This is a genomic window from Kitasatospora sp. NPDC034533, from assembly GCF_055575155.1.
In genome coordinates, this window is record NZ_JBVITE010000049.1 from 1 (window position 1) to 55,772 (window position 55,772).

At 73.6% G+C, this 55,772-nt stretch carries 51 protein-coding genes, 1 tRNA gene and 1 rRNA gene (1 of these 53 running past the window's edge); 24 read left to right on the plus strand and 29 right to left on the minus strand.

Annotated features, from left to right (window positions below):
- Positions 1-91 (plus strand): 5S ribosomal RNA (gene rrf / locus ACZ55U_RS27875); the annotation flags it as partial.
- 215 nt (positions 92-306) lie between these two features.
- Here rrf and ACZ55U_RS27880 read toward each other — a convergent pair.
- Positions 307-1,098 carry a VOC family protein gene (locus ACZ55U_RS27880; RefSeq protein ID WP_465530200.1) on the minus strand — a complete coding sequence of 264 codons (792 nt, stop codon included), beginning with the start codon at positions 1,096-1,098 and terminating at the stop codon, positions 307-309.
- A 193-nt stretch (positions 1,099-1,291) separates the two neighbouring features.
- On the opposite strand from ACZ55U_RS27880, the gene recD2 reads away from it, so the two are divergent.
- The 3 genes from recD2 to ACZ55U_RS27895 all read left to right on the plus strand — a co-directional run bounded on the left by recD2 (position 1,292) and on the right by ACZ55U_RS27895 (position 6,324).
- On the plus strand, positions 1,292-3,529 hold the full coding sequence (gene recD2 / locus ACZ55U_RS27885; RefSeq protein ID WP_465530202.1) for an SF1B family DNA helicase RecD2: 2,238 nt from the start codon (positions 1,292-1,294) through the stop codon (positions 3,527-3,529).
- 226 nt (positions 3,530-3,755) lie between these two features.
- Positions 3,756-5,045, plus strand: coding sequence for a citrate synthase (locus ACZ55U_RS27890; RefSeq protein WP_465530204.1), 1,290 nt, complete (start codon positions 3,756-3,758; stop codon positions 5,043-5,045).
- Positions 5,046-5,604: 559 nt separating this feature from the next.
- On the plus strand, positions 5,605-6,324 hold the full coding sequence (locus ACZ55U_RS27895) for an SDR family NAD(P)-dependent oxidoreductase (RefSeq protein ID WP_465530206.1): 720 nt from the start codon (positions 5,605-5,607) through the stop codon (positions 6,322-6,324).
- Between the two features lie 73 nt (positions 6,325-6,397).
- On the opposite strand, the gene ACZ55U_RS27900 is transcribed toward ACZ55U_RS27895, so the two are convergent.
- Both ACZ55U_RS27900 and ACZ55U_RS27905 read right to left on the minus strand, forming a co-directional pair.
- Positions 6,398-8,656: a heavy metal translocating P-type ATPase gene (locus tag ACZ55U_RS27900; RefSeq protein ID WP_465530208.1), complete on the minus strand. Its 2,259-nt coding sequence runs from the start codon at positions 8,654-8,656 to the stop codon at positions 6,398-6,400.
- Between the two features lie 69 nt (positions 8,657-8,725).
- Positions 8,726-8,944 (minus strand): heavy-metal-associated domain-containing protein, encoded by a 219-nt coding sequence (locus ACZ55U_RS27905; protein ID WP_465530210.1) that lies wholly within the window; start codon positions 8,942-8,944, stop codon positions 8,726-8,728.
- Positions 8,945-9,143: 199 nt separating this feature from the next.
- Here ACZ55U_RS27905 and ACZ55U_RS27910 point away from each other — a divergent pair, with 199 nt between their 5' ends.
- Positions 9,144-10,316 carry a PP2C family protein-serine/threonine phosphatase gene (locus tag ACZ55U_RS27910; protein WP_465530212.1) on the plus strand — a complete coding sequence of 391 codons (1,173 nt, stop codon included), beginning with the start codon at positions 9,144-9,146 and terminating at the stop codon, positions 10,314-10,316.
- An 82-nt stretch (positions 10,317-10,398) separates the two neighbouring features.
- Here ACZ55U_RS27910 and dhaL read toward each other — a convergent pair whose 3' ends face one another.
- The gene (dhaL, locus tag ACZ55U_RS27915; protein ID WP_465530214.1) at positions 10,399-11,025 is read right to left on the minus strand and encodes a dihydroxyacetone kinase subunit DhaL; all 627 of its coding nucleotides are present in this window, start codon (positions 11,023-11,025) and stop codon (positions 10,399-10,401) included.
- A 12-nt stretch (positions 11,026-11,037) separates the two neighbouring features.
- The gene (gene dhaK / locus ACZ55U_RS27920) at positions 11,038-12,033 is read right to left on the minus strand and encodes a dihydroxyacetone kinase subunit DhaK (RefSeq protein ID WP_465530216.1); all 996 of its coding nucleotides are present in this window, start codon (positions 12,031-12,033) and stop codon (positions 11,038-11,040) included.
- Between the two features lie 137 nt (positions 12,034-12,170).
- Between dhaK and dhaM the strand changes: the two genes are divergently transcribed.
- Positions 12,171-12,563: a dihydroxyacetone kinase phosphoryl donor subunit DhaM gene (dhaM, locus tag ACZ55U_RS27925; protein ID WP_465530218.1), complete on the plus strand. Its 393-nt coding sequence runs from the start codon at positions 12,171-12,173 to the stop codon at positions 12,561-12,563.
- 135 nt (positions 12,564-12,698) lie between these two features.
- Here dhaM and ACZ55U_RS27930 read toward each other — a convergent pair whose 3' ends face one another.
- Entirely contained in the window at positions 12,699-14,411 is a 1,713-nt protein-coding gene (locus tag ACZ55U_RS27930) for a bifunctional 3'-5' exonuclease/DNA polymerase (RefSeq protein ID WP_465530220.1), read from the minus strand.
- Positions 14,412-14,686: 275 nt separating this feature from the next.
- Between ACZ55U_RS27930 and ACZ55U_RS27935 the strand changes: the two genes are divergently transcribed.
- A complete protein-coding gene (locus ACZ55U_RS27935; protein ID WP_465530222.1) occupies positions 14,687-16,711 on the plus strand; it encodes a M3 family metallopeptidase in 2,025 nt (674 codons plus the stop codon).
- On the opposite strand, the gene ACZ55U_RS27940 is transcribed toward ACZ55U_RS27935, so the two are convergent.
- Together ACZ55U_RS27940 and ACZ55U_RS27945 are read right to left on the minus strand one after the other, a co-directional pair.
- Positions 16,712-18,151, minus strand: coding sequence for a cellulase family glycosylhydrolase (locus ACZ55U_RS27940; RefSeq protein WP_465530224.1), 1,440 nt, complete (start codon positions 18,149-18,151; stop codon positions 16,712-16,714). It lies immediately after the preceding gene.
- Between the two features lie 245 nt (positions 18,152-18,396).
- The gene (locus ACZ55U_RS27945) at positions 18,397-19,020 is read right to left on the minus strand and encodes a TetR/AcrR family transcriptional regulator (protein ID WP_465530226.1); all 624 of its coding nucleotides are present in this window, start codon (positions 19,018-19,020) and stop codon (positions 18,397-18,399) included.
- A 133-nt stretch (positions 19,021-19,153) separates the two neighbouring features.
- Here ACZ55U_RS27945 and ACZ55U_RS27950 point away from each other — a divergent pair, with 133 nt between their 5' ends.
- Positions 19,154-20,380 (plus strand): acyl-CoA dehydrogenase family protein, encoded by a 1,227-nt coding sequence (locus ACZ55U_RS27950; protein ID WP_465530228.1) that lies wholly within the window; start codon positions 19,154-19,156, stop codon positions 20,378-20,380.
- A gap of 52 nt (positions 20,381-20,432) precedes the next feature.
- Here ACZ55U_RS27950 and ACZ55U_RS27955 read toward each other — a convergent pair whose 3' ends face one another.
- Both ACZ55U_RS27955 and ACZ55U_RS27960 read right to left on the minus strand, forming a co-directional pair.
- Complete coding sequence (locus ACZ55U_RS27955; RefSeq protein WP_465530230.1) at positions 20,433-21,242, minus strand: enoyl-CoA hydratase/isomerase family protein; 810 nt, start codon at positions 21,240-21,242, stop codon at positions 20,433-20,435.
- Positions 21,243-21,277: 35 nt separating this feature from the next.
- Positions 21,278-21,967: a TetR family transcriptional regulator gene (locus tag ACZ55U_RS27960; protein WP_465530232.1), complete on the minus strand. Its 690-nt coding sequence runs from the start codon at positions 21,965-21,967 to the stop codon at positions 21,278-21,280.
- 152 nt (positions 21,968-22,119) lie between these two features.
- Here ACZ55U_RS27960 and ACZ55U_RS27965 point away from each other — a divergent pair, with 152 nt between their 5' ends.
- On the plus strand, positions 22,120-23,646 hold the full coding sequence (locus ACZ55U_RS27965; RefSeq protein WP_465530234.1) for an MFS transporter: 1,527 nt from the start codon (positions 22,120-22,122) through the stop codon (positions 23,644-23,646).
- A gap of 422 nt (positions 23,647-24,068) precedes the next feature.
- Here ACZ55U_RS27965 and ACZ55U_RS27970 read toward each other — a convergent pair whose 3' ends face one another.
- The 6 genes from ACZ55U_RS27970 to ACZ55U_RS27995 all read right to left on the minus strand — a co-directional run bounded on the left by ACZ55U_RS27970 (position 24,069) and on the right by ACZ55U_RS27995 (position 27,333).
- Positions 24,069-24,362, minus strand: coding sequence for a DUF6087 family protein (locus ACZ55U_RS27970; RefSeq protein WP_465530236.1), 294 nt, complete (start codon positions 24,360-24,362; stop codon positions 24,069-24,071).
- A gap of 40 nt (positions 24,363-24,402) precedes the next feature.
- Positions 24,403-25,548 carry an ATP-grasp peptide maturase system methyltransferase gene (tgmC, locus tag ACZ55U_RS27975; protein ID WP_465530238.1) on the minus strand — a complete coding sequence of 382 codons (1,146 nt, stop codon included), beginning with the start codon at positions 25,546-25,548 and terminating at the stop codon, positions 24,403-24,405.
- Positions 25,545-26,519 (minus strand): ATP-grasp ribosomal peptide maturase, encoded by a 975-nt coding sequence (tgmB, locus tag ACZ55U_RS27980; protein WP_465530240.1) that lies wholly within the window; start codon positions 26,517-26,519, stop codon positions 25,545-25,547. The genes tgmC and tgmB overlap by 4 nt, the downstream gene beginning before the upstream one ends.
- Positions 26,516-26,767 carry a putative ATP-grasp-modified RiPP gene (gene tgmA, locus ACZ55U_RS27985; protein ID WP_465530242.1) on the minus strand — a complete coding sequence of 84 codons (252 nt, stop codon included), beginning with the start codon at positions 26,765-26,767 and terminating at the stop codon, positions 26,516-26,518. The genes tgmB and tgmA overlap by 4 nt, the downstream gene beginning before the upstream one ends.
- A gap of 159 nt (positions 26,768-26,926) precedes the next feature.
- Positions 26,927-27,124 (minus strand): hypothetical protein, encoded by a 198-nt coding sequence (locus ACZ55U_RS27990; protein WP_465530244.1) that lies wholly within the window; start codon positions 27,122-27,124, stop codon positions 26,927-26,929.
- Positions 27,121-27,333, minus strand: coding sequence for a hypothetical protein (locus ACZ55U_RS27995; protein ID WP_465530246.1), 213 nt, complete (start codon positions 27,331-27,333; stop codon positions 27,121-27,123). The genes ACZ55U_RS27990 and ACZ55U_RS27995 overlap by 4 nt, the downstream gene beginning before the upstream one ends.
- Positions 27,334-27,560: 227 nt before the next feature.
- Between ACZ55U_RS27995 and ACZ55U_RS28000 the strand changes: the two genes are divergently transcribed.
- From ACZ55U_RS28000 to ACZ55U_RS28020, 5 genes are all read left to right on the plus strand, one after another.
- Positions 27,561-28,196, plus strand: coding sequence for a helix-turn-helix domain-containing protein (locus ACZ55U_RS28000; RefSeq protein ID WP_465530248.1), 636 nt, complete (start codon positions 27,561-27,563; stop codon positions 28,194-28,196).
- Positions 28,099-28,773 (plus strand): DNA-binding protein, encoded by a 675-nt coding sequence (locus ACZ55U_RS28005; protein WP_465530250.1) that lies wholly within the window; start codon positions 28,099-28,101, stop codon positions 28,771-28,773. Before ACZ55U_RS28000 ends, ACZ55U_RS28005 begins: the two co-directional genes overlap by 98 nt.
- Positions 28,774-28,782: 9 nt before the next feature.
- On the plus strand, positions 28,783-29,256 hold the full coding sequence (locus tag ACZ55U_RS28010; protein ID WP_465530252.1) for a hypothetical protein: 474 nt from the start codon (positions 28,783-28,785) through the stop codon (positions 29,254-29,256).
- A gap of 89 nt (positions 29,257-29,345) precedes the next feature.
- Entirely contained in the window at positions 29,346-29,831 is a 486-nt protein-coding gene (locus ACZ55U_RS28015; protein ID WP_465530254.1) for a hypothetical protein, read from the plus strand.
- Between the two features lie 2 nt (positions 29,832-29,833).
- Positions 29,834-30,331, plus strand: a complete 498-nt coding sequence (locus ACZ55U_RS28020) for a hypothetical protein (protein WP_465530256.1) — start codon at positions 29,834-29,836, stop codon at positions 30,329-30,331.
- A 246-nt stretch (positions 30,332-30,577) separates the two neighbouring features.
- Here the strand turns inward: ACZ55U_RS28020 and ACZ55U_RS28025 are convergent, their stop codons facing one another.
- A complete protein-coding gene (locus ACZ55U_RS28025) occupies positions 30,578-31,132 on the minus strand; it encodes a GNAT family N-acetyltransferase (protein ID WP_465530258.1) in 555 nt (184 codons plus the stop codon).
- A gap of 73 nt (positions 31,133-31,205) precedes the next feature.
- On the opposite strand from ACZ55U_RS28025, the gene ACZ55U_RS28030 reads away from it, so the two are divergent.
- Positions 31,206-31,814, plus strand: coding sequence for a TetR/AcrR family transcriptional regulator (locus ACZ55U_RS28030; RefSeq protein WP_465530260.1), 609 nt, complete (start codon positions 31,206-31,208; stop codon positions 31,812-31,814).
- A gap of 227 nt (positions 31,815-32,041) precedes the next feature.
- Here ACZ55U_RS28030 and ACZ55U_RS28035 read toward each other — a convergent pair.
- Positions 32,042-32,117 (minus strand) — tRNA-Arg (locus tag ACZ55U_RS28035).
- Between the two features lie 660 nt (positions 32,118-32,777).
- Between ACZ55U_RS28035 and ACZ55U_RS28040 the strand changes: the two genes are divergently transcribed.
- The 5 genes from ACZ55U_RS28040 (at position 32,778) to ACZ55U_RS28060 (ending at position 38,617) form a co-directional block, all read left to right on the plus strand.
- Entirely contained in the window at positions 32,778-33,398 is a 621-nt protein-coding gene (locus ACZ55U_RS28040) for a single-stranded DNA-binding protein (protein ID WP_465530262.1), read from the plus strand.
- 353 nt (positions 33,399-33,751) lie between these two features.
- Positions 33,752-35,185, plus strand: a complete 1,434-nt coding sequence (locus tag ACZ55U_RS28045; protein ID WP_465530263.1) for a Cys-Gln thioester bond-forming surface protein — start codon at positions 33,752-33,754, stop codon at positions 35,183-35,185.
- 479 nt (positions 35,186-35,664) lie between these two features.
- Positions 35,665-37,329 carry an energy-dependent translational throttle protein EttA gene (ettA, locus tag ACZ55U_RS28050; protein ID WP_465530265.1) on the plus strand — a complete coding sequence of 555 codons (1,665 nt, stop codon included), beginning with the start codon at positions 35,665-35,667 and terminating at the stop codon, positions 37,327-37,329.
- 122 nt (positions 37,330-37,451) lie between these two features.
- On the plus strand, positions 37,452-37,895 hold the full coding sequence (locus ACZ55U_RS28055) for an acyl-CoA thioesterase (RefSeq protein ID WP_465530267.1): 444 nt from the start codon (positions 37,452-37,454) through the stop codon (positions 37,893-37,895).
- Between the two features lie 29 nt (positions 37,896-37,924).
- The gene (locus ACZ55U_RS28060) at positions 37,925-38,617 is read left to right on the plus strand and encodes a DUF8185 domain-containing protein (RefSeq protein ID WP_465530269.1); all 693 of its coding nucleotides are present in this window, start codon (positions 37,925-37,927) and stop codon (positions 38,615-38,617) included.
- Positions 38,618-38,675: 58 nt separating this feature from the next.
- Here ACZ55U_RS28060 and ACZ55U_RS28065 read toward each other — a convergent pair whose 3' ends face one another.
- The 10 genes from ACZ55U_RS28065 to ACZ55U_RS28110 form a co-directional block, all read right to left on the minus strand.
- Entirely contained in the window at positions 38,676-39,080 is a 405-nt protein-coding gene (locus tag ACZ55U_RS28065; RefSeq protein WP_465530271.1) for a globin, read from the minus strand.
- Positions 39,081-39,187: 107 nt separating this feature from the next.
- A complete protein-coding gene (locus tag ACZ55U_RS28070) occupies positions 39,188-40,321 on the minus strand; it encodes an ABC transporter permease (RefSeq protein ID WP_465530273.1) in 1,134 nt (377 codons plus the stop codon).
- The gene (locus ACZ55U_RS28075) at positions 40,318-41,235 is read right to left on the minus strand and encodes an ABC transporter ATP-binding protein (RefSeq protein ID WP_465530275.1); all 918 of its coding nucleotides are present in this window, start codon (positions 41,233-41,235) and stop codon (positions 40,318-40,320) included. Before ACZ55U_RS28075 ends, ACZ55U_RS28070 begins: the two co-directional genes overlap by 4 nt.
- 227 nt (positions 41,236-41,462) lie before the next feature.
- Positions 41,463-42,641, minus strand: a complete 1,179-nt coding sequence (locus tag ACZ55U_RS28080) for an FHA domain-containing protein (RefSeq protein WP_465530277.1) — start codon at positions 42,639-42,641, stop codon at positions 41,463-41,465.
- 73 nt (positions 42,642-42,714) lie between these two features.
- Complete coding sequence (locus tag ACZ55U_RS28085) at positions 42,715-44,070, minus strand: vWA domain-containing protein (RefSeq protein ID WP_465530279.1); 1,356 nt, start codon at positions 44,068-44,070, stop codon at positions 42,715-42,717.
- Between the two features lie 109 nt (positions 44,071-44,179).
- Complete coding sequence (locus ACZ55U_RS28090) at positions 44,180-45,562, minus strand: protein phosphatase 2C domain-containing protein (protein WP_465530281.1); 1,383 nt, start codon at positions 45,560-45,562, stop codon at positions 44,180-44,182.
- 3 nt (positions 45,563-45,565) lie between these two features.
- Complete coding sequence (locus ACZ55U_RS28095; RefSeq protein ID WP_465530283.1) at positions 45,566-48,127, minus strand: serine/threonine-protein kinase; 2,562 nt, start codon at positions 48,125-48,127, stop codon at positions 45,566-45,568.
- A 5-nt stretch (positions 48,128-48,132) separates the two neighbouring features.
- A complete protein-coding gene (locus ACZ55U_RS28100; RefSeq protein WP_465530285.1) occupies positions 48,133-49,500 on the minus strand; it encodes a hypothetical protein in 1,368 nt (455 codons plus the stop codon).
- Between the two features lie 233 nt (positions 49,501-49,733).
- Positions 49,734-50,690 (minus strand): glutamate ABC transporter substrate-binding protein, encoded by a 957-nt coding sequence (locus ACZ55U_RS28105; RefSeq protein ID WP_465530287.1) that lies wholly within the window; start codon positions 50,688-50,690, stop codon positions 49,734-49,736.
- A gap of 62 nt (positions 50,691-50,752) precedes the next feature.
- A complete protein-coding gene (locus ACZ55U_RS28110) occupies positions 50,753-52,249 on the minus strand; it encodes a hypothetical protein (protein WP_465530289.1) in 1,497 nt (498 codons plus the stop codon).
- A gap of 317 nt (positions 52,250-52,566) precedes the next feature.
- Here ACZ55U_RS28110 and ACZ55U_RS28115 point away from each other — a divergent pair, with 317 nt between their 5' ends.
- The gene (locus tag ACZ55U_RS28115) at positions 52,567-53,142 is read left to right on the plus strand and encodes a nucleosidase (protein WP_465530291.1); all 576 of its coding nucleotides are present in this window, start codon (positions 52,567-52,569) and stop codon (positions 53,140-53,142) included.
- 31 nt (positions 53,143-53,173) lie between these two features.
- The gene (locus tag ACZ55U_RS28120; protein ID WP_465530293.1) at positions 53,174-53,707 is read left to right on the plus strand and encodes a DinB family protein; all 534 of its coding nucleotides are present in this window, start codon (positions 53,174-53,176) and stop codon (positions 53,705-53,707) included.
- Between the two features lie 156 nt (positions 53,708-53,863).
- On the opposite strand, the gene ACZ55U_RS28125 is transcribed toward ACZ55U_RS28120, so the two are convergent.
- Positions 53,864-54,460: a cysteine hydrolase family protein gene (locus ACZ55U_RS28125; protein ID WP_465530295.1), complete on the minus strand. Its 597-nt coding sequence runs from the start codon at positions 54,458-54,460 to the stop codon at positions 53,864-53,866.
- Between the two features lie 81 nt (positions 54,461-54,541).
- Between ACZ55U_RS28125 and ACZ55U_RS28130 the strand changes: the two genes are divergently transcribed.
- Together ACZ55U_RS28130 and ACZ55U_RS28135 are read left to right on the plus strand one after the other, a co-directional pair.
- Positions 54,542-55,534, plus strand: coding sequence for a GlxA family transcriptional regulator (locus tag ACZ55U_RS28130; protein WP_465530331.1), 993 nt, complete (start codon positions 54,542-54,544; stop codon positions 55,532-55,534).
- A gap of 104 nt (positions 55,535-55,638) precedes the next feature.
- A protein-coding gene (locus ACZ55U_RS28135) for a hypothetical protein (protein WP_465530297.1) crosses the window boundary here: on the plus strand, positions 55,639-55,772 show its start. 517 nt of this gene lie beyond the right edge of the window; 134 of the gene's 651 nt are visible here — the first part of the coding sequence; it begins with the start codon at positions 55,639-55,641; its stop codon lies beyond the right edge, outside the window.

Here is a 55,772-nt window from a genome sequence, read left to right on the forward strand (position 1 = left end):
GCCCGGTTACATTCCGAACCCGGAAGCTAAGCCTTTCAGCGCCGATGGTACTGCAGGGGGGACCCTGTGGGAGAGTAGGACGCCGCCGAACAATTCTTGTGAATGAACCCCCATCCGGTTTCCGGGTGGGGGTTCTTCGCGTTTCCGGGAAGAACCCGGATTCCAGCGAATCGCCAGAACGGCCGTGTCAGCCGCGATCAGGGCGCGGGGCGCTCCACTTTCCCGTGCAGCCCTTGTCTACGCCCGTAGCACCCCTTCACGGGCTTCCTGAAGGGCCATGAGGCGGCCGTAGGCCCATTCGGCCTCTCAGGCCCCGGGCTTGGCGCTGGTGATGACGGCGAAGACGGCTCCGTGGGGATCGACCAGCTGGGCCAGCCGGCCGACGCCGTGGACGTCCATGGCCGGGATGCGGACGGTCGCGCCGAGCGTGGCGGCGATGGCGAGGCTGGCGTCGGCGTTCGGGACCTCGAAGTAGGGGAGCCAGTGCGAGGTGGTGCCGCGTGCGGTGTGTTCCGGGCCGAGCTGCATGATGCCGCCGTGGGCGTCGTCGGTGCCGCCGCCGGCCGGGGTGAGGACGGTGTACATCACCTCGCCGAGCGGGACGTCCTGCTCCTGCCAGTCGAAGACGGCGCGGTAGAAGGACTTGGCGCGCTCGGCGTCGACGCTGTAGCACTCCGTCCAGCAGAGGCTGCCCTCCTCGGTGACCATGTCCAGGCCGCGGGTGTCACGGGGCTGCCAGACGGCGAAGTCCGCGCCGGTCGGGTCGGTGTAGCCGGCCAGCCGGCCCGCGGTGAAGACGTCGAAGGGGGCGAACCGGACGCGGCCGCCGGCCTGTTCGACCAGCCTCGTGGTGCGGTCGGCGTCCTCGGTGGCGAAGTAGAGCGTCCAGCCGGGGGAGGCGTCCTCGTCCGGGAGCGGGCCGAGGGCGGCGACGGTCCGGCCGTCGAGCTGGAAGAAGCCGTACCCGCCGGCGTCGGGGCCGGCCGAGTCGAAGGTCCAGCCGAACAGTGCGGTGTAGAAGTCGACGGACGTCCGGGAGTCCGGGCTGCTCAGGTCGAGCCAGACCGGAGAACCGGGGCGGAAGGCGGTGTTGAGCATGGCGGCACTGCTCCTCGGACGGGGCCCGGGCGGGCGCGGTCGACGACGGGCCCCCCTCGGTGCCTCCCAGCCTGGCACCTCGGCGGGTGCGGTGCACGGCAGGAGCCCCGGAACCGGGGCGGGCGGGGCTGTCGGGGACGGGCGGTACGGTGCGTAGCGGAATGTTCCACCCGTACCGGTCGAAGGGGGTCCGGTGAGCAGGCAGACGGCGCCGTCCGGACAGCAGGTGCCGCGCCAACTGGCGCAGGTCGAGGGCGTGCTGGAGCGGATCACGTACGCCAACGAGGAGACCGGCTACACGGTGGCCCGGGTGGACACCGGCCGGGGCGGGAACGACCTGCTGACGGTGGTCGGCGCGCTGCTGGGGGCCCAGGTCGGCGAGTCGCTGCGGCTGCACGGACGCTGGGGGTCGCACCCGCAGTACGGGCGGCAGTTCACGGTGGAGAACTACACCACGGTGCTGCCGGCCACCGTCCAGGGCATCCAGCGGTACCTGGGCTCGGGGCTGATCAAGGGGATCGGGCCGCGGTTCGCCGAGCGGATCGTGGAGCGCTTCGGGGTGGACACCCTGGAGGTGATCGAGAACGAGCCGGGCCGCCTGATCGAGGTGCCCGGGCTGGGGCCGAAGCGCACCAAGAAGATCGCGGCGGCCTGGGAGGAGCAGAAGGCCATCAAGGAGGTGATGGTCTTCCTCCAGGGGGTCGGGGTGTCCACCTCGCTGGCTGTGCGAATCTACAAGCAGTACGGCGACGGCTCCATCGGCGTCGTGCGGAACGAGCCCTACCGGCTGGCGTCGGACGTGTGGGGCATCGGCTTCCTGACCGCGGACCGGATCGCCCAGGCGGTGGGCATCCCGCACGACAGCCCGGAGCGGGTGAAGGCCGGCCTCCAGTACGCGCTGTCGCAGAGCACCGACCAGGGGCACTGCTTCCTGCCGGAGGAGCGGCTGATCGCGGACGGGGTGAAGCTGCTCCAGGTGGACGTCGGGCTGGTGATCGACTGCCTGGCGGAGCTGGTGGCGGCCGAGGGTGTGGTGCGCGAGGCGGTCCCGGGGGACGGCGGCGAGCCGCTCACCGCCGTGTACCTGGTGCCGTTCCACCGCGCGGAGATCTCGCTCGCCAACCAGTTGCTGCGGCTGCTGCGTTCGGAGGAGGACCGGATGCCGTGGTTCGGGAGCGTGGACTGGCCGGTCGCGCTGGAGTGGCTGGCGAAGCGGACCGGGGCCGAGCTGGCGCCGGAGCAGGAGCAGTCGGTGCGGCTTGCGCTGACCGAGAAGGTCGCGGTGCTGACGGGCGGTCCGGGCTGCGGCAAGTCGTTCACGGTGAAGTCGATCGTGACGCTGGCGCTGGCGAAGCGGGCGAAGGTGGTGCTGGCGGCGCCGACCGGCCGGGCGGCGAAGCGGCTGTCGGAGCTGACCGGGATGGAGGCCTCGACGGTGCACCGGCTGCTGGAGCTGAAGCCGGGCGGGGACGCGGCGTACGACCGGGACCGGCCGTTGGACGCGGACCTGGTGGTGGTCGACGAGGCCTCCATGCTGGACCTGATCCTGGCGAACAAGCTGGTCAAGGCGGTACCGATGGGCGCGCACCTGTTGTTCGTGGGGGACGTGGACCAGCTGCCCTCGGTCGGCGCGGGGGAGGTGCTGCGGGACCTGCTGGCCGAGGGCGGGCCGATCCCGTCGGTGCGGCTGACCAGGATCTTCCGGCAGGCGCAGCAGTCCGGGGTGGTGACCAACGCGCACCGGATCAACGAGGGCCGGCCGCCGCTGACGGACGGTCTGGCGGACTTCTTCCTGTTCGCCGAGGACGACGCGGAGCGGGCGGCCGGGCTGACGGTGGACGTGGTGGCGCGCCGGATCCCGCGGAAGTTCGGCTACGACCCGCGCCGGGACGTGCAGGTGCTGGCGCCGATGCACCGTGGCCCGGCCGGGGCGGGGAACCTGAACACGCTGCTCCAGGCGGCGGTGACGCCGGCCCGGGAGGGGCTGGCCGAACGCCGCTCCGGCGGCCGTACGTTCCGGGTCGGGGACAAGGTCACCCAGGTCCGCAACAACTACGACAAGGGGCGGAACGGCGTCTTCAACGGCACAGTGGGAGTGGTGACCGCGCTCAGCGCCGACGACCAGCGGCTGACGGTGCTCACCGACGAGGACGAGGAGGTGGAGTACGACTTCGACGAACTGGACGAGCTGGCCCACGCGTACGCGGTGACGATCCACCGCTCGCAGGGCAGCGAGTACCCGGTCGTGGTGATTCCCGTCACCATGTCCGCTTGGACGATGCTCCAGCGGAACCTGCTCTACACCGCTGTGACCAGGGCCAGGAAACTCGTGGTGCTGGTGGGGTCACGCAAGGCGATCGGACAGGCCGTCCGGGCCGTCAGCGCAGGTCGGAGGCATACCGCGCTCGACCACCGGCTGACAGCTGGATGATTATCCAACGCGATGGTTGCCTCTAATGTTCTCTTGACGTGAAGAGATTTACGGCAGAACCTAGGGTGGGTGCCGATCTTGTCCGGTTCGTACCGGCTGCGGCGGCAGGTTTTGTAGGGCAGGGCCCTGTCGGGCCACCCCGGGTGCGCGACTGTCCTCCGGATGGGGGATGGTAGAGGCAGTCAGGGCACCTTGGAAGAGGATTCATTTCGTCGGTGAGGAAGACGTGAGCGACAACTCGGTAGTACTGCGGTACCAGGACGGCGAGTACGAGTACCCCGTCGTCGAGAGCACTGCGGGCAACTCCGGCTTCGACATCTCGAAGCTGCTCCCGCAGACCGGCCTGGTCACCCTGGACAACGGCTTCGGTAACACCGCCGCGTACAAGTCCGCGATCACCTTCGTGGACGGTGACAACGGCATCCTGCGGTACCGCGGCTACCCGATCGAGCAGCTTGCCTCCGATGGCGGCTTCATCGAGACCGCGTACCTCCTGATCAACGGCGAGCTGCCCAACGCGGACCAGCTGGCGGAGTTCAACCGCGAGATCACCCAGCACACCCTGCTGCACGAGGACGTCAAGCGCTTCTTCCAGGGCTTCCCGCGGGACGCCCACCCGATGGCGATGCTGTCCTCGGTGGTCGGCGCGCTGTCCACGTTCTACCCGGAGAGCCACAACCCGTTCGACGCGGGCCAGCGCCACCTGTCGACCGTCCGCTTGCTCGCCAAGCTGCCGACGATCGCCGCGTACGCGTACAAGAAGGCGATGGGCCAGCCCTTCGTCTACCCGCGCAACGACCTGAGCTACGTCGAGAACTTCCTGCGGATGACCTTCGCCGTCCCCGCCGAGGACTACGAGCTCAACCCGGTCGTCGTCAACGCGCTGGACAAGCTGCTCATCCTGCACGCGGACCACGAGCAGAACTGCTCGACCTCCACCGTGCGCCTGGTCGGCTCCAGCCACGCCAACCTGTTCGCCTCGATCTCGGCCGGCATCTCGGCCCTGTGGGGCCCGCTGCACGGCGGCGCCAACCAGGCCGTGCTGGAGATGCTGGAGAGCATCCAGAAGGACGGCGGCGACGTCGACGCCTTCATCACGAAGGTGAAGAACAAGGAAGCCGGCGTCAAGCTGATGGGCTTCGGCCACCGGGTCTACAAGGCGTTCGACCCGCGCGCCGCCCAGGTGAAGCTGCTCGCGCACGAGGTGCTCGGCCAGCTCGGCAAGAGCGACGAGCTGCTCGACATCGCGCTCAAGCTGGAGGAGCACGCCCTCAAGGACGACTTCTTCGTCTCGCGCAAGCTGTACCCGAACGTGGACTTCTACACCGGCCTGATCTACCGCGCCATGGGCTTCCCGACCAGCATGTTCACCGTGCTGTTCGCCCTCGGCCGGCTGCCGGGCTGGATCGCCCACTGGCACGAGATGATCAACGACCCGACCAGCCGGATCGGCCGTCCGCGCCAGATCTACACCGGCACCGCGATCCGCGACTACGTCCCGCTGGACGCCCGCTGACCGGAGCGGAGCCGACCACCGGCCCGCGCGGAAGCTGAGAGGGGCCCGGCCGCCATCGAGCGGCCGGGCCCCTTCGCGTCCCGGTGGCGGGCCCCGAGGGGCCCGCACGGGGACGGAACCGTACGGCGCACGACTCCGGGGTCGGCCGCGCCGGAGACGGCCGCTCAAAGCGTCCCCGGCCCGCCGGAACCCCGGCGTCGTGCGCGAAGGCCGTCAAGGTCGACGACCGTTCCCGGGGCCCGCCGGAGCCCCGTCGGCGACAGCCCGCTGGAAGCGCGGGGACACGTTGCCGTTCGTGTGTCCCCGCCCATCGGAAAAACTGCCGCACTACCAACCTAAGACGTATCAGGGTGCGAGAAGTTACGCCCGGGGGGTGTGACCTGCCTCTCGCCACGCTCCGTGTGCGCGTCGTTCCGCGCTCATACCACACGTTCGCCGCGGCGGGGCGTCACCCTCCCCGCAGTCACGACAACCGAGCGTGATAGGAATCGTGGCATTCCGGTACGGACCGTCGCGCACATTCGCCGCGCGACGGCGGAACTGGGGAGGGAGTGGGCAGATGGCCAGGAACGTCGTCGTCACCGGCGGTGGCACGGGAATCGGGTACGAAGTCACGCGGCGGTTCGTCGAGGCCGGCGACCACGTGGTGATCGTGGGCCGGCGCCGGGAGGTCCTGGAGGAGGCCGTGGCCGGCCTCGGGCCGACCGTCACCCCGCTGGTGTGCGACCTCGCCGACCCGGACGCCGTCGAAGCCGCGCTCCCCCGGCTGCCCGAACGGATCGACGTCCTGGTCAACAACGCCGGCAGCCGGGAGACCGTGGTCGGCGGCGGGCCGCACGCCCTGCTGGCGCGCTGGCGCGGCGACTTCGAGCGCAACGTGCTGACGGCGGTGCTGCTCACCGAGTCGGTCCGCGACCGGCTCACCCCGGGCTCCGGCCGGGTGGTCACCCTCAGCTCCATCGCCGCCCTGCGCGGGGCCGGCTCCTACGGTGCGGCGAAGGCCTCGCTGCACGCCTGGAACCACTTCCTGGCCGCCCAGTTGGGCACCTCGGGGATCACCGCCAACATCGTCGCGCCGGGCACGGTCGCGGGCACCGAGTTCTTCGGGCCCCGGCTGGACGAGGCCGAGGTCTCCCGGCGGGCGGCCCGCACCCTGCTCGGGCGGATCGGCGAGTCCGGCGAGGTCGCGGCGGCGGTGCACTTCCTGGCCTCGCCCGAGGCCGGGTTCATCACCGGCGAGATCCTGCACTGCAACGGCGGGGAGCTGCTGGGGCGTTGAGGCGCCGCGCCGGCTCGCGGCGAGGGCCCCGGGAGCCCGCCGTGCCGGTCCGGGGCCCTCGCGCCGGCCGGCCTCAGGCCGGCCGGAAGCGGCGCAGCCGCAGGCTGTTGGTGACCACGAAGACCGAGGAGAAGGCCATCGCGGCCCCGGCGATCACCGGATTGAGCAGGCCGGCGGCGGCCAGCGGGATCGCCGCCACGTTGTAGCCGAAGGCCCAGAACAGGTTGCCCTTGATGGTGGCGAGGGTGCGGCGGGAGAGCCGGATGGCGTCGGCCGCCGAACGCAGGTCGCCGCGGACCAGGGTGAGGTCGCCGGCCTCGATGGCGGCGTCGGTGCCGGTGCCCATCGCCAGGCCCAGGTCGGCCTGGGCGAGCGCGGCGGCGTCGTTGACGCCGTCGCCGACCATCGCCACGACCCTGCCCTCGGCCTGGAGGCGCTTGACGGTGGCGACCTTGTCCTCGGGGAGCACCTCGGCGATCACGTCCGGTGCGGCGATGCCGACCTCGGCGGCGACGGCCTCGGCCACCGCCCGGTTGTCGCCGGTCAGCAGCACCGGGGTCAGGCCCAGGGCCCGCAGCCTGCCGACGGCCTCGGCGCTGGTCGGCTTGACCGCGTCGGCGACCTCCAGGACCGCCCGCGCCTCGCCGTCCCAGCCGACCGCGACCGCGGTGCGGCCGGCCGCCTCGGCGGCGGCCTTGGCACGGGCCAGGGAGGGCGGCAGGTGCTGCCCGCGCCCCGCCAGCAGGGCCTCGTGCCCGGCGACCACCGTGCGGCCCGCCACGACCCCCTCCACGCCCCGTCCGGGGATGCCGCGGAAGTCCGTGACGGCGGGCAGGTCGCCGGCCTCGGCGGCGGCCTCGGCGATCGCCCGGGCGATCGGGTGCTCGGAGGCGTGCTCGACGGCGCCGGCCAGGCGCAGTGCCTCGGCGCCATCCACGCCCTCGGCGGTGTGGACGGCGAGCAGGGCCATCCGGCCGGTGGTGACGGTGCCGGTCTTGTCCAGGACGACGGTGTCCACCGCGCGGGTGGTCTCCAGGACCTCCGGGCCCTTGATCAGGATGCCGAGCTGGGCGCCGCGGCCGGTGCCAACCATGAGCGCGGTCGGGGTGGCCAGGCCCAGGGCGCATGGGCAGGCGATGATCAGCACGGCCACGGCCGCCGTGAAGGCCCCGGTGGGGCTGCCGGTGGTCAGCAGCCAGACCACCAGGGTGGCCAGGGCGATCAGGATGACGGCCGGGACGAAGACGGCGGAGATCCGGTCGGCCAGCCGCTGGGCGGCGGCCTTGCCGTTCTGGGCCTCCTCGACCAGCTTGGCCATCCGGGCCAGCCGGGTGTCCGCGCCGACCCGGGTGGCCTCGACCACCAGCCGGCCGCCCGCGTTGACGGTGGCGCCGGTGACCTCGTCGCCGACGGCGACCTCGACCGGGACGGACTCGCCGGTCAGCATCGAGGCGTCCACGGCGGAGCCGCCCTCGACCACCACGCCGTCGGTGGCGATCGTCTCGCCGGGGCGGACGACGAAGCGGGTGCCGACGGCCAGCCGGTCCACCGGAAGCCGGACCTCCCGGCCGGCCTGGAGGACGGCGACGTCCTTGGCGCCGAGGTCGAGCAGGGCGTGCAGTGCGGCCCCGGCCCGGCGCTTGGAGCGGGCCTCCAGGTGGCGGCCGAGCAGGATCAGCACGGTGACGGCGGCGGCGGTCTCCAGGTAGAGCGTGGTGGAGGCGTCGGTGTCGCCGACGGACAGCGTGAAGTCGTGGTGCATCCCCGGCCGGCCGGCGTGGCCCCCGAACAGGGCCCAGCAGGACCAGCCGAAGGCGGCCAGGGTGCCGAGCGAGACCAGGGTGTCCATCGTCGCGGCGCCGTGCCGGAGGTTGGTCCAGGCGGCGCGGTGGAAGGGCAGGCCGCCGTAGACGACGACCGGGCCGGTGAGCGCGAAGGCCAGCCACTGCCAGTCGGTGAACTGGAGGGCCGGGACCATCGACAGCAGGACCACCGGGACGCTGAGGACGGTGCTGATCAGCAGCCGGTCCCGGAGGGGGTCGGGGTGCTCGGACCGTGCGGGCCGCTCGGGCTCGGGGGCGGTGGGGGCCGGGGCCGGGGGGAGCTCGGCGGAGTAGCCGGTGCGCTCGACCGTGGCGATCAGGTCCTCGACCGTGGTCCCGGGGCCGAAGTCGACCCGGGCCTTCTCGGTGGCGAAGTTCACGGTGGCCTCGACGCCGTCCAGCCGGTTGAGCTTCTTCTCGATCCGGGCCGCGCACGAGGCGCAGGTCATCCCGCCGATGGACAGCTCGACCCGGTCCCGGGCCCCGACGTCCGGGGCGGACGTGCTCATGCGGATCAGCTCCTTGGTGCGGGTGCACGGCGGGGGCGCCCCGGGGAGGCCCCCGCCGTGCCGGGTGGTTCAGGCGCTGCGGCCGACCAGCTCGTAGCCGGCCTCGTCGATCGCGGCGCGCACCTGCTCCTCGTCCAACGGGGCGGCGGAGGAGATCGTCACGGTGCCGGCGGTGGCGTCGGCGGTGACCTCGGTGACTCCGGCCAGGGCGGAGACCTCCGCGCTGATGGCCTTCTCGCAGTGGCCGCAGCTCATGCCGGACACGGTGTAGGTGATGGTGCTGGACATCTGGGGCCTCCGGGAGGTCGGGCGGTCCGGGGCGGTCGGCCCGGGCGCGGCGCTGGCTGTGACTCTTCTCAACACAATACCCCCTCGGGGTATTCCGGACTCGGGTGGGGTAGGGGTGGTCCGCGTCGTCCGCGTCGTCCGCGCCGGCGGGGCCGGGGCCGGTCGGGCCGCCGCCGTGATCGTCCCTTATGTTCGGTATGTGTTTCCGCTCCGCCGCGCCCAGTCTCCCTCGGCTCCCACGGCAGCCGGACTGCCGCCGGACCGGCAGCGCGGCGCCCTGCTCGCCGCCGACCTCCAGGACGTGCCGTTCTGGCGCCGGGCCAGCCCCGCGCTGGTGGCGGTCCTGCTGGTCGCCGTCGCGGACTTCCTCTCCGGCCAGGACCGCTACCTCGCCCCGCTGATGACCGTGGTGCCGACCGTCGCGGCGCTGACCCTGAGGCCCGGCGAGCTGATCATGGTCTGCTCGCTCGGGCTGTTCGCGGTGCTCGGGCTCAGCCACCACGACCAGGTCGACAACATCAACGATGCCCGCTTCCTGTACGGGGCGATGGTCAGCTACGTCGTGCTGACGCTGTTCTCGGCCTGGGTCGCCAAGATCCGGATGCGGCGCGCGGCGGCCTTCGCGGCCGTCAGCTCCGTCGCGGAGGCCGCCCAGCGGGCACTGCTGCAACTGCCGGGGCCGACGGTGGGACCGCTGCGGCTCGCGGTGCGGTACGTGTCGGCGGCGGACGCCTCACGGATCGGCGGGGACCTGTACTCGGTGCTGGAGACGCCGCACGGGACCCGGGTCGCGGTCGGGGACGTCCGGGGCAAGGGGCTGGCGGCGGTGCAGACCGCGGCGGTGGTGCTGGGCGCCTTCCGGGAGGCGGCGTACGACGAGGCCGGGCTGCGGGGCGTCGCGGCGCGGATCGAGGCCAGCGTCGAACGGCACGTGCCGGACGGGGAGTTCACCACGGCGCTGTTCGCGGAGTTCCGGGTGCCGGGGGCGATGGAGCTGTTGCAGTACGGCCACGTGCCGCCGATCCGGGTGGACGCCGAGGGGCGGGCCCACGTGCTGGACGCGCCGGATCCGTGGGTGCCGCTGGGCCTCGGCCGGCTGGCGGCGGGGGAGCCGACCACGTGGGGGCAGCCGTTCGGGGCCGACGACGTGCTGGTGCTCTGCACGGACGGGGTGATCGAGGCGCGGCACCGGGAGAGCGGGGAGTTCTACCCGCTGGCGGAGCGGGTGGGGCCGCTGGTGCGGGGCGCCGCGCGCTCGGAGGGGGAGCTGGAGGCGGCGGTGGGGCGGGTCTACGCGGACCTGCTGGCACACACGGGCGGGGAGTTGCGGGACGACGCGCTGCTGTTGCTGATCGCACGGACGGACGGCTGAGGGGGGAGCGGGGCTCGCGCTTCCGGCGGTTCCCCGCGCCCCTGCCGGGGCCCGGGGAACCGGGTGCACGGGACGCGGGGGCTCAGGCGGCGGTGACGTCCGCGAGGGCGCGGAAGACGAGCGCGGTGGAGGTGGCGCCCGGGTCCTGGTGGCCGACGCTGCGTTCGCCGAGGTAGGAGGCGCGGCCCTTGCGGGCCTGGAGGGGGACGGTGTCGCGGGCGCCCTGTTCGGCGGCGTCGGCGGCAGCGGCGGCGGCTTCGGGGAGGCCGGCGCCGGTGGCGGCCGTGGCGCGGAAGGCGGCGACGGCCGGGGTCCAGGCGTCCACGATGGTCTTGTCGCCGGGTTCGGCCTTGCCGAGCAGGCGGACGGCGTCCAGTCCGGCCGACAGGGCCTCGGCGACGGCGGCCGGGCCGGCCGGTTCGGGCAGGGCGGCGCCGACGGCGCGGAAGGCCTTGCCGTAGAGCGGGCCGGAGGCGCCGCCGACCTTGGAGATGAGGGTGGTGCCGGTCTTGGTGAGGACGGCGCCGGGGCCGGTCGGCTGGAGGCCGTCCAGGGCGGTCAGGGCCGCGCTGAAGCCGCGCTGGAGGTTGCTGCCGTGGTCGCCGTCGCCGATCGCGGAGTCCAGCTCCGTCAGCCGGGACTGCTCCTTCTCGACGGCCGCGGCGATCGCGCGGATCCAGGCCTCGGCGAGCGGGGTGTCGAAGTGCATCGGGTCCTCCTCTCAGGCCCGCTTGAGGGCGGGGGTGTCGACCGGGGCGTCCCAGAGCTCCAGCACCTGGGCGTCGGCCTTGGTGAGGGTGAGCGAGAAGCCCGCCATGTCGAGGCTGGTGACGTAGTTGCCGACCAGGCTGCGGGCCACCGTGATGCCGCGCTCGGCGAGCCGGGCGGCGACCTCGCCGTAGACCACGTACAGCTCCAGGAGCGGGGTCGCGCCGAGGCCGTTGAGCAGGGCGATCACCTCGTCGCCCGGGGTCAGGTGGTGGTCGGTCAGGATGGTCTCGACCACCTCGGCGGCCAGCTCGCGGGCCGGGCGGAGCTTCTCCCGGCGGCGGCCGGGCTCGCCGTGGATGCCGACGCCGACCTCGATCTCGTCCTCGGGCAGGTCGAAGCCGGGCTTGCCGGCGGCCGGGACGGTGGCGGCGGTGAGCGCGATCGCGAAGGAGCGGGAGGCGGCGTTGACCCGCTCGCCCAGGGCGGCGACCTCGTCCAGCGGGGCGCCGCGTTCGGCCAGTGCGCCGGCGGTCTTCTCGACCACCACGGTCGCGCCGGTGCCCCGGCGGCCGGCCGTCCAGGTCGAGTCCTCGACCGCGACGTCGTCGTTGACCAGGACGGTGCGGACCTCCAGGCCCTCCTCGGCCGCGAGTTCGGCGGCGAGCTCGAAGTTCATCACGTCGCCGGTGTAGTTCTTCACGACGAAGACCACGCCGGCGCCGCTCTCCACGGCCTTGGCGGCGGCCAGCATCTGGTCCGGGACGGGCGAGGTGAACACCTCGCCGGGGCAGGCGGCGTCGAGCATGCCGGGGCCGACGAAGCCGCCGTGCAGCGGCTCGTGGCCGGAGCCGCCGCCGGAGACCAGCGCGACCTTGGGCGCGGCCGGGCGGGCGGCCCGGGTGATCACCCGGTTGGGGATGTCCACCGTCAGCTCCGGATGGGCGGCGGCGACTCCGGCCAGCGCGTCCTCCAGGACGCTCTCCGGGGTGTTGATCAGCTTCTTCAACGCTCTTCGCTCCCTCTTCGGCGGCGGACGCTGCTGACCCGACGCTACGCCAGACGGGGGTGCCGGGCACCGGGTGCGACACGCGCGATCCGGATCACTCTCCCGGAGCAGCGGGCTCCGGCCGTAGGGTCACCGGCATGAGCGAAAACGTGGGCATTGTTCTGGTCTCGCACAGCGCCCGGCTCGCGGAGGGGCTGCGCGAGCTGCTCGGCGAACTCGCCTCGGACGGCGTGCGGGTGGTCGTCGCGGGCGGTACGGAGGACGGCGGGCTCGGCACCAGCTACGACCTGATCGCCGGGGCGGTCGCGCGGGCCGACGCCGGGGCGGGCGTGGTCGTGCTGCCGGACCTCGGCAGCTCGGTGCTCACCGCCGTGACGGTGCTGGAGGACGAGCCGCGGCCGGGCGTGAAGCTGGTGGACGCGCCGTTCGTGGAGGGCGCGGTGGCCGCCGCCGTCACCGCCTCGACCGGGGCGCCGCTGGCCGAGGTGGTCGCGGCGGCGGAGGACGCGCGCGGCTTCCGGAAGCTCTGACCACGGGGCGGCGCTGACCACCCGGTTGCCCTGACCACCCGGCCGTACCGATCACCCGGCGGCTCCGGTCACCCGGCTGTCCTGATCACCCGGCGGCTCCGGTCACCCGGCCGCCGCGGTCACCGGTGGCTGAGGTCACTTGGCGTCCGCGTAGCAGTCCACCACCGCCGTGCTGAGCGGGAAGCGCACCGGGGTGTCGCCGAACACCAGCCGGCGGGCCTCGTCGGCCGCCGCGGCGACGGTGGCGGCCACCTCGTCGGCCAGGTTGGCCGGGGTGTGCACGATCACCTCGTCGTGCTGGAAGAACACGAGGTGCGGGCGGTCCGCCGGGCTCGCCGCGGGCAGCTCGTTCAGCCGCCGGCGCAGCGCCGCGAGCAGGGCGAGGGCCCAGTCGGCGGCGCTGGCCTGGATGACGTAGTTGCGGGTGAAGCGACCGCGGGCGCGGGCGGTGCGCCCGCCGTCCTCGCCCGCGCCGTCGGCCTCGGTGAGGTCGAGGAAGGCGGCGGAGGCCGGCGGGCACGCCCGGCCGAGCCGCGAGGCGACCACGCCGCCGTCCTCGCCGGTGCGGGCGGCGGCCTCGACGTAGCCCATCGCGGCCGGGTAGCGCCGGCGCAGGGTGTTCAGCAGCGGGCCGACGTCGCCGCTGGTCTGCCCGTACATGGCGCCGAGCAGGCCGAGCTTGGCCTTGTCCCGGTCGCCGTGGAAGGCGTTGGCGGCGAGCGCCTCGTACAGGTCCCCGCCGGCCGCGGTGCGGGCCAGCCCGGCGTCCCCGGAGAGCGCGGCCAGCACCCGGGGCTCCAACTGGGCGGCGTCGGCGACCACCAGCAGCCAGCCCGGGTCGGCGACCACGGCCCGGCGCAGGATGCGCGGGATCTGGAGGGCGCCGCCGCCCCGGCTGGCCCAGCGGCCGGAGACCACGCCGCCGACCACGTACTCGGGCCGGAACCGGCCGCCGCGGGCCCAGGCGTCCTGCCAGGCCCAGCCGTGCGCGACGTGGATCCGGGAGAGCTCCTTGTAGCGGACCAGCAGTCGCGCGGCCGGGTGGTCGACGCCCTTGAGCTCCCAGGAGCGGGTGGAGCCGAGGTGGACGCCCGCCTCGGCGAAGGCGCGCAGCACCTGGGTGTGCGAGTCGGGGTTGAACGGCTTGCCGCCGAGCGCCCGTTGGAGTTCGACGGCGAGTTCGGCGAGGACCCTCGGCTGGGTGCCGGGGACGGCCGGGCGGGGGCCGAGCAGCTCGGTCAGCAGCCGGTCGTGGACGTCGGAGCGCCAGGGCAGGCCGTCGTGGGCGATCTCGGCGGCCACCAGGGCGCCGGCCGACTCGGCGGCCACCAGCAGCCGGAACCGCTGCCGGGCGCCCGGGTCGGCGATGGCGGCGATCCGGCGCTGCTGCTCGGCGTGGACGGCGACCACGGCCGCCAGCGGGTCGGCGCCGGGCGGCAGTTGCAGCCGGTCGGGGGCGAAGAGGGTGTCCTGGCCGCCGTCCGCCTCGGCGAGGCCGGGCTCGGGCAGGTCCTCCGGCACGGGCAGACCGCGCAGTCGGCACCAGGCGGCGCCGAGCGAGCGCGGCGCGCCGAACCGGCCCTCGTGCGCCAGCAGCAGCGACTCGACCAGCCGCAGGTCGTGGCACCGGGCGAGCCGGTCGGGCAGCCGCGGCAGCAGCGGGGCGTACCCGGAGTCGGCGGCGGCCCACACCCACCGGGGGCGGTCGGCGGCCTCCCGGGCGGCGACGGCGGCGGCGAGGTCGCGGACGGCCTCCGGCGGGCCGAGCGGGGCGCCCGCGTCGTCCAGCGGCTGGAGCCGGCCGCCGGGGCCGTGCGGGTCGGGCGCGAGGGCGGTCCTGGGGGCCACGGGGGCTGCTCCTCTCGGCGCGCGGTCGGGCGTGCGGGACGGGTACCGGGTGCGGGCCCCCGGGCGGCGGACCTGCCGCGGCCCGCGACCGACGGGTCCGCGCCGTCGACGTTAACCGGTGGGTACGACAACGGTTGACCGGCGGGTCCGGCGGCGGTTCACCACCGGGTGCGGTGGCGGTCACGGCGGCGGTCGACCGGTGGGTCCGCCGGCGGTCCACCCGCGGGTGGTAAAGCACGTGGGCAGTACGGGTGACACGGCGTAGGGTTCGCGAAATGACCGAGAACCCGTTCTTCCAGCCCAGCCGGCTGCCCTACGAGCTCCCGCCGTTCGCCGAGATCCGCGAGGAGCACTACCTGCCCGCGTACGAGCGGGGCATGGCCGAGCAGCTGGCCGAGATCGCGGCGATCACCGCCGACCCGGACCGGCCGACCTTCGAGAACACCCTGGTGGCCCTGGAGCGCTCCGGCGAGCTGCTCGCCCGGGTGGACGCGGTGTTCCGCAACCAGTCCTCCTCCGACACCACCGACGCCCTGGACGAGGTGGAGGCGAAGGTGAGCCCGCTGCTCGCCGCCCACCACGACGCGATCCACCTCGACCTCGCGCTGTTCGCCCGGATCGAGGCGCTCCACGAGGAGCGCGCCGAGCTCGGCCTGGACCCGGAGTCGCTGCGCCTGCTGGAACGCCGCTACACCGCCTTCGTGCGCTCCGGCGCCCGCCTGGGCGAGGCCGAGCAGGCCCGGCTGCGCGAGCTGAACGCCGAACTCGCCCGGCTCGGCACCACGTTCCAGCAGAACGTGAACGCCGGGACCCGGGCCGCCGCGCTGGTCCTGGACTCCGCCGAGGAGCTGGCCGGCCTGCCCGAGGACGCGATCGCCGGGGCGGCCGAGAACGCCCGGGTGCTCGGCCACCCGGGGAAGTACGTGCTGAGCGTGCGGAACACCTCCGGTCAGGCCGAGCTGGACCAGCTCACCGACCGCTCGGTGCGCGAGCGGCTGATGGCCGCCTCGCTCGGCCGGGGCATCGAGGCGAACGGCCCGCTGGCCATCCGGATGGCCGGGCTGCGCGCCGAGCGGGCCGCGCTGCTGGGGTACCCGAGCCACGCCGCGTACGTGGTGGCGGACGAGACGGCCGGCACCGTCGAGGCGGTCTCCGGGCTGCTGTCCCGGCTGGTCGGCCCGGCCGTGGCGATGGCCCGGCGGGAGGCCGAGGAGCTGGCCCGGGTGGCGGCGGCGGACGGGATCGAGGAGATCGCCGCGCACGACTGGGCGTACTACTCGGAGCAGGTCCGCCGGCGCTCCTACCAGGTGGACGCGGCGGCGCTGCGCCCGTACTTCGAGCTGGAGCGGGTGCTGCGGGACGGCGTGTTCTTCGCCGCGAACCTGGCGTACGGGCTGAGCTTCACCGAGCGGCCGGACCTGACGGCGCACCACCCGGACGCGCGGGTCTTCGAGGTGTTCGAAGAGGACGGCAGCCCGCTGGGCCTGTTCATCGGCGACTTCCACGCCCGGGCGTCCAAGCGCGGCGGGGCCTGGATGGACGCGCTGGTGGAGCAGTCCCGGCTGACGGGGAAGCGGCCGGTGGTGCTGAACAACCTCAACGTGCCGCGCCCGGCGCCCGGCGAGCCGGCGCTGCTGGACTGGGACGAGGTGCGCACGCTCTTCCACGAGTTCGGGCACGCGCTGCACGGGCTGTTCTCGGACGTGCGCTACCCGCTGTTCTCGGGCACCTCGGTGCCCCGGGACTTCGTGGAGTTCCCCTCGCAGGTCAACGAGATGTGGATGACCCGGCCCGAGGTGCTGGCCAACTACGCCCGCCACCACGAGACCGGGGAGCCGCTGCCGGCCGAGCTGGTCGAGCGGATGACGGCGGCCGAGGGCTTCGGGCAGGGTTTCCGGACGGTGGAGTACCTGGCGGCCACCCTGCTGGACTGGGCCTGGCACACCGTGCCGCGGGGCGAGGAGATCCCGGACGCCGAGGAGTTCGAGGCGCGGGCGCTCGCCGCGGCCGGGATCGCGGTGGACGCGATCCCGCCGCGCTACCGGACGGGGTACTTCCAGCACGTCTTCTCCAGCGGCTACAGCGCGGCGTACTACGCGTACATCTGGTCGGAGGTGCTGGACGCCGACACCGTGCAGTGGTTCGAGGGCAACGGGCGGCCGGTGCGGGAGAGCGGCGAGCTGTTCCGGCGCGAGCTGCTGGCCCGCGGGTTCAGCCGGGACCCGCTGGAGTCCTTCCGCGCGGTGGTCGGCCGGGCGCCGGAGACCGGGCCGCTGCTGGCCCGCCGGGGGCTGGCCTGATCACCGCAGCGTGACCGTCACGGTCGTGCCCGGGCGGGCGTGCGGCAGCCGGACGCGGACGGCGCCCGCGCGCCCGCCCGTCGGCTGGCCGACCTCGACCCGGGCGCCGGCGGGGGAGACGCTGACCCGGGCTCCGTGCGGGAACGCGGCCGGGGGCAGCAGGAGTTCGCTGTCGCGGCCGGTGCCGTCGGCGCGCCAGCGGACGGTCCGGGCGTCGGCGCGGACGTCGGTGCCGGCGACGGCCACCGGGTAGGGGCCGAAGGCGGGTTCGTCGCCGGGGGCGGGGCGCCCGGACGGGCCGAGCGCGCAGTAGCCGCCGTCGCCCCGGCACCAGTACCACATCGTCCAGCCCTCGGCGAAGCCGTCCATCGCGGCGACCTGGCGGCGGACCAGCTCGGAGTTGCCCGGGGTGCGGGAGTTCGGCGGGCCCCACTCGCCGACCAGGACGGGCAGCCGGTGGGCGGCCGGGTATCCGGTGATCGCGGCGGTGTACTGCTCCACGAAGCCGTCGGCCGGGTCCCAGTCGGCGCCGTTCTCGACGGCGGTGTCGTAGAAGTGCGGTGCGTAGCCGAGCCGGGGTGCGCCGGAGCGCGGGTCGGCGAAGCCGGGCAGCCGGGTTGGCACGCCCTGGCCGACCAGCACCGTCGGTTCCACGAACAGCCAGGCGCGGGAGTCGGCTTGGCGGACGGCGGCGATCAGACGGCGGTACATGCCGGGGAGCCGGTCCTGCTCCAGGGCGGCGGAGGCGGCGGCCAGCACGGCCGGATCGCGCGGGTCGCCGTCCACCGGGCCGAACGGCTCGTTGAACAGGTCGTAGCCCAACAGCGATCGGTGGCCGCGTAGTTCGCGGGCGAGGCGGGTGTAGAAGTCGGCCTGCCAGGAGCGCAGGTCGGGGTCGTCGTAGAGGTGGCGGAAGGCGGCCTGGACGGCGGGCTGGAAGTAGCCGGCGAACCAGTCGTCCGGGTCCGGGGTGAAGGGCAGGCCGTCGTCCCGGGTGGCCCAGGCGGGGATGCCGCCCGTGCCGCCGAGGAACTTCTGCCCGTAGACGTCCTGGTGGAAGTCGACCAGGACCAGCAGGCCCAGGTGGTCGGCCCGGTCGAGGAGCCGTTGGAGGCGGTGCAGTTCGGTGGGGTCGAGCCGGCCGCGCCGGGGTTCCAGCCTGGACCAGGAGACCGGCAGCCGGACCAGGGTGAAGCCCTGGGCGGCGAGGGAGTCGAGGTCGGCCGGCGTGGCCTCGGCGTACTTGTCGAGGTTGAAGCCGCGCAGCCGGAGGTGGCGGCCCTGGGCGTCGGTCAGGGCGGTGCGGCCGTCGGCGGCGGTGGCGGTGCCGGTGGGGAAGCGGTCCGGCGGCCCGCCGTGGGCCGAGGCCGGCGTGGCGGCGGGGGCGAGGGCGGCGGTGGCGGCGAGCAGCAGGGCGGCGGTGGTGCGGCGCAGGCGCATCGGGGACCTCGCACGGCGGGGGGTGGGGGCCCGATGATGCCCGGACCGCCGTACGCGGCACAAGAGTTGGGCGGGCGGAAGGGATCGGCCCGCGCGCGGGTCCCGACCGGCGGGGGCCCGGCGCGCGGAGGGACCGGTCGGCGCAGGGACCGGCCGGCCCAGGTCTTCGGTCGGCCCAGGTCTCGGTCGGCCCAGGTCTCGGTCGGCGCGGTCCCGGCGCGCGGAGGGGTCAGCTCGCGGAGGGGTCAGCTCGCGGAGGGCTCGGGGGCCGGGGGCAGGACGGCGGTCGGCAGGTCCGCGGCGGCGGCCAGTCGCCCCCAGAGCAGGTCGGCCAGCGCCTGCACCATCCGGGTGCGCGAGCAGGGCTTGGTCTCCAGCCACCAGTCCCCGGCGGCCAGCACCATGCCGGTGATGCCCCGGCCCCAGGCTTCGGCGAGCAGGTCGCGGTCGGCGCCGAGGTCGACCTGGCTCTGCACGGCCCGGGTGATCTCCTCGGCGATCTGCTTGAGCGCGGGGGCGAGGGCGTTGCCGGCGCCGCTCGGGTCGCCCGGCTCGGGGTGGGTGAGCAGCCGGTAGACCTGCGGGCGGGCCTCGATCCCGGCGAGGTAGGTGTCCAGCACGTGCTCGACCCGGTCGCGGCGCTCCAGCGGCTCGGCGAGGGCGGCCCGGACGGCGGCCAGCAGGCCGCTGGTGTGCCGCTCGGTCAGGGCGCGGATCAGGCCGTTCCGGTCGCCGAAGTGGCGGTAGAGGATCGGCTTGGTGATGCCGGCCTCGGCGGCGATGGCGTTCATGCTGGCGCCCGGCCCCTCGCGCTGGATGACCCGGTCGGCGGCGTTGAGCAGCTGCTCGCGGCGGGGCTCTCGGGACATGCGCTGCTCCTCGGGGTCGGGGTCGGTCCGGTCTGCCTGGGCGTTGACACCGGTTACCAATCAGTAGCAGACTCCGACGATGTTACCCCCGGTAACACCCTGGTCGGCCGCACACGTCTTCGGAGGCAGCACCATGAGCAGCACGTTCTCGCTGGACCCGGGCGCGGACCAGCTCGCCGTACGCGACTGGCTGCACGGCTTCGCCGCCGACGTGATGCGACCGGTCGCGGCCGAGTGGGACGAGCGCGAGGAGACCCCCTGGCCGATCATCCAGGAGGCCGCCAAGCTGGGCATCTACTCGCTGGACTTCTACGCCCAGCAGTTCTTCGACCCCTCCGGCGTCGGCATCCCGATCGCCATGGAGGAACTGTTCTGGGGCGACGCGGGCATCGGGCTGTCCATCGTCGGCACCACCCTGGCCGCCGTGGCGGTGCTGGCCAACGGCACCGACGAGCAGATCGGCACCTGGACCCCGCAGATGTTCGGCACCCCCGAGGACGTCAAGGTGGCCGCCTTCTGCTCCTCCGAGCCGGACGCCGGCTCCGACGTCTCGGCGCTGCGCACCCGGGCGGTCTACGACGAGGCCAAGGACGAGTGGGTGCTGAACGGCACCAAGACCTGGGCCACCAACGGCGGGATCGCCGCCGTCCACGTGGTGGTCGCCACCGTCGACCCGGAGCTGGGAGCCAAGGGCCAGGCCTCCTTCGTCGTCCCGCCGGGCACCCCGGGGCTGAGCCAGGGCCAGAAGTTCAAGAAGCACGGCATCCGCGCCTCGCACACCGCCGAGGTGGTGCTGGACGGCGTCCGGGTGCCCGGCAGCTGCCTGCTCGGCGGCAAGGAGAAGCTGGACGAGCGCCTCGCCCGGGCCCGCGAGGGCGTCAAGCGGCCCGGCGGCAAGGGCAACGCGGCGATGGCGACCTTCGAGGCCTCCCGCCCGGCCGTCGGCGCGCAGGCGATCGGCATCGCCCGGGCCGCGTACGAGGTGGCGCTGGACTACGCCAAGACCCGTGAGCAGTTCGGCCGGCCGATCATCGACAACCAGGGTGTGGCCTTCCAGCTCGCCGACATGAAGACCCGGATCGACGCGGCCCGGCTGCTGGTGTGGCGGGCCTCGTGGATGGCGGTCAACAACCAGCCGTTCACCGCGGCCGAGGGCTCGATGTCCAAGCTCTACGCGGGCGAGACCGCCAAGTACGTGACCGCGCAGGCGATGCAGATCCTCGGTGGCAACGGGTTCACCCGGGAGTACCCGGTGGAGCGGATGCACCGGGACAGCGCGATCTACTCGGTCTTCGAGGGGACCAGCGAGATCCAGCGGCTGGTGATCGCCCGGGCGATCTCGGGCATGCCGATCCGCTGAGGCCGGGCGGGCCCGACCGGCCCGGTGGGCCGCGGGCCTCAGCGGATCGGGCTCAGAAGCGGGCCGGGCGGCCCTCCAGGAAGGCGGCCAGGCCCTCGCGGACGTCCGAGCCTTCCCGGGAGCGGAGCAGCCAGGGCGCCAGGACCTCGGCCGCCCGCTCCGGCGGGGCGTCCAGCACGGCCTTGGCCGCGCCGATGGTGTGGGTCGAGCGCCGGGTCAGCAGCCGGGCGAACTCCAGGGCGGCGGCGTCCAGTTCGGCGTCCGGCAGGACGCGTTCGGCCAGGCCCAGCGGCAGCGCGTCCCGGCCGGTCACCAACTCCCCGGAGAACAGCAGGTACTTGGCCCGGGCCGGGCCGATCAGCCGGGCCAGCCGTACGGTCGGCACCGCCGAGTAGACCACGCCGAGCTTGGCCGGGGTGATCCCCAGCCGGGCGTCCTCGGCGACGAAGCGCAGGTCGCAGGCGACGGCGAGCTGGCAGCCGCCGCCCACGCAGGCGCCGTGCACCACGGCGAGGGTCGGGTGCGGGAAGGCGGCCAGCGCCTCCTCGGCGGCGACGTTGGTCGCGTGGTAGGCCTCCGCGCGCTCCGGATCGCCGTACACCTCGGAGAGTTCGGCGATGTCCGCGCCCGCGCTGAAGGTGTTGCCGGCGCCGGTGAGCAGCAGGACGCGGACGCCCTCGTGGCCGGCCAGCTGCTCCAGCACCTTGGGCAGTGCCTGCCAGATCGCCAGGGTCACCGCGTTGCGGCGGTGCGGGCGGTCGAACTCAAGGACCGCGACGCCGTCCTCGCCGACGTACGCGGCGAGGCCCTCGGCCTGCGCGGGCAGGGCGGAGCGGTCCCGCGTGAGCAGCGGCTGGTCCATGCGCACCTCCGGTCGGTCGTGGTGCGCCCACTCTCTCAGGCGGGGTTCGCGCAGTAGTCGCCGAGGCCGTTCTCGACCAGGCCGAAGGCACGCCGGGCCCGGTCGAGGGCCCCGGGCAGGGCGTCCGCGGCGCACTCTCCGGCCAGCATCCGGCGCTGGTTCTCGCTGGTCAGGGCCAGTTGGGCGGCCAGCAGCTGGGCGGCGGCGATCCGTGCGGTGAGCTCGTCGCGGGCCGGGTCCTGGGCGAGGAGTTCGGCCGACAGCAGGGACTGCGCCCGGTGGTCGAAGCCGGCGGTGGCGCGCAGCAGCAGGGCCGGGGTGTGGTGGATCAGCCGGACCACGTCCAGGACGACCTGCTGGTCGCTCAGACCGGTGGCCGGGTCGAACCGTTCGAGCGCGGACAGGTACCGCCCGCGCAGCGCCGCCACTGCCGAGGTGCCCGGGGTGCGCTCGCGCACCACCTCGGCCGGCTCGTCGAGGTGCTGCTCCATCGGGCCCATGACCAGGTCTTCCTTGGTGGGGAAGTAGTTGAAGACGGTCATCTTGGACACCTCGGCGGCGGCCGCGATCTCGGCCACCGAGACCTGGTCGAAGCCGCGCTCGGCGAACAGGGCGATGGCGGTGCGCCAGATCCGGATGCCGGTCTGGGCCTTCTTGCGCTCGCGCAGCGGGAGCGCGTCGACGTCGATGTCACGGCCGAAGTCCATGCCGGTGCGGGTCGCCATGGGGGCACTGTACCAGGATCAAACGTTGACCAGGTCGAATGGTTGGCCTGGATGAAGAATTGACCGAGTCCAAGAAGGCTGTCATGGTTGAGGCGAGCCCGCTCGACCGCACCGATCCGGGCCCGACTCCATTGACTCCGGGGGGAATTCCGATGGCATCCGTCACCCGGGGGGCCGCGCAGGCGGCGCCCGACTCGCCCGCACCCGATCCGGACGGGACCGCCCTGATGACCCCGGCCCAGTACCGGCTGGGCACGCTGCTCTGCCTGGTCACCATCGCGCTGGCGGTGCTCGACACGAACATCGTGTCGGCGGCCACCGTCCCGATCGTCCGGGACCTCGACCCCGTCCACGGCGTCGACCGGCTGCCCTGGCTGGTCAGCGCGTTCGCCCTCGCCGCCACCGCGCTGCTGCCGCTGTACGGCAGGCTCTGCGACGTGTACGGCGCCAAGCGGGTGCTGCTCGGGGCCGTCGGCACCTTCCTGCTCGGCTCGGCGCTCTGCGGCGCGGCGCGGTCGATGGACCAGCTGATCGCCTTCCGGGCGGTGCAGGGCATCGGCGGCGGCGGGCTGATGAGCGTCACCATGGTGGTCATCGCCCAGTTCAGGGGCCCGGAGGAGCGCGGCGGCGGCAAGGGCGGCGCGGCGGGCGGGATCATCGCCGGCCTCGGCATGGCGATCGGGCCGCTGATCGGCGCGCTGTTCACCGACCACCTCGGCTGGCGTTGGATCTTCTACGTCAACCTGCCGCTCGGCCTGCTGGTCCTGGTCGGTGTCGCCCTGGTGGTCAAGCTGCCGCCGACGGCCGGCCGCCGGGGCCTGGACTTCGCCGGCTCGGCCCTCGCGGCGGCCTTCTCGGTCGGGCTGCTGCTGGTCACCGAGTGGGGCGGCAAGGAGTACGCCTGGACGTCTCCGGTGATCCTGGGGCTCGCCGCCGCCACCGTGGGCGCGTTCGGCCTCTTCCTGTGGCGGCAGGCGACCGCCGCCGAGCCGGTGCTGCCGCTGTCGCTGTTCCGGATCCGCGCGGTGCGACTGGGCTTCGCCGTCCAGGGCCTGGTCGGGGTGGGCATGACCGGCTCGATCGTCTACGTGATGCTCTACCTCCAGGTCGCCCGGGACGTCGCCCCGACCTCGGCCAGCCTCCACCTGATCCCGATGGCGGCCGGGATGACCGCGGCCGGTGTGCTGGTCGGCCGGCTGACCGGGCGCGGCCACCCGGACTCGACCTTCCTGGCGCTCGGCGCGGGCTGCGCGACGCTCGCCCTCGCCCTGCTCGGCCTCCGCGGTCCGGACACCGGGCTGTGGGCGGTGCCGGCCGAACTCGCGCTGCTGGGCTGCGGCCTGGGGCAGCTGATCGGCCGGCTGGTCATCGTGGTGCAGGAGGCCGTGCCCCGCCACCGGCTGGGTGTGGCGACCACCGGGATCCGCTTCTTCCAGAGCCTCGGCAGCGCGCTCGGCGCGGCGCTGTTCGGCACCGTGCTGTCCCGGGTGTTCGAGGCGGGCGAGCCGGGGCGGCCGCTCGGCGCGGTCCGGATGCTGACCGGCGCGGCGCACGAGCACGCGGTGCGCAGCTTCACCGACGCGGTGGACGTGGTGTTCCTGTCGGCGGGCGGGGCGCTGGCGCTGGCGCTGCTGTGCGTGCTGCGCCTGCGGTCGGCCGGGACGGCGTCGGCGGTCTGACGGGCGACGGCCGGGGGCGAGTGCGCGGGGGCCGGTGGGGAACGGGGGTTCCCACCGGCCCCCGCCGCGTGTGGGGTGCGGGACCGGCCTGGGGGCGGCTCCCGCAGTCTGTCCGCCGGTGCCACGGCCTGCGGAATTGCGGGTGGTGCCCCCAGCAGGATTCGAACCTGCGACCTACCGCTTAGAAGGTATTGGCGCCTGAGCGCTGTACTCACCTGGCATTTTGCCTGGTCGCGTAACACCGATTGGAGCCTAGGCGGTTGGTCTATCCGCGATCATGAATTGGCCGAATGTCGCCCACAGTCACCAGATGCGGGATCGCCCCCTGCCTCACTGTACGGAGGAGGGGGCGATCCCTCGACTGCGGCCCCTGTGGCGGTTGCTGCGGGACCCATAGGACCTGACCAACCGCACTCTGCCGGTTAGGGCTTGCGGTGCTTCCCCGCCGGCTTCTTCGGGGGTTGGGTGGACGGCATCGGGAGAACCCCGTCGCCCTCGATGCCGTGGAGGAGGCGCTGCGCGGCCGCGTAGTTCGAGGCCACCGTCTCTGGTACCCACTGGTAGCCGTCCCAGCGGGAGACGAGCCGAGGTGCGTTCCGGTGCAGGTGGGCTGGAGCGGCCTCGTGTCCGATGGTCACGGCTTTGAGTTCGCCGGTCGGCCGACGCCGCGCACTACGTCGCGCCGCCCACTGCTCCAACGGCTCGTCCTCGTCCACCGGCTACTCCTCCGTCGCGGGCAGTCCAGACTACCGGCGGTCAGCCGGGAAGGAGCCAGCTCGGGCCACTCGGGTCTCCGATCCAGACTTGCTGGTCCTCACCGCTCACCGTGAGACCGAACTGATCCTGCGCCGGGGTGCCAGCCTTCTCCCAGCGATCGAAGGTGCGTTCCACCGCGTCCCAGAGCGGCAGCGGTCCGCGCTGGTGAACCAGCCAGCCACCCCCGGATGCCTCGGTCCATGCCTGTGAACCGGTCGCCGTGTCCAGCAGGATGACCTGTTCGCCAGCGCCCAGAAGCTCGGCGGACGGTGCAGCGAGCTGCGCGAGGAAACGGCCGGTCCAGGACCACAGGCACCTCGGGTCGAGACTGGTCGACCTGGTGACGCCCAAGTGCATGGTGAACGCCGAACGCGGTGGAGGCTGGTGCGGCCGGGCGAGCATGAACGACGTCTCCTCGCCGGTGAACCGGCCGACTGCACTGCCGTCAGACTGGAGGACGAGGTGGACCAGGCCGGACGCCTGCATCCACCCGCCGAGGCAGGTCGTGATGGTGCCCCCGGGGCGAAGCTGCCAGAGCCACGGGTACGGGATGCTGCGCACGGAACAGGTGGCGACGATCCGATCGAACTCCTGGCCGACCTGCCGGTCCTCCAGGCCGTCGCCGACAAGCAGTGTCGGGGCGTAGCCGAGGCTGTGCAGCGTCCTCGTCGCACGGGCACCGACGGCCGGATCGACCTCGATCGAAGTGACCAGATCGTCGCCAAGGCGGTGGCACAGGACCGCGGTGGAATAGCCGGTGCCGGTGCCGATCTCGCGGACCCGGTCACCGTCCCCGATGCCTGCGGCCTCCAGCATCCGCACGACGAGCGACGGGAGCGTAGACGACGATGTCGGCAGTCCGTAGACCGGACCGGTCGCGTTGCCAGCGTCGATCCCGTCGACCTGGGTCACCCACGTCTCGTTGCTGTACGCCATCGCCAGCCACTCGGCCTCGGACACCTGGTACCGGCGCAGCGGCTCGTACACCGTCACGCCCTGCTGATCCTGGCCCTGCCGGAACACGGCGTCCGAGAGGAACACGTCGCGCGGGACCTCCTCGATCGCCTTCCGCCAGGCAGGTTCGGTGAGCCCGTGCCCGGTGATGTCGTCGGCGAGCTGCCGTCGAAGCTGTGCGGTGTCGGTCATGCTGCTCCTCGCTGGAGAAGGTCCGCCAGAGCGGCGGTCATCGGCAGCCCGGTCGGGGGCTCCATCCAAGCCCACTGGCCGGAGGGGTTGCACTCGATCCACACCCAGCTGTCCTCGGCGCTCGGCGGGCCGGTGAGCGCGAAGTCGAAGGCCCCGAAGACGAGCCCGAAGTGCGCGAGGTAGGCGAACAGTGCACGTTCGACCCGATCCGGGACGGGTACCGCGGTGTAGGTGTGGGTGGAGTAGTCGACGCGCCAGTCGAGGAGGTCGCAGTCGATCCGGACGGCGAAGACCTGCCGGCCGATGACGGTGACCCGGACGTCGGCGATCTTGTCGACGCGTTGCTGGAAGAGGTGCATGGTGCCGGCCACCGAGTCGGTGATGTCGTCGACCGTGACCTCGGTGACGGGTACGGTCTGGGCGACGCCCTCGATCAGATAGGTCGGCAGGCTGATCGGCTTGTGGATCACCCGCCCCTTGACCCGGGCGAACTGGCGGGCCTCGTCGGGTTCGTTGGTGATCAGGGTCGGCGGGACCTGGAATCCACAGGCTGCGGCGGTGGCCAGGCCCGCGGGCTTGTACTCGGCATCGGCGATCTTGTTCGGGTGGTTGACGTACAGGCATCCGGGGAGGGAGACGAGGACGCCGCCGAGGCCGTAGCGGGCCTGTGCGGTGGCAACCCGGGCGTCCTGCGGGTCAAGGTGGGGGAAGGCGAACGCGGATGGCCGTCGGTAGTACAGCGACCGGATAGAGCCGAGTCCAGCGAGCCGGGACGGCGTTCGCATGCTTCCCTCCCACTCCTGCGAACCGCCGCCAATACGGGCAGTGAGCGACAGAGTGGCGGGGAAGTCACCAGCGTCGAACCGCACGACCGGGACGTCCCGGTCGTGCAGCTCGGCGATCACCAGGTCGGCGGTCGGGTCTTGCAGATTGGTAACGACCGCGACCGGTCCAGCATCAGCGGACGTCACTGGTCGGTGTCGTTCCCAGTGTCGCTATCCGCCGCGTCCCCGCCCTGCCTGTCGCCCTGCCCGGTGGTGCCGGTCGGCGGGTTCGTGCCGGACGACGTGCCGTGTCCGGGGTTCAGCATCGGAACGCCGGCCTCGTCGAAGTACTTGGCGGTCTGACTCGCCGGGTCCAGCTCAATCCGGCCGACGATGCCGCCCTCGAACGGCGGGTACGGGGCCAGCTGCCCGACGACGAATGGGGTCGGGGTCATGTGCCCCTGCGGGAGCGGGCTCCCGGTCGGGATCCGATCCGTGTAGTTGAACATCGCGCTACCTCCGGGGGTATTGGTGGTGCTGATGGTCGTACTGGTGGTGCGGGCCTTCCGGGTCTCATGTCGCCTGTAGGCCCGGAAGGAGCTGTGATTGGCCGGTCAGCCGTCGCGGTGCCGCGGACAGTTGCAGTCGGGCCAGAAGTCCAGCGACAGCTCGACCGCGGGCGTCCCGGGCTCGGGGATGACCTCGACTACCGGGGTAGCACTGTGGCGCCGGCCCTCGGCGTCGATGCAGTACGTGCTGAGCCACAACCCGCGGCGCCGGTCCTTGAGCGGGACGAAGTCGTGACTCGTCACGAGGCGCCCCCGGCTCGGGCAGCGGTGGCGATCTCGCACGGCCACCGGGTTTCGCAGCGGAGGCACATGCCGCCGGTGGAACGGTGGTCGTCCCAGAGGATCCGGGCCTGGGTGGCGTCCTGGTCCCGCTGGGGAACCGGGCGGGGCGGGCGGCGTCCGGCGCCGGGGGCAAGGCTGGGCAGGGCGACGGCGTGGCTGTATCCGGTCACGGTGCTCCAGGTCTCTCGGAGGGGTGGAGGCGGGGTGCGGCGCCTCTTCCGAGTGAGGCGCCGCCGTCGCTGCGGGAGGCCCCGGCCCGGGATACCCGGGCCGCTTCCCGCGAAGCGACATGACGCACAGTCAACTACCGGTCACCAGTCGGCGCGGAACGCTTAGCCGACATCCGCATACGGGTATGCGGCAGGCGCATACAGGTGCAACAACTGGGAGATGTCTGATGGACTGGCGGCGCGACGCCGAGGTGGCCTCACGGGATGGTGACTACGGCCGGGTGGTCGAGTTGGCCCGTCGAGCGCATCGGCTGACTCAACGTCAGCTCGGCGAGGAAATCGGATTGTCCCAGTCCGGCGTATCCCGGTTGGAGTCGCGCGGCCCTACCGGCGGGTACGACATGGAGGTACTCGGACGCGCCGCAGCCCACTTGCACATCTCCGCCAGCCTCGTAGGGCTAGCGAGCGCACCATCAGGACCAGCAGTGGAACGACGTGAATTCCTCGGCGTAGCAGCGGCAGCAGCAATGACGTCGGCCCTCGCCGCACTTCCCGCATCGCCCGACACCGGGCAATCTGCCGCATTGAGGTTGGGTACTGCGGCATACCGCCGCCTGGACAGTTCGATGCCATCTCGCGACCTCGCCGACGCCGTGCGTGGCCACATCCAGCTCATTCAGCGGGCAAGTTCCCACCGGAGACCGGGCACGGCTGGCCGCCGCCGGATCCGAGGCGGCATCGTTCGCCGCTTGGTTGGCCTGGGACATGGGCGACCACGGATCCGCCCGATCCTGGTACGGCCAGGCGATCAACGCTGCGCGCTCGGCTGGCGACGGCCTACTCGCCGCCTACCAACTGGGTAGTCTCGCCCAGTTCGAGGCGCACTCGGGGAACGGCACCCACGCACTCAGCCTCGCAGGCAGCGCCCGAAAGACACTCGCACACAATGGGCCAGCCATCGCCGACGCCTGGCTGACCTCGGTGGAGGCGCTCGGGCACGCAGCGGCCGGCGACCGTGACCGTGCCGATCAGGCGCTCACCCGTAGCCGGACCCTGGCGCTGCGCCTTGACCGACAGACCACTCCGCCGTGGCCGTGGGTTTTCGCGTTCGACGAGTCCAAGGTGGCGGCGGCCAGGGTGGCGTGTGGGGCCAGACTCGGCCTGTCGGACTGGGTACTGTCCGCCGACACTGAGGCGCTGGCCACCGGCCACGCGAAGCAGCGCGCGCTGCTGATGCTCGACCTCGCCTCCGGGCACCTCGCCGCCGGCCGTGTCGACGGTGCGTTCGCCCTCATCGACCGGGCACTCGACGTCGGGCTCACCTACCGGTCCGGCCGGATCGTAGATCGCGCCCGCGCACTCCGGCGTACCCTCACCACCACGAACGCACCTCGGGTGGTGCGGGCGTTCGACGACCGGCTACAAAACGTGTACCTGTAGGAGGACGGCATGCGACTCGGGATCACCGGACACCGGGGACTACACGGCGAGGTCGAGCAGCAGGTCCGCCACCTCCTGTCTGCCGTCGTGGATGCCCACCCAGGCCACGATCTCACCGCCGTATCCATGCTCGCGGACGGCCCCGACTCCTGGTTCGCGGACCTCGTCCTCGCCCGGGGCGGACAGCTCGATGTCGTGGTGCCTGCCGACGGCTACCGGGACGGACTGCCCGCTGATCACCACCCGGTCTACGACCGGCTGATCGGCCGAGCGTCGGACGTGCATCGCACCGGCCTCGACGCATCGACCGCCTCAGCACACATGGCCGGTAGCGAGATAGTCGTCGGCCTGTCAGATGTCCTCATCGCGGTCTGGGACGGTCGGCCGGCACGTGGGCACGGTGGAACCGCGGACGTCGTGGCCTACGCGCGACGCTGCGGCGTCCCCGTTCAGGTCCTGTGGCCCGAGGGCGCGACGAGGTAGTCGCACGTCACAGGTCAGCCACAGTCGTACGCGACCGATCAGTAGCCCGGTACCGTCACCCCCACACCACACCAGTCCCAGGGGGGACCATGCGCACCCGTACCACCGTGTCGGCCCTCGCCGTCGGCCTGGCCGCCCTCGGCCTCGCCGCGTGCTCCAGCTCCACCACATCCACCAGCAACACCAAGACGGCGGCGCCCGCCGCGAGCAGCGCGGCCGCCGCCCCGCAGACCTCGGCGGCCGCGCCCGAGGCCACGGCCCCGGCCGGGACAGCGGCGGCCGCCATCACAGTCAGCATCCCGCCGTCCCCGGACGCCGCCACTGCCGCGGCCTACATTGCTGCGCTGAAGGCAATCGACCCTGAGATCGTCGGTGACAAGCCGGACCGGGCGATCTCGCGCGGTCGTGATCAGTGCCGGTCGGTGGCTGACTCTCCCAAGGACAACTCGGGGTTGGTCGACCTGACGAACAAGCGGTTCACCTCGCCGAAGCACCCGCAGGGGTTCGGGCCCGAGAAGTCGGCTCAGATCCTCGCCGCCGTCCGCACGCACATCTGTCCGACGTACGGCACCTGAGCATGACGAAGCGCCCCCGCCCGGCCGAAGCCGAGCGGGGGCGCTTGCTACGTGGTGTCGAGGTGGGCGGTGCGGCGGTCGACGCGGTCGACAGCGTCGCGCAACGAGGCTCCGGAGTTGGGGTGGAGTTCGTGTTCGACGGTGCCGAGTCTGGTGTCGATGTTGTCGAGGCGATCACCGAGCTGGGCGAGCTGCGCCATGACTCCGGGCCGGGCGGCGACACCGGGGCGGGCGGGCGTTCCTGTCCAGTCGTCGGCGATCTCGTCCGCCCGGGCGATGAGCCGGGCGATGCCACGGACGGCCTTCCACGCGAGACCGGCGCCGGCGGCCAGCGCGACGGCGACGGCCGACCACAGGACGGCGGTGTCGATGGCGGACCCGCCGGTCTCGGTCAGGTTCGCCGGGTCGGCACCGGCAGGGAGCAGCGAGGCGGTTCCCTTGCGGCCGACGACTCGGGCGCACGCCGACTTGGCGGCCGCTCGGCGCGGTCCGGACGCTGACCGGCGCGGCGCACGAGCACGCGGTGCGCAGCTTCACCGACGCGGTGGACGTGGTGTTCCTGTCGGCGGGCGGGGCGCTGGCGCTGGCGCTGCTGTGCGTGCTGCGCCTGCGGTCGGCCGGGACGGCGTCGGCGGTCTGACGGGCGACAGCCGGGGCGAGTGCGCGGGGGCCGGTGGGGAACGGGGGTTCCCACCGGCCCCCGCCGCGTGTGGGGTGCGGGACCGGCCTGGGGGCGGCTCCCGGAGTCAGTCCCGGGAGGCGGCCGTCCACTCCGGGGCCAGGACGGCCCAGATCTCCTTGTCGTGGCGGACCCCGTGGTACGGGTACCACTCGCGCAGCACGCCGTCGCGGGTCATGCCGAGCCGCTCGGCGACGGCCCGGCTGCGGGCGTTGACGGAGGCGCACCACCACTCGGCGCGGTGCAGGCCGCGGGTGACGAAGGCGTAGTCGAGCAGCTGCCGGACGGCGGCGGTGATCAGCCCGTGGCCCTCGCCGGCCGGCTCGGTCCAGGCGCCGATCTCGCAGACGCCGGACGGGGCGTCGAAGCTCACGAACATCACGCCGCCGACCAGCGTGCCGTCCAGCCAGATGCCGTAGATCCGCTTCTGGTCGGCGGCCAGGCCGTCGGCGTAGCGCTGGAGGGTGGCGCGGGCGGAGTCCAGGTCGACCGAGAAGGTGGCCCAGGGGATCCACGGGTCGGTGTGGTCGCGGGCGCGGTCGAGGTGGGCCAGGAACTCGGGGGCCTGCCAGGGCTCCAGCGGGCGCAGTTCGGCGTTCTCGGTGAGCGGTACGGCAAACAACGGGCGGCCTTTCAGGGGTGCCGAAGCGGGCTGGTTCGTCCATAACAAACGTTTGGTATGTACGATAACCCCCATGACACCGGCCCGTGGAGACCATGACGCCCGCCGCTCGGACGTGTCCGAGGGGGTGTGGCGGGTGCTGTCCAGCCGGGGCTTCGAGGGGCTGACCCTGCGTGCGGTGGCCGCCGAACTCGGCGCCTCCACCGGGATGTTGACGCACTACTTCCCGAACAAGCGGGCACTGCTCAGCCATGCGCTGGAGGAGCTGGACCGGCGCTCGCTGGCCCGCCCCCGGCGCACCGCCCCCGCTGACGGCAGCCCGGAGCCGGTCGGACTGGCCCGGGTGCGGGCCTCGCTGCTGGACGTCCTGCCGCTGGACGGCGAGTCCGCGGCCGACAACCGGATCTGGGTCGGCTCCTGGGACCACGCGCTGGCCGATCCGGAGCTGGCGGCGGCGCACGCCGCCCGCTACGCGCGCTCGCGCACGGCGCTCACGGCGCACGTCGCGCAGGCCCAGCGCCTGGGGGAGCTCCCGGCGCGGGCCGATCCGGCCGCCCTCGCGGCGGGGGCGCAGGCCTTCGTCCTGGGGCTGGTGGTGCAGGCGCTGTTCGCCCCGGAGGAGTTTCCGGCGGAGCGGCAGGTCGAGTTGCTGGACGCCTATCTGGCCGGGCTGGCGGAGTAGGCCGGACCGGTTCGGCAGGCCGGGCGGGGTTTACCAGGGGGAGTTCGCGCGGTGATTCGCCGGGAATACCGGATGTCCCGATCAGTCGTCGCGGTCGGTCTCGCGGCACGCATTGTCACGAGTTCTGTGCGGTGAGTGCGCGGACCGGTCGCGCGGCCGGGATTACCGTGCGGACCCCGTCGGGCACGGAAAGTGTCCGCCGGCGCCACGGCCTGCGGAATTGCGGGTGGTGCCCCCAGCAGGATTCGAACCTGCGACCTACCGCTTAGAAGGCGGGTGCTCTATCCGCTGAGCTATGGGGGCGGGACTGGCAGCGCCCTGGCGGGCGCGACCGTGGGCCGGGATCGGGCTGGCGAGCGCCGGGGCGCGCACTGTCCGGCCCCGGGCCCGAGGGTGGGGGTGGTGGCCCTCGCCCTGTCGGGGACAGGATAAGGGTGTCCAGTTCCCGGGCCGGGTGCGACGACACCGCCGTTGGTGTGTCGGTTCGGTGGAGCGGTCCGATAATCGCAGGTGAAGGCCGTGAGTGCAGCGGTCTGGCAGTGTTCCGCGCCGGACGTTGTGCAGTCGTTACGGGGCTGCCGCCCCACCCGTTATGGATTCGGCACGGAGAAAGTGCCGCCCGCGGCGCGGGTGGGGGCCAAATTCGCGGTTGCGCCGGTCGGATGACGTGCGCGGACGGCCGGCGGAGCGCCTTCCCGAGCGGGTTCCGGAGCGTGTTCCGGGGTCGGTTCCGGGATGTGCCGACGGGGCGGCGAGCAGCGGGTTTGTTGTCATGGTCGCGAAGAACAGGGGGCGGAGCAGTGGCGGAAGGCTGAAATTCACCCCTGCGGGTGACAACAGTTCCACAGCCCCGAGTTATCCACAGGATTTCGGAAGTCGGTGGCCGGGATTTCTTTCCGAGTGCACGCTCAAGGCGCACCGATCGATTCCGTACGGTGCATCGGCGAGAGCGGAGGGTGTGCCGTGAGCGAGGCGCAAGTGACGGTGATCGGCAATGTCGGGTCGGAGGTGAGCTACGGCGAGACGAGTGGCGGGGTGCCGATGGCCAAGTTCCTGCTCGGCTGCACCGAGCGGCGGTACGACCGGCAGCGCGAGTGCTGGGTGGACGGCGAGACGCAGTGGCTGACGGTGACGGCCTGGCGGGCGCTGGCGGTCAATCTGATCGCCTCGCTGTCCAAGGGGGAGCCGGTGCTGGTGAGCGGTCGGCTGCGGGTGCGCGAGTGGTCCGACGGGGGAGTGAAGCGCAGCCGGGCCGAGATCGACGCCCGGTCGGTCGGACACGACCTCACCCGTGGTACCACGGCGTTCCGCTGGGCGGTGGGGGTGCGCGGGCAGTCGCCGGGCGGCGCCGGGTCGGCCGCGCCGGAGCCCGGGGCGGAGTCCGGGGGTGAGGTGGTGCCGGCGTGGATCGTCAGTGCGCTGGAGGCGCGCAGGGCCTCGGCGCCGGCCGCCGGGGCGGCTCCCGTGGCGGCTTCCGTGACGGTCCCCGCGCCGGCCTCCGCAGCAGCCGCGGCAGTCGCGGGGGAGTCGGGCGAGATGGCGGGAAAGGGGCGCGGAGGTGATGCCGAGGGTGCGCCGGCCTGACCGGTCGGTGACCTTACCTGTCGACAAATATGTTGATCGAGAAGGTCGTTGTGCCCGCGTGCGCAATCCGGCGGGATAACCGAAAACGGCCGCCGTTAATCTGGCCGACCGTCAGTTTGTGTGGGACTTGAGGGGGTTGGTAACGATCCAGATACGGAATCGTCCTGATTTCGCATGGGGGTTTCGGGGCCTCGGGGGCTCAATAGGATTCGTCTGGTTCATACCCGCAGCGGTGCCACAGGGGGCACGCGCGGAACGGCAAGTCGGCGGGCCACCACTCGGTGCGGCCCGGCCCGGAGGGATCCCAGATGTTCCAGAGGCAGGGGCGGAGTCTGTCCCGGATAACCACTGTCATGCTCACGACCAGCGTGGCGCTGGGCGGAGGCCTGTTCGCGGCCGGTGCGGCGGCCGCGGCCGGCAACCCGACCTCGGGCGTGACGGCGGAAGTCCAGAACGAGATGCTCGGCGAGAAGATCGACGTCGGGGGCCGGACCGTCAACGGCGGTCTGTTCACCCTCCAGACCAGCGCCGGCGAGAAGCTCCGGACCTACTGCATCGACTTCGACAACCCGGTCTACCTGGACAGCGGCGCCAAGTACCACGAGGCGGACTGGTCGGCGAGTTCCCTCAACAGCAACGCCAACGCGGCCAAGATCCGCTGGATCCTGGACAACTCGTACCCGCAGGCGAGCCTGGCGTCCCTGATCACGAACAGCCATGTCGACGGCCTGACCGAGGCGGACGCCGCCGCCGGCACCCAGGCCGCGATCTGGAAGTTCTCGGACAACAAGACCGCCATCCCGCAGAACGACAAGGCCAAGCGGCTGCGCGACTACCTGGTCGGCGACGCCAACAAGGGCGTCGCGGCCGAGCCGAAGCCCTCGCTGACCCTCTCCCCGGACTCGGCCTCCGGGAAGTCGGGCGGCAAGCTCGGCCCGTTCCTGCTGAACTCCAGCGCCAACGAGGTCAAGCTGACCGTCACCGGCGACGCCGCGGACAAGGTCAAGCTGCTGGACAAGGACGGCAAGCCGGTCAACGGCGGCCTGGCCGGCCCGATCGCCAAGGACACCCCGCTGTTCCTGGACGTGCCGGCCGGCACCCCGGACGGCAAGGCCGCCATCAGCGCCGCCGCCGAGGCCAACGTGCTCAGCGGCCGGGTCTTCATGAGCAAGGTGGACGCCAAGGGCCGCCACAGCCAGACCATGATCCTGGCCGGCTCCACCAAGGTGAACGTCGCCGCCGGCGCCAAGGCCACCTGGAAGCAGGGCAAGGGCGCGCTGATCGACAGCACCGCCAAGGAGGAGTGCGCCGCCGGCGGCGTGCGGGTGTCCGTCACCAACACCGGTGACGAGGCCGCCACCGTCACCGTCGGCAAGCAGCAGGTCGCCGTCCAGCCGGGCAAGACCGAGAGCGTGCTGGTCAAGGTCGAGGAGAAGAGCAGCTACGACTTCACCGTGACCGGCCCGAACGGCTACTCCAAGCAGTTCACCGGGTTCCTGGACTGCAAGGTCGGCGTGACGCCGACCCCGGCGCCGTCCGCCCCGGCCGAGACCGGCACCCCGAGCGCCACCCCGTCGGGCACTCCGAGCACCGGCGCCGCCGCGCAGCCGGCCCCGTCGACCACCAGCGCCGCGCCGGGCACCGGTGGCCTGGCCCAGACCGGTGCCAATGACTCGACCCCGATCCTCGCCGCCGTCGCCGGTGGCCTGGTCGTGGCCGGTGGCGCCGCGGTCTTCGTCCTGCGCCGTCGTGGCCGCCACGGTGGCGGCGCGACCCGGACCGCCTGAACCGTCCGGACCGCCTGAACGATCCGGACCACCTGAACCCCGGACTACCTGAACGTCCGGAACCGTCCGGACCGCCTGAACGATCCGGACCACCTGAACCCCGGACTACCTGAACGTCCGGAACCGTCCGGACCGCCTGAACGCCCGGAACCGTCCGGAACCGTCCGGAACCGTCCGAACCGCCCGGCCGGGCCCGGAGGCACCGACCTCCGAGGCCCGGCGGGCGGCCCCCGGCCCGGCTCCCCGCACCCGCTGTGGGGAGCCGGGCCGTCGGCGTTCGCGGGGCCGGGAGGCGCCGGCCGGAGGCGGTCCGGCGAGGGGATCGGCGGGAGGTCCGGCGCGGGCGCGCCCGCGCCGGACGGCGGGCGGCCGCGGATACCCCCGTGGGGTCACCCGGGCGATTCGGGCCTCCGGGCCGGGTGCGGCACAATGGAAGGCTGCAAGCCGAATTACTCCCGACGACGCCGGAGCGATCTCACGTGGCGGAATACATCTACACGATGCGCAAGGTGCGCAAGGCTCACGGAGACAAGGTCATCCTTGACGACGTGACGCTCAGCTTCCTCCCCGGAGCGAAGATCGGCGTCGTGGGCCCCAACGGTGCCGGTAAGTCCACCGTGCTCAAGATGATGGCCGGCCTGGAGCAGCCCTCCAACGGCGACGCCTTCCTCTCGCCCGGCTTCACCGTCGGCATGCTGCTCCAGGAGCCGCCGCTCGACGAGACCAAGACGGTCCTGGAGAACGTCCAGGACGGCGTCAAGGAGATCAAGGGGAAGCTCGACCGCTTCAACGAGATCGCCGAGCTGATGGCGACCGACTACTCGGACGCCCTGCTGGAGGAGATGGGCAAGCTCCAGGAGGAGCTGGACCACGCCGAGGCCTGGGACCTGGACGCCCAGCTGGAGCAGGCCATGGACGCCCTGGGCTGCCCGCCCGGCGACTGGGCGGTCACCAAGCTCTCCGGTGGCGAGAAGCGCCGCGTGGCGCTCTGCAAGCTGCTGCTGGAGGCCCCCGACCTGCTGCTGCTCGACGAGCCCACCAACCACCTGGACGCCGAGTCGGTGAACTGGCTGGAGCAGCACCTGGAGAAGTACAAGGGCACCGTCGTGGCCGTCACCCACGACCGGTACTTCCTGGACAACGTCGCCGAGTGGATCCTGGAGCTCGACCGCGGCCGCGCCTACCCGTACGAGGGCAACTACTCCACCTACCTGGAGACCAAGCAGTCCCGTCTCAAGGTCGAGGGACAGAAGGACGCCAAGCGCGCCAAGCGGCTCAAGGAAGAGCTGGAGTGGGTCCGCTCCAACGCCAAGGGCCGCCAGGCCAAGTCCAAGGCCCGCCTCGCCCGTTACGAGGAGATGGCGGCCGAGGCCGACAAGATGCGGAAGCTGGACTTCGAGGAGATCCAGATCCCGCCGGGCCCGCGCCTGGGCAACGTCGTCATCGAGGTCGAGAACCTCAACAAGGCCTTCGGCGAGAAGGTCCTGATCGACGACCTGAGCTTCACCCTGCCGCGCAACGGCATCGTCGGCATCATCGGCCCGAACGGCGCCGGCAAGACCACCCTGTTCAAGATGCTCCAGGACCTGGAGACCCCGGACAGCGGCACGGTCAAGGTCGGCGAGACCGTCAAGATCAGCTACGTCGACCAGACCCGCTCCAACATCGACCCGAAGAAGACCCTCTGGGAGGTCGTCTCCGACGGTCTGGACTGGATCAACGTCGGCCAGGTCGAGATGCCGTCCCGCGCCTACGTCTCCGCGTTCGGCTTCAAGGGCCCGGACCAGCAGAAGCCGGCCGGCGTGCTCTCCGGCGGTGAGCGCAACCGCCTGAACCTCGCGCTCACCCTCAAGCAGGGCGGCAACCTGCTGCTCCTCGACGAGCCCACCAACGACCTCGACGTCGAGACGCTCTCCTCGCTGGAGAACGCCCTGCTGGAGTTCCCGGGCTGCGCCGTGGTCATCTCCCACGACCGCTGGTTCCTGGACCGGGTGGCCACCCACATCCTCGCCTACGAGGGCGACAGCAAGTGGTTCTGGTTCGAGGGCAACTTCGAGTCCTACGAGAAGAACAAGGTCGAGCGGCTCGGCGCCGACGCCGCCCGCCCGCACCGGGCCACCTACAAGAAGCTGACCCGAGGCTGACACCCAGCCGTCACGACGGCCCGGCAGACTGCCCTCCGGGGCGGCCTGCCGGGCCGCGGCCCGTCGCCACCGTCCGCCGCCGGCGGACGGCGGCGGGTGACCGGACACCGAGGAGAACTCCCGTGGCTCGCCACATCTACGCCTGCCCGCTGCGCTGGTCCGACATGGACGCCTTCGGGCACGTCAACAACGTGGTCTTCCTGCGCTACCTGGAGGAGGCCCGGATCGACTTCATGTTCACCCAGGCCGCCGCGGCCGGCGCCGGGGAGTTCGCGGGCGGCTCGGTGGTGGCCCGCCACGAGATCGACTACAAGCGCCCGCTGGTGCACCGGCCCGAGCCGGTCACCATCGAGACCTGGGTGACGAGGATCGGCGGCGCCTCGCTGACCGTCTCGTACGAGATCAAGGACGTCGACGAGGAGAGCCGGGACATCGTGTACGTCCGGGCGACCACCGTGGTCGTCCCCTACGACCTGGCCGAGGGCCGGCCGCGCCGGATCTCGCCGGTGGAGCGGGAGTTCCTGAGCCGCTTCCTGGACGACGAGCCCGTCCCCGCCGCCGTCTGACCGCACCCGACGATTCGAGCTGAGCCGCGTTGACCACCACCGCCCGCCTCGTCCTGACCGACACCGGGGAGGCCGCCGACCTCTCCGCCTTCCTGCTGCGCCTGCTGCGCTTCGACAGGGCGGCGGCCGTCCGGCTCCAGGCGGTGGGCCCGGGCGGCGGGGACGGCGTGCTGGCGGTCTTCGGGCGGCTGCCGCTGGGCGACTCCGGCGTGCTGGCGATCCGCACGGCCCGGCTGAGCGGGCTGGACGAGGCGGTGGACCTGACCGTCTCCGCGGGTCAGTTGCTGGACGGCGTGGACGCCGAGTCGGGCGCCGTCGCGCTGCCCGCGCCGGTGACCGGTCCGGCCTGGGCCGGGCTGCTGCCGCCGCGGACCGGCTGGCGGCCGGTCGGCGCCCCGCCGGCGGCCGAGGTGTACCGCGAACTGATGGCGGCGGTGGGGGAGTTCCGCGAGCGCAGCGAGGCCGTCCCGGCGCACCACCGCACCCGCGCGGTGCTGGACCGGCTGGCGGACGAGGTGTGGTCGCGCCCCGTCTCCGTGCTGCCGGAGCTGCCGCTGCGCGCGGTGCACGCCGCGTACCGGATCGGTTTCCTGAGCCCTGAGGCCCCGCTGACCGTGCACCGCGCGGGCGGCTGGCTGCGGCTGAGCGCCCCGGCGGGCTCGGTGGCGGTGCGCACCGCGGCCGCGCCGGGCGCGGGGCTCGGGCTCAGCCCGGTCCGGTAGGCCCTCCGACAGGCCCTCCGACAGCCCCTCCGACAGGACCTTCGGCCCGGAGGGCGGCTCAGCCGGGGGTGTTGATCATCGAGGCGGCGGCGTAGGTCAGGTACTCCAGCAACTGCCGTTCGTGCTCGGCCGGCAGCTCCAGGCTCGCCACGGCCGCCCGCATGTGGGTGAGCCAGGCGTCGTGCGCGGCCTTGTCGACCTTGAACGGCGCGTGCCGCATCCGCAGCCGCGGGTGGCCGCGGTGGTCGCTGTAGGTGCGGGGGCCGCCCCAGTACTGCATGAGGAAGAGCGCCATCCGCTCCTCGGCCGGTCCGAGGTCCTCCTCGGGGTACATCGGCCGCAGCAACTCGTCCTCGGCGATGCCTTCGTAGAACCGGCGGGCCAGCCGCCGGAAGGTCGGCTCACCGCCGACCTGGTCGTAGAAGGTCTCCTCGCTCAACGTGCCTCGCCGGATCTCTCTCACCCGACCATGGTCGCAGACGCCGACGGGGTCGTACACCGGGACCAAAGGCGTACGACCCCGTGGGGACGGTCCGGCCGGCGTCGGTCGGGGACGCCGGCCGCGGACGGTCAGTCCTCCCAGCGGAAGAGCTTCCAGGAGATGCCGGTCAGCACGGCCGCGAAGAGCAGCAGGCCGCCCATGGTCGGCAGGGCGTCCATGACGCCGCCGCCGCGGGTGAGCACCGACTGGGCGGACTCGACCAGGTAGTGCAGCGGCATGACCTGGGAGATGCCCTTCAGCCAGCCCGGGGCGCCGTCCAGCGGGAAGAACGAGCCGGACAGGAAGGACATCGGCAGGACGATGATCTGCGAGATGCCGTTGGCCGCCTCCTCGGTCTTGGCGACCGAGCCGGCCAGCAGGCCGATCGACATGAAGGCGAGCGTCGCGCAGGCGACCAGCGGGATGACCAGCCACCAGTCGCCGCTGAGCTTGAGCCCGAAGAAGCTCGTCGCGACGACCAGGAAGACGGCGGTCTGGAGGAAGGCCGTCAGCAGCGAGACCAGGATCCGGGAGCTGACCACGGTGCCGGCGTTGATCGGGGCCAGCCGCAGCCGGCGCAGCACCTTGGACTTGCGCCAGTTGACCAGGGTCAGTGCGGCACCGAACACCGCGCCGGTGGCGACGGCCCAGCCGAGCAGACCGGGGGTGAGGAACTGGATCGGCTTGAGCGACTTGTCCTCGACCTGCTGGGAGTCCAGCACGAAGGCCGGCTTCTGGCCGGTGGCCGCCTGGTTGGCGTTCTGGACCACCGAGTCGAGGATGCCCTGGAGCGCGCCGGCGCGGACCTGGTCGGCGGCGGTGTAGCGCAGCTCGACCCTGCCGTCCGGGCCCTGCTTGATCAGCGCGTCGTAGTCGCCCTTGCGGACCTTCTCCAGCGTGGCGGCCTCGTCGTCGGTCCTCGTGATGGTGAGGACCTTCTCCAGCCCGGCCCGCTCGTCGCCCTGGATCGAGTCGAACAGCTTCACCGCGCCGACCTGCGCCACCTTGGCGTGGGGGCTGCCGGAGCCCTTGGAGACGGTGCCGAAGAAGACCAGGAAGACCAGCGGGAAGAGCAGGATGAAGAAGGTCGCGGTGCGGTCGCGCTTCATCCCGAGCAGCATGGCGCGGGACAGGCTCCAGAACGCGCTGACCCGCTCCCGCTCGCCGGCGTCCGGGCCGCCCGGCGTGGCGGCCCGCGGCTCGGTGGGGGTGGTGGCGGTCATGCGCGGAACTCCCGTCCGGTGAGCTGGAGGAAGACGTCCTCCAGGGTGGCGCCGCGCACTTCCAGGCCGCGCAGCGCGTTCTGCTCGGCCAGGACGCTGAGCACCGGGGCCGGAAGGCGGGTGGAGACGGAGAGCGAGACGGTGTCGTCCTCCAGGGTGGCGATGTCCGCGCCGGCGGCGGTCAGCAGCTCGCGGGCCCGGTCGAGCGGGAGCTGGCCGGAGGCGATGCTGATCCGGACGGTGTCGTCGATCTCGCGGATCAGTGCCGCCGGGGCGCCGGTGTGCAGGATCTTGCCGTGGTCCATGATCGAGACCCGGTCGCAGAGCACCTCGGCCTCGTCGAGGTAGTGGGTGGTCAGCACGACCGTGCGGCCCTCGGCGTTGATGTCCCGCAGCAGGTCCCAGAGGTTGCGCCGGGACTGCGGGTCCAGGCCGGTGGTCGGCTCGTCCAGGAAGACGAGCTCCGGGTCGTGGGCCAGTGCGCAGGCGATCGACAGGCGCTGGGCCTGGCCGCCGGACATCCGGTCGGTCAGCGTCTCGGCCTTGTCGGAGAGGCCGACCCGCTCCAGCATCGCATCGGCCCGCTTGGGGCCGACCCCGTAGAACGACGCGAAGGTGCGGATGGTCTCCCGGGCCGTCAGTTTCCGGAAGAAAGCGGAGGCCTGGAACTGCACGCCGATTCGCGGCAGCAGTTTCGGATTGCGCGGCCAGGGCGCCATGCCGAGCAGTTCGATCCGGCCTTCGTCCGGTTTGCGGACGCCCTCCAGGATCTCCATCGTGGTGGTCTTCCCGGCGCCGTTGGGGCCCAGGATCCCGTAGAACTCGCCGGCCTCGACGGTGAAGGACACCCCGTCGACGGCCTGCACATCCCCGTACCGCTGGCGGATGCCGTCAGCGGATATAGCAGCAGTCATGTGGCCTGAGCCTAGGGGCTGCGAAGGCTCTTGTGCACATCGGAGACGGCGAATTTGCGGACACTTTGAAGACGGGTCAAACAAAACCGGGCCGGGCGGATGTCGAATTCCGCCCGGCCCGGCCGGAGTTGTGGTGGACCACCGCTTCGGGAATTGCCCGACGGATGGTCAGTCAACGGTCAGTCGACGGCCGGTCGACGGTCGACGGCCGATCGATCGACGGGCCGTCAACCCCGGTGCACGGTGATGGTGGTCCAGGCGCCGATGTGGATCCGGTCGCCGTCGTTCAGCGGTACGGCGGTGTGCGGTGCGACCGGCTCCGAGCCGCCGTTGATGGTGGTGCCGTTGGTCGAGTCCTGGTCCACCAGCACCCAGCTGCCGTCCGCCTGTTCGGCGAGCAGCGCGTGCTGGTGCGAGGCGCCCGGGTCCTCCGGCGGGACGGACAGGTCGATCTCCGGTACGGTGCCGCGGTGCTGGCTGCGCCGCCCGATCCGCAGCTGGCCGCGGCCGGTCAGCGGGATGCGGCGCTCGGGGCAGTACGGCGGGAAGAACAGGCCGGCCGCCTCGGGGCCGCTGCGGGCCATCATGTCGGTGAAGTAGTCCCGGTCGGCCGAGACCACGGCGATCCAGGTGGTCCGCGCGGGCTCGGCGGGGGCGGGCTCATGGGGCTGCTGGGGGACGGGCGGGGCGAGGTTGAAGGAGGTGCCGAAGTCGCCGCCGCGGCTGTTCGGGCCGGGGCCGGCGGGGTGGGCGTACACCGGGCCGGAGTCCTCGCGCACCGAGGCGTCGGGGAAGGCGCCCTCCGGCGGCGGGTAGCCGTAGGTGTGCGGGTGCGCCGGGGCCTGCGCCTGCTGCGGGACGGCCGGGGCGACGGCCTGCGGGGCGGCCGGGGGCTGCCCGAACGGGGCCCGCTGCTGCGGGGTGCCGCCGTAGGCCGGCGGGATGTTCAGCGGCGGCGGCTGGGCCGGGCCGCCCTGGGACGCGCCGGCGCCGGGCCCCTGGCGGCGCGAGGGCGTGGAGAGCTCGTAGTCGTAGCCGCACTCCTCGCAGAACCGTCCGGTCTGCGGGCTGCGGCAGATCGGGCAGACGGACAGGCCCGCGGTGAGGCCCTGCGGAGCGGGCGGCGGGAAGGCCCCGGGAGGGGGCACGGCGCCCGGCGGGGGCAGCGGCGCCCCTGGCGGCGGGACGCTCCCCGGGGGCATCGGCGGCGGGGGCGGCGGCCCGCCGAAGGTCGCGCCGGCGTGCCCCGGGTGTGCGGTGGGCGTGCTGGGCGTGTGGTCGCCCCCGGGCGCTCCCGGGTAGCCTCCGTGCGCCCCCGGCGTGGGCACCGGCGGGGTCATCGGGAAGCCGCAGAAGTCGCACCAGTCCTCGGCCTGCGACTCGTGGCCCCTCGGGCAGATCGGCATCAGGTCCCCCTCGTTTCGGGCCGGCTCCGTGCGGCGTCGCGCCGGGGTGCCGGCCCGGTCACGTCTTCAGCGGTCACTTCTTCACACGTACCGTCTTGGTCGACCGGGTCTCAAGGGTCATCGAGTCGGCCTCGCTCACGTTCTTACGGAACCGAACCGTACCCTCCTTCGGGTCCACCACGTCCACCACCTTCTGGAGCAGCTTGTAGGTGCCCTCGTTCCCGGTCGCGTGGGCGATCCGGACGGCGGCGCCGAGCTTGGAGGTCGCGCGGTCGACGTCCCCGGCCCGGTGGGCCTCCAGGCCCTCCTGGATGGAGGAGGCGAGCTCGGCCTGCCCGGTGTAGTGGGCGACCTGGGGGCTGATCCGGGTGGAGTTGACCAGGTCGTCGGTCCAGACCGCCTTGACCAGGCCCTGGGTGAGCACCTCGGGGGTGCCGCCGGCGACCTGCACGGGCAGCACCAGGCTGACCCGGGCGGCCAGCATCTCGTTGCCGACCGCGGCGGCCGGCACCTCGACGCAGACGTGGTAGTCGCGGCTCTCGTCGCCCCAGGAGCCGGTGGGGTAGTCGCCGGCCCGGGGGCCCGCCTCGGTGCGGCGGGCGGTCAGGTCCTCGACCGCGGGGGCGACCTGCTTGACGAACCGGACGGTGGCGTTGGCCGGGGTCCAGATCCGCAGCGCGACGTCGGCGACCTGCTTGCCCATGGCGCCGGCCATCATCGAGCGGAAGTCCTCGGCCAGGCCGGAGGGTTCGGCGACGATGTCGGTGGTGCCGAGCAGCGCCGAGGAGATCTTGCGCAGCTCGTCGATCCGCCAGTCGGTGCCGACGCCGCGGCAGTCGGCGGTGAAGTGGCCGGTCACCCGCTCGACGGTGCGGGCCAGGTCCTCGGCCGACTCGTGCTCGTTGTTGCCGTCGGTGAGCAGGATCGCGTGCCGCAGGGCGATGTCGCGGCGGGTGAGGAAGAGCTGGTCGGCCTTGGCCAGCCAGGTGCCCATCGCGGTGCCGCCGGCCGCGGTGAGGCGGCGCAGCGCCTCCTTGGCCCGCTCGCGGGTGGCGGCGGAGGCGGTGGCGAGGGTGCCGTCGCCGGGGTAGATGTCGCGGGCCTCGTGGGTGCCGGCGACCACGGCGAAGGCGGTGCCGTCGCGCAGCGCGTCGATGGCGGCGGCGGTGGCCTCGCGGGCGCCGTTGATCTTGGTCTTGGGGTAGTCCATCGAGCCCGAGCAGTCCACCAGGATGACCACGGCCGCCGCCGTGTCCGTGCCCGCGGAGCCGGCGTCGGCGATGCCCAGCGGCCGGCCGCCGGAGGTGCCGCCGCCGGTCGCGGTGACGGTGACGATGGCGTTGACCTCGCGGGCACCGTCGGCCAGGTACTCGTTCTGGAAGATCTCCACGTTGAACCTGGGCAGGTTCGGCTTCGCCAGTGTTGCCATGGGGCGGTCGGCTCCCGTCGGGTGAGGGGGTGGACGTGCTCAGGACGGTGGGGCGGCCCGCCGGGCGGGCCGGCGGGCCGGGTCGCCGGAGCGTCCGGCGGGCGGTCGGTCAGGCCGTCGGCGGGTGCGGCGGCTGCGGCGGGACGGCCGGGGCGGCCGGTGGGGCGGCCGGCGGAGCGGACGGAACGGCCGGGGCGGTCGGCGGTGCGGCCGGAACGGACGGCGGTGCGGCCGGCGGAGCGGGGGCGACGGGTGCCGGGGGCACGGCCGGTGGTGCGGTCGGGGCCGGGGGCAGCGGGGCGGCGGGGGAGCCGATCACCGGGAGGTCCGGCAGGGTCGGCTCGTGGTCCTCGTCCTCCTCCGCGGCCGGGGCACCCGGCGTCGCGGTGACGATCGGCAGGTCCAGCGCGGTCGGGGTCTGCTCGGCCTCGTCGAGGGCGGCGGCCGGCGGGTCGATCGGCAGCACGGCCACGGTGATGTTGTCGTGGCCGCCGGCGGCGACCGCGAACTTCACCAGGGTCTGCGCGGTGGCGAGCGGCTCGGTGCGGGCGTCCTGGCGCACGTAGTACGCCAGGTCGGTGGCCGCCTCGGCGTAGTTCCACAGCCCGTCGGTGCAGATCAGCACCACCCCGGGGACGTGCGGGGTGAAGTCGAGGGTGTGCGGCACGACCTCCTCGGCGTCGGCGCCGAGCCAGCCGGTGATGGCGTGCGCGCGGGGGTCGGCGTAGGCCTCGGCCTCGCTCATCAGCCCGGCCTCGACCATCCGGGCCGCCCAGGAGTCGTCCTGGGTGAGCCGGAACGGCTCGGCGGCGGCGCGGTCGTCCGGGATCCAGTACGCGCGGGTGTCGCCGACCCACCCGATGGTGACCCGTCCGCCCGCGGCTATCGCGCTGACGTAGGTGCAGGCGGGCGCGTTGAGGTCGGGGCGGGCGGGGCCGGCCCCGTCGGTGGCGAGGTCGGCGACGGCCCGGGCGGCGTCGGCGATGGCCTGGCGCATCGCCTGGTTCGGGTCCCGGCCGGCCTCCAGGGAGGTCAGCAGCGACTCGGAGGCGGCGTCCACGGCGGTCTCCGAGGCCTCGTCCGGCCGGTCGGAGGAGGAGACGCCGTCGCACACCACGGCGACCACGACCGGCTCGCCGCCGGGCAGCGAGGTTGCGGCGACGGTGAAGGAGTCCTCGTTGCGGTGGTGGCGCACGCCGCGGTCGCTGACCCCGGCGACGCCCCCGAGGGACTTCTCCATGTGGTCGCGCGGGCGCGGCTGGGCACCGCCGCAGCCCTCGCAGTAGCCGTCCGGGGTGACCTGCGGCTGACCGCAGTGCACGCAGACCGGCCCGCGTGGCGACGGCACGCCCTCACCGCGGGCGGCGGCCCAGCTCGCCGGCATCGAGCCGGGGGCCGCCCGGCCGTCCCGGCCCGTCCCGCAGGAGCCGCAGTAGGCGTCCTCCGGGTCCATCGGCTCCGAACAGCTCGGGCACTCGGTCTGCTGCGGCATCTGCTACACCCACGTCCTGGGGCGGGCACGGTTGGCCCGCTCCACCATCTCGATCCTCGTCTCCGCCCGGTCGGCCAACCGGGCGAGTACCCGGTAGGACTGTTCCAGGGCGAAGCGCAGTTCCCGCTCCTGTGCGGGACGTCCCAGTACCACCAGATCGCCGGCCTGCCGGGCGCCGGCCGCTCCGGCGCCGAGCCAGCCGAGGGCCGCGCCGAGCACCTCGACGGAGAGCTCCTCGCGGCGGCGGTCGTCCAGCCGCAGCGCGGTCAGCTGCGCGGAGCTCGCGCCGAGGTCGGCGGCCAGCTCGTCGGTGGGCGGGCGCTCGCGCAGCCGGGCCCGGACGGCGGCGATCCGGGCGGCGGTGTACTGGTTGGAGGTGGCCGGGACGGACTCCAGGACGCGCACCGCGCCGGCCCGGTCCTCCTCCGTCAGCCGGACCCGGGCCAGCCCGAAGGCGGCGCTCAGGTAGGCGTGGTCGGTGGCCCACACGAGCCGGTAGAACTCGGCCGCGTCGCCCCGGTCGCCGAGCAGTTCGGCGCAGATGGCGAGGGCCAGCTTGGGGGCGGCCTCGCCGGGGAAGGCGTCGTAGACCGCGTCGAAGGCCTCGGCGGCGGCGGGGGCGTCGGCCCCGGCCAGCGCGACCAGTCCGCGGTACCAGACCACCCGCCAGTCGTCCGGGTGGTCGCGCTCCAGCCCGCCCAGGGCGTTCACGGCCGTGCCGTGGCGGCCGAGTTCGAGCAGGGCGCGCAGCTCGCGCAGCCGGCTCTCGACCGAGACGGCGGGGGCGCCGCCGAGCGCGACGAGCGCCTCCTCGGGGTCGGCGGCGAGCAGGGTGGCGAGGAAGCCCGCGTTGGGGTCGTCCGGGTCGACCCGGGGGACGGGCAGCGCCAGGGCGGCGGCGGCCGGGTCCAGCGGGGCCACCAGCAGCCGGCCGGACTGCTCGCTGGGCAGCACCAACTCGTTGTCCACGACGCGCAGTTCGGGGCCGAACAGGGTGGAGGGAGCCGGCCGGGGCCGGTCGTCCTGGACGGCGAGCACCTCCCGCAGCACGCCGGTCAGCTGGTCGGCCATCTCCTCGGCGGAGGCGAAGCGGCGGGCCGGGTCCGGGTCGGTGGCGCGGACCAGGAAGCGGTAGTACGACTCGTACCGGGCGAAGACCTCGACGTACTCGGGGCCGGGCAGCGAGTCGCGGTGGGTGGTGCTGTAGCCCTGGAAGTCGAAGGTGAGCACCGCGAGGGTGCGGGCCACGGTGTACAGGTCGGAGGCGACGGAGGGGCCGGCGGTGGCGATCTCCGGGGCCTGGTAGCCGATGGTGCCGTAGATCGGGCCCTCGTCGTCCGACCGGCGGACGGCGCCCATGTCTATGATCTTGAGCGTGTCGCCGCTCTGGATCACGTTGTCGATCTTGAAGTCGCAGTAGACCAGGCCCCGGTCGTGCAGGTAGCCCAGGGCCGGCAGCGCCTCCAGCGCGTACGCGATCGCCTGCTCGACGGGCAGCGGCGCGCGCCGGCCGTCCGGGGTGCGGCGCTCGTTGGCGATGTCCTTGAGCGACTTGCCGCCGACGTACTCCATCACGATGTAGCCGTCGGTGGAGCCGGTGCGCAGGTCCGGGTGCTCGGCGAAGTTGATGATCCGGACGATGTTCGGGTGGTCCACCTCGGCCAGGAAGCGCCGTTCGGCGACGGCCGCCGCGAGCGCGTCCTCGTCCCCGGTGTCCAGCAGGCCCTTGAGCACCACCCACTTGTCGTTGACCCGGCGGTCCACCGCCAGGTAGATCCAGCCGAGCCCGCCGTGCGCCAGGCAGCCCACCACCTCGTACTGCCCGCCGACGAGGTCGCCGCGCCGGAGCTTGGGCGTGAACGAGTACGGCGTGCCGCACTTGGTGCAGAAGCCGTCCGGGCGGCCCGGTCGGCCGTTCTTCTCCCGGCCGACCGCGGCGTCGCACTTGGAGCAGAACCGCTTGCGCTCGGGCACCTCGGGGTTCGCCAGCACCGCCCGGGCCGGGTCGGCCGCCTCGACGGTCGGCACGGTGACCAGGCCGGCGCCCAGGCGGTTGCGGGTGCCCGCGGTGCCGGTGCTCCGGGTGGAGCGCACCGAGAGCGAGCGGCCGCTGCCCGTGCGGGTCGAGCGGTGCGAGCGGGAGCGGCCGGACAGCGAGCGGGCCGAGCCGGTGCGGCCGGAGCCGCCCTGCCCGGTGTCGGGGGTCACCCGGGCGAAGGGGACGTACGGCTGGGTGAGGCCGGAGCCGCCGGTGTCTCCCGTGACGCCGGTGGCGGCGCTGTGGCCGGTGGGCGGGGTGCGGCCGGTGTCGCCGGTGGGCGGGGTGAGGCCGCACTCGTCGCAGTAGCCGTCCGGGTCGATGGTGCCGGAGCAGTCGCGCGGGCAGGGCGAGCCGGGGCCGGCGGCCTCCGGGGCGCCGGGCGCGGCGGTGGCCCCGGCCGCCCCGGAGGCCGCCGGCGTCGAGGTGGTCCGGCCCGCCGGGGCCAGCCCGCACTCGTCGCAGTAGCCGTCGGCGTCGATCCTGCCGCCACCGGAACACTCCGGCCGCTCGCACCTCTCGCCCATCACCCTCAGCCCCCCTGGACCCGTCCGTCGGCCGGCTCCTGGCCGGCCGCCTCCTGAACCCGCCCGCCCTCGGCCTCGGCCTGGGCCGGGCGCAGCGACTGCTGGAACCGGGCCACCGCGGCGGCCGCCGCCCGCAGGTCGCACGGCGCGCTCCACAGCAGCCAGCGCGCCTTCTCGTACCGCTCGATCACTTCCGGGTCCTCGGAGACCCGCAGCCGGGCCGCCATCGCCTTGTAGGCGTCCAGCCGGCCGCGCAGCTCGGCCCGGACGGCCAGCGGCTGGGTCACCTCGGTGAGCGACTCCCGGGCCCGGCCCAGCTCCTTGGCGGCGGCGTCCTCCAGCGCGTCCAGCAGCGGCGCCAGGCGCCCCCACTGCCCGGCCTGGCGCAGGTCCAGCGCGGCGACGATCCGTTCGCGCAGCGCCGAGGTGGGCCCGGGCACCGCGGGGACGTCGCTGGCCGCTATCTTCGCCAGCACCTCGCCGCGCGCCCGGCGGGCCTCGGCCAGCGTGGCGTCGGCCCGCTGGAGCAGGTCGCCGACGCCCTGGAGGCGCTCCTCGGCCTCGTCGCGCAGCCGCAGCAGGTCCTCCAGCTCCAGCCGCACGCCGTCCAGCGCCCGCCCGGCCCGGTCGAACCGCTCGGTGTCCACCACCCCGGCCGGGCCGGCGAAGGCCGAGCCCTCCGGGACGGTGCCGCGCTGGGCGGGCACCCGGGCCGGGCGCCACAGCGCCAGCGGGTCCGCGTGGACCTCGGTGCGCAGCTCGGAGAGGTCCTTCTCGATCCCGCCCAGGTCGTCGGCCAGCGGGTGGCCGCCGGCCCGGACGCCGAGCGAGGCGGCCAGGGTGCGCACCCGCTGGAGCTCGGCCAGCAGCAGGTCGATCCGGGCCGGCAGCGCCGACCAGACCGCGTCGGCGGCGCTGACCACTTCCAGCACGGTGGCGTACCAGGAGTTCATCCGGGCCATCAGCGCGTCCAGGCTGATCCGCTCGACCAGCCTGGCGGGCGCGCCGAGCAGCTGCGGGGCGTCCGGCACCGCGCCGCCCGGGACGGTCACCGCGTCGCCGGTCAGCAGTTCGCTCAGCTCGGCGAGCTCGGGCGCGCCGGGCTTGGCCTTGCGGGCGCGGACCGCGCGCGCCGAGGCCAGCGCCTCGGAGTAGCGGTCGAACAGCGCCCACAGCAGCGGCAGGCCCTTGCCGGCGACGGACCAGCGCTCCTGGGTGCGCCCGGACAGCTCGGCGCCGTCCAGCAGCCGCAGGCCCGGGTGGTCCTGGAGGGCGAGCAGCGCGGACTCGACCGCGTCCCGCTCCGCGCCGAGGCGGGCGAGCGCGCGGTCCACCTCCTCCCGGCTCAGTACCGGGCCAGCCGATGCCGCCACCGCCGTGTCCTTCCTTCCTCGCGTGCGATCCCGACCTGCCGGACGTGCCCGGCGCGCGGTCCCACGACAACCCCCCCGTCCACCACCGGTCTCCCCGTGGTGATCGTCCCGAACCCTAGCCGGTGGCCGTCCGGGCGGAGCGGGCGCGGGGCGTCAGAGCGCCGTCAACGCCCCGCTGACGGGCCGTGCGCTACCTCTCCCGCGCCCCTTCCGCCGCCACCGCCGGGCCGGGTTCAGCGGGTGCCCGGCCAGTAGCGGTCGGCCTCGTTGAGCATGTACGGCTTGAGCCAGCGGTCGTACGAACGGGCCCAGTCGCCGCGCGCGTAGTAGTCGGCGAGCACCTGGTTGACCCGGGCCGTCAGGTCGGTGCTGTCCTTCGGCATGGCGACGCCGACCACCTCCGGCTGGGCCTCGCCGTCCACGATCCGCACGGTCTGGTCCTGCGCCGCCTGACCGGCCGCCAGGCCGCTGTCGGTCATGGTGGCGTCGACCTTGCCGAGCTGCATCAGGACCAGGCAGTCCAGCTGGTTCTCCACCGTGACGATCTTCCGGGCGGTCTTCCTGTCCTTGACCACGTTCAGCGCGGTGGAGCCGTCGGCGGCGCAGACCGCCCTGTCCTTGATCGCATCGTCGACGTCCTTGGCCGGGGACGCCTTCGGCACCAGGACGCGCTGGCTCATGTTGAAGTACGGCTTGGAGAAGGCGACGTCCGCCATCCGCGCGCAGTTGATCGTCATGGTGCGGACGATCAGGTCGACCCGGCTCTTCTTGATGGCGTCGATCCGGTCGGCCGTGGCCACCGGCTTGAGGACCACCTTGTCCGGGTCGCCCATGACGGCCGCGCCGATCGCCCGGGCGAGGTCGATGTCGAAGCCCTCGATCTGGCCGGTGTTCGGGTTGCGGGCGCCCCAGCGGTAGCTGTTCTGGTCCACGCCGATCACCAGGCTGCGCTTGGCCTTGATGGCCCGCACGGCCGGGCCGTCCTCGGTGCTCGGCGGCACGCTCCTGTAGACGTCGCAGTTGTCGGCGGTGCCCTGCTGCTGCCGCTCCTGCTGCTCCAGCCGGACGGCGCCGGCCGCCGCGGGGGCGGCGCCGACCGGGCCGCCCCCGGCGAGCACCGCCGCGCCGGCCGCCAGCAGGGCCAGCGCGGCAGCGGGCCTGGTCCTTCTCGTGAGTCCTCTGTCGCGCATCGGCTCCTTCTCTCCCCCTCGGCCCGTCATCGGTACTCGGCCCGTCATCGGTATTCGGCCCGTCACCGGTACTCGGCCAGCCGCCGGCCCAGGCCGCGCAGCGCGGCGGCCGCGGCCGCCAGGCCGAGCAGGGCGGCGGCGACGGCGGCGGTGCGCAGGTCCCCGCCGGTGCCCTCGGCGGCCCGCTCGAAGCGGTCCTGTTCGATGTCGGCGGCCTGCGCGAGCGCCTTGTCGGTGGCGTTGAAGTAGGCGTCGGCGGTGTTCGCGTCGCCCTTGGCCGTCACGGTGGCGTCCAGGGCGCCCTGGTAGTCGGCGTCGTTCACCTCCAGGTCCCGGGCGGCGTCGTGGCGTTGGGTCCACTGCCGGAACTGCCGGCCGGCCTCGCGGACGCTCGGCCCGGCGGCCGCCGGTGCCTCCGAGAGGGCGCGCGTCAGCGAGCCGGTGGAGCGGTCCGCGTTCAGGCCCTCGACGGCCCGCGCCCACTGGTCCGCGTACTTGGTGGTCGAGCCGCGGGCGACGAAGTGCAGGTTCTCCGCCAGCCGGGCGTTCAGCACGCCCGCCCGGGCGGAGTTGAGCGCCCGCAGCGGTTGCGCGCCCTCGTCGGCGCTGCGGTAGAGCCCGGCGGTGGTGGCCAGTGCGGTGGCGGTCAGCCACAGGGCGCCGGCCAGTACGGCGGCGGTGGCGCCCAGCAGCCCGATGTTGAACACCCGGTTGGTGCGGCGGAACAGCCTCACCTGCACCCAGGCCAGCGCGCCCAGCGTGACCAGCGCCAGGCCGTACCCGGCCAAGGGCGGCGCCTGGGCCTCGGCGTAGTCGGCGGCCAGCTCCTGGTTCTCGGCGGCGGCCAGCTCGGCGGCGGCCGGCAGCAGCACGGTCTGCATCTGCTCGGAGGCGTACCGCAGATAGGCGCCGCCGAGCGGGATGCCCTGCCGGTTGTCGGCCCGCGCCGTCTCCACCAGCCCGACGTACACCGGGAGTTGCTGGTTCAGGCGGGCGAGCGAATCCTGCGCCGGGGAGGTCGCGGTGGTCCGGGCGGCGGCCTGGGCGATCAGCTTGGCGGCGGTGGCGATGTCCTGCTCGTAGCGGTTGCGGACCTCGTCGGGCTCGGCGCCGGCCAGCAGGAAGCCGCTCGCGGCGGTGGTGGCGGCGTCGGCCAGGCTGCGGTGGATCTCGGCGGCGTCCCGGCTGAGCGGCTGGCTGTCGGAGACCACCCGGTCGGCGGCCTGCGCCCTGGTCTCCAACTGCCAGGCGGTGAGCCCGCCGAAGGACACGGTGAGCACCGCGAGCACCACCGCGGCCAGTCGCAGCCGGCCGGGCGGCGTGCGGGTGGCCTGCGCGAGCCGGGCGCGCGCGCCGGTGGCGACGGCTGCCGGGGGGCGCTTCGCGGGCGCCCCGCCGGGTCTGGACGCCGGGGGAGCGCCGCGGGGCCGCACCAGCGGCGCCGGCGCCACGGTGGTCAGCGTCCCCGGCGCGCTCGGCGTGCCCGGCGCACCCGGCGGCTGGTTCGGCCCGGCCGGGAACGCGGCGCCGGACGCGCCGTTGCCTACTGGTGTTGCCACCCGCCTCATCCTCCCCTGGGGCCGGGCCCTCCCCGGGCCCGACCGATGGCAGCAGTATGGCCGTGACTCCCCCCGACCACACCTGACTTGCGCCGATCTTGAGCATGTCGTGCACTTCGGACGCCAGGTACCCCGCCCGCCCAGGTGTCCGTCGCGCCGTCCGTCCCGCCGTCCGCCTTGCCGCCCGTCCCGAGAGGTGGCGAACCGTCCGACGCGGGCCGCACCCTACGCGGTTCCCCGGCCGGGCGGAGCCCGGGGGTCCGGTCACGGGCGTGCGTTCCCGGGTGCGAGACCCCCTCGCTCCGTACGATGGAGGTATGCGCCTGCTTGGAACGATCTCGCCCGACCGCCCGCTGCTCGTCGTCGCCGTGCGCGAGGAGGCCGCCCACCTGGACGACCGCCTGCCGGTGCTGTTCACCGGGATCGGGAAGGTCAACGCCGCCGTCGCGCTGGCGACCCTGCTCGCGCAGGGCGAGAAGCCCTCCGAGGTGATCAACCTCGGCACGGCGGGCGCGCTGCGCCCCGGCTGGGAGGGCACCCACCACGTGGTCCAGGTGATCCAGCACGACCTCGACACCGCCACCCTGCACGCGCTCACCGGGCGTGAGTACGGCGCCCCGCTGGTGATCGGCAAGGGCGACGGCCCGGTGCTGGCCACCGGCGACCTGTTCGTCTCCGACGCCGCCGCCCGCGACCGGCTGGCCGAGCACGCCGACCTGGTGGACATGGAGGGCTACGCCGTCGCCACCGTCGCGCACCGGGCCGGGCTGCCGGTGCGGCTGGTCAAGCACGTCAGCGACGAGGCCGGCGACGGCGCGGGCCACACCTGGAAGGAATCGGTCGACGACTGCGCCCGGCACCTCGCGGACTGGGTGGCCTCCCAGGGCTGGTGACGGCTCTTCACCGCCCGGCTAGGGTGACGCGGTGACCGACACGAACCCCGGGCCGACCGCGCCCGCCGAGCGCTCCGACGTGCGCCCGCCGAGCCTGAACGCGGACGAGCCGACCACCCTGCTGTCCTTCCTCGACTACCTGCGCGCGGCGGTGATCGCCAAGCTCGACGGGGTCGGCGACGAGGACGCCCGGCGCCCCGGCGTCGCCTCCGGCACCAGCCTGCTCTGGCTGGTGCGGCACCTCGCCGTGGTCGAGGACAACTGGTTCACCTGGGCCTACCGGGGCGTGGGCGAGGGCGAGCCGTCGGAGGCGGACGAGCTGGTGTTGGACGGCACGACCGTGGCCGCCGAGGTGGCCGCCTACCGGGCGGCGATCGAGCGCTCCAACGCGGTGGCCGTCGCCGCCCCGGACCTGGACCGGCCGGGCGTGCGCTCGCTGCGCCCGGACGACACCGAGGGGCCGTCGCTGCGGTGGGTGCTGGTCCACATGATCGAGGAGACCGGGCGGCACGCCGGGCACGCGGACATCATCCGCGAGCAGCTCGACGGCGCGGTCGGGCGCTGAGCGGGGTGGGGGGCCAACGGCCCTCCCACCCCTCCGGCACCACCGCCCCGGAACCGCCCTGGCGCGGCTGCGCGGGCTCACGCCGGGCCTCAGCGCCTCGTAGGCCCTGCTCGACGCGGAACAGGGCGAGGAGGGGCCGGGGGCACGAGCCGCTGTTCAGCCTTTCGCGGCCGTGAGCACCTGCTCGGTCGTCACCACCTTGGCGAAGCGGTTCGCGTGCAGGTTCGTCGCCGTGGCGCGGGCGAGGTCGGCGGCGGGGACGGTGACGCCGTCCGGGCCGGTCGCGTCGAAGGAGTGGGTGGCGTCGATGGGGAAGATCGTGTCGTAGCCGAGGTTGCCGGCCATCCGGGCGGTGGTCTCGCAGCACACGTTGGTGATGATCCCGGAGACGACCACCTGCCGGGCGCCGCGCGCCTGGAGCCAGTCGTGCAGGTCGGGGGTGCCGTAGAAGGCGCTGTTGACGCTCTTGGTGACGTGCAGCGCCGGGGTGATCGCGGCGACGAAGTCCTTCAGCGCGAAGCCCGGGGTGCCCTCGGCCAGGGGGCCGGCCTTGGAGGCGTGCTGGACGGTGACGACCGGGCGGCCGGTGGCCTGCCAGGCGTCGATCAGCTCGGCCATCCGCCGCTCGGCGAGCGGATTGTCGCGGGGGCCCCAGAAGCCGGCGTCGTCGAAGCCCTTCTGGACGTCGATGAGCAGCAGGACGGCGTCGGGGTCGAGGGTGAGCGGGGCGTCGAAGGCGTCGGTGTTCGTCATGCCGTCCATCGTGGTCCGCCGTGCCGGGGAGGCGTGATGGGCAGGAATGCCGCCCATCGATAGATTTCCGCCATGCGAACCGTGGGTTGTTTGATCTTCGACGGTGTCCGGGCCTTCGACTACGCGGTGATCGGCGAGGTGTGGGCGGACCGGACCTCCCGGCCCGGCCTGCCCGCCTTCGACCTGCGGGTCTGCGGGCCGGAAGGCGCCCGGGTGCGGCTCGGCGGCGGGCTGGAGCGGGTGCCCGACCACGGGCTCGCGGCGCTGGCCGACTGCGACCTGGTGATGGTGCCCGGCATCGAGGACCCGGACGCCCGGCGCGACCCGGAGATCCTGGACGCGCTGCGGAACGTCGTCGCCGCCGGCGTCCCGGTCGCCTCGCTCTGCGCGGGCGCCTTCGTGCTCGGCGAGGCCGGACTGCTCGACGGCCGCGCGGCCACCACCCACTGGGCGCTCGCCCCCGAACTCGCCCGCCGCTTCCCGGCGGTGACGGTCCGGCCCGAGGTGCTCTTCACCGGCGGCGACGGCCGGTGGACCTCGGCCGGCGTCGCGGCGGGCATCGACCTCTGCCTCCACCTCGTCCGCACCGCCCACGGCCAGCAGGCCGCCGCGGCCATCGCCCGCTCCATGGTGACCGCCCCCTTCCGGGCGGGCGGCCAGGCCCAGTTCATCCCGTCCCCCGTGCCGGAGGCCGCCGGCGACGGTGCCGACGGCGCCGAGGACGATCCGCTGGCCCGGCTCCGGGCGGAGGTGCTGGCCTCCCTCGACAGCCCGTGGACGGTGCGCCGGATGGCCGCCGCCGCCCTGATGTCCGAGCGCACCTTCGCCCGCCGGTTCACCGCCGCCACCGGCGCCACTCCGATGCGCTGGCTCCTCGACCAGCGGGTGCTCACCGCCCAGCGGCTGCTGGAGGAGACGGACCTGCCCGTCGACACCGTTGCCACCCGCAGCGGCTTCGCCTCGGCGGTCTCGCTGCGACCGGTCTTCACGGACCGGGTGGGCGTCGCGCCGAGGGAGTACCGGCGGACGTTCCGGGGGCGTTCCGGCGGTGGGGAGGAGGACGGCCCGCGGTAGTCGGCCCTCGCCCGGCGGTTCCTCCGTGCCGGAACCGAGGAGCGGTACCTAGGCGTCCGAATCCCCAAGGCGTCGTCCGCCGCCGCCGGGAGGGGTTTCGGATCGTGGGGATCGTGCTGTGGGCCGTCGTCGGCGTGCTGTTCGCACTGCTGCCGCTCGTGCACTGGCTGCTGCGCGCCAGGTCGGCGCCGCTGCGGGCCTCCGTGGCCGCCGCGCTGGCGCTCTGGCTGGCGCTGGC

What these genes read in the sequence shown, in the direction of transcription:
- tgmA (WP_465530242.1), bottom strand. Translation starts at nt 26,767, where the DNA reads ATGACCCCGACCCCATTCGTCGTCGGGCAGCTGGCCCCGTACCCGCCG.
- ACZ55U_RS28000 (WP_465530248.1), top strand. Translation starts at nt 27,561, where the DNA reads ATGGACTGGCGGCGCGACGCCGAGGTGGCCTCACGGGATGGTGACTAC.
- ACZ55U_RS28045 (WP_465530263.1), top strand. Translation starts at nt 33,752, where the DNA reads ATGCTCACGACCAGCGTGGCGCTGGGCGGAGGCCTGTTCGCGGCCGGT.
- ACZ55U_RS27895 (WP_465530206.1), top strand. Translation starts at nt 5,605, where the DNA reads ATGGCCAGGAACGTCGTCGTCACCGGCGGTGGCACGGGAATCGGGTAC.
- ACZ55U_RS27960 (WP_465530232.1), bottom strand. Translation starts at nt 21,967, where the DNA reads ATGGCGACCCGCACCGGCATGGACTTCGGCCGTGACATCGACGTCGAC.
- ACZ55U_RS28015 (WP_465530254.1), top strand. Translation starts at nt 29,346, where the DNA reads ATGCGCACCCGTACCACCGTGTCGGCCCTCGCCGTCGGCCTGGCCGCC.
- ACZ55U_RS28085 (WP_465530279.1), bottom strand. Translation starts at nt 44,070, where the DNA reads ATGGCAACACTGGCGAAGCCGAACCTGCCCAGGTTCAACGTGGAGATC.
- ACZ55U_RS28075 (WP_465530275.1), bottom strand. Translation starts at nt 41,235, where the DNA reads ATGACTGCTGCTATATCCGCTGACGGCATCCGCCAGCGGTACGGGGAT.
- ACZ55U_RS28125 (WP_465530295.1), bottom strand. Translation starts at nt 54,460, where the DNA reads ATGACGAACACCGACGCCTTCGACGCCCCGCTCACCCTCGACCCCGAC.
- ACZ55U_RS28115 (WP_465530291.1), top strand. Translation starts at nt 52,567, where the DNA reads ATGCGCCTGCTTGGAACGATCTCGCCCGACCGCCCGCTGCTCGTCGTC.
- ACZ55U_RS27940 (WP_465530224.1), bottom strand. Translation starts at nt 18,151, where the DNA reads ATGCGCCTGCGCCGCACCACCGCCGCCCTGCTGCTCGCCGCCACCGCC.
- dhaM (WP_465530218.1), top strand. Translation starts at nt 12,171, where the DNA reads ATGAGCGAAAACGTGGGCATTGTTCTGGTCTCGCACAGCGCCCGGCTC.
- ACZ55U_RS28070 (WP_465530273.1), bottom strand. Translation starts at nt 40,321, where the DNA reads ATGACCGCCACCACCCCCACCGAGCCGCGGGCCGCCACGCCGGGCGGC.
- ACZ55U_RS27965 (WP_465530234.1), top strand. Translation starts at nt 22,120, where the DNA reads ATGGCATCCGTCACCCGGGGGGCCGCGCAGGCGGCGCCCGACTCGCCC.
- ACZ55U_RS27880 (WP_465530200.1), bottom strand. Translation starts at nt 1,098, where the DNA reads ATGCTCAACACCGCCTTCCGCCCCGGTTCTCCGGTCTGGCTCGACCTG.
- ACZ55U_RS28020 (WP_465530256.1), top strand. Translation starts at nt 29,834, where the DNA reads ATGACGAAGCGCCCCCGCCCGGCCGAAGCCGAGCGGGGGCGCTTGCTA.
- ACZ55U_RS28090 (WP_465530281.1), bottom strand. Translation starts at nt 45,562, where the DNA reads ATGCCGCAGCAGACCGAGTGCCCGAGCTGTTCGGAGCCGATGGACCCG.
- ACZ55U_RS27945 (WP_465530226.1), bottom strand. Translation starts at nt 19,020, where the DNA reads ATGTCCCGAGAGCCCCGCCGCGAGCAGCTGCTCAACGCCGCCGACCGG.
- ACZ55U_RS27950 (WP_465530228.1), top strand. Translation starts at nt 19,154, where the DNA reads ATGAGCAGCACGTTCTCGCTGGACCCGGGCGCGGACCAGCTCGCCGTA.
- ACZ55U_RS28095 (WP_465530283.1), bottom strand. Translation starts at nt 48,127, where the DNA reads ATGGGCGAGAGGTGCGAGCGGCCGGAGTGTTCCGGTGGCGGCAGGATC.
- ACZ55U_RS27955 (WP_465530230.1), bottom strand. Translation starts at nt 21,242, where the DNA reads ATGGACCAGCCGCTGCTCACGCGGGACCGCTCCGCCCTGCCCGCGCAG.
- dhaL (WP_465530214.1), bottom strand. Translation starts at nt 11,025, where the DNA reads ATGCACTTCGACACCCCGCTCGCCGAGGCCTGGATCCGCGCGATCGCC.
- ACZ55U_RS28105 (WP_465530287.1), bottom strand. Translation starts at nt 50,690, where the DNA reads ATGCGCGACAGAGGACTCACGAGAAGGACCAGGCCCGCTGCCGCGCTG.
- ACZ55U_RS27900 (WP_465530208.1), bottom strand. Translation starts at nt 8,656, where the DNA reads ATGAGCACGTCCGCCCCGGACGTCGGGGCCCGGGACCGGGTCGAGCTG.
- ACZ55U_RS28080 (WP_465530277.1), bottom strand. Translation starts at nt 42,641, where the DNA reads ATGCCGATCTGCCCGAGGGGCCACGAGTCGCAGGCCGAGGACTGGTGC.
- ACZ55U_RS27905 (WP_465530210.1), bottom strand. Translation starts at nt 8,944, where the DNA reads ATGTCCAGCACCATCACCTACACCGTGTCCGGCATGAGCTGCGGCCAC.
- tgmC (WP_465530238.1), bottom strand. Translation starts at nt 25,548, where the DNA reads ATGACCGACACCGCACAGCTTCGACGGCAGCTCGCCGACGACATCACC.
- ACZ55U_RS27935 (WP_465530222.1), top strand. Translation starts at nt 14,687, where the DNA reads ATGACCGAGAACCCGTTCTTCCAGCCCAGCCGGCTGCCCTACGAGCTC.
- ACZ55U_RS28010 (WP_465530252.1), top strand. Translation starts at nt 28,783, where the DNA reads ATGCGACTCGGGATCACCGGACACCGGGGACTACACGGCGAGGTCGAG.
- ACZ55U_RS28005 (WP_465530250.1), top strand. Translation starts at nt 28,099, where the DNA reads ATGGGCGACCACGGATCCGCCCGATCCTGGTACGGCCAGGCGATCAAC.
- ACZ55U_RS28030 (WP_465530260.1), top strand. Translation starts at nt 31,206, where the DNA reads ATGACACCGGCCCGTGGAGACCATGACGCCCGCCGCTCGGACGTGTCC.